The sequence below is a fragment of the Longitalea arenae genome, from assembly GCF_016924755.1.
In the GTDB taxonomy this organism is placed as follows: domain Bacteria; phylum Bacteroidota; class Bacteroidia; order Chitinophagales; family Chitinophagaceae; genus Niastella; species Niastella arenae.
On sequence record NZ_JAFFJX010000021.1, the window covers coordinates 1 to 57671 of the forward strand.

Annotated in this window: 46 protein-coding genes, 1 tRNA gene and 1 pseudogene (1 of these 48 running past the window's edge); 34 read left to right on the forward strand and 14 right to left on the reverse strand. The window is 45.7% G+C overall.

The window, feature by feature from the left end; all coding sequences use genetic code 11:
- Positions 1 to 295 precede the first annotated feature (295 nt).
- On the forward strand, positions 296 to 763 hold the full coding sequence (locus tag JT717_RS25400) for a hypothetical protein (protein WP_205513953.1): 468 nt from the start codon (positions 296 to 298) through the stop codon (positions 761 to 763).
- Between the two features lie 81 nt (positions 764 to 844).
- Here JT717_RS25400 and JT717_RS25405 read toward each other — a convergent pair whose 3' ends face one another.
- Entirely contained in the window at positions 845 to 1201 is a 357-nt protein-coding gene (locus tag JT717_RS25405) for a hypothetical protein (RefSeq protein ID WP_205513954.1), read from the reverse strand.
- Between the two features lie 356 nt (positions 1202 to 1557).
- Here JT717_RS25405 and JT717_RS25410 point away from each other — a divergent pair, with 356 nt between their 5' ends.
- The 7 genes from JT717_RS25410 to JT717_RS25440 all read left to right on the forward strand — a co-directional run bounded on the left by JT717_RS25410 (position 1558) and on the right by JT717_RS25440 (position 11638).
- A complete protein-coding gene (locus JT717_RS25410) occupies positions 1558 to 2019 on the forward strand; it encodes a cupin domain-containing protein (protein WP_205513955.1) in 462 nt (153 codons plus the stop codon).
- 113 nt (positions 2020 to 2132) lie between these two features.
- Positions 2133 to 2318 carry a DUF3606 domain-containing protein gene (locus tag JT717_RS25415; protein ID WP_205513956.1) on the forward strand — a complete coding sequence of 62 codons (186 nt, stop codon included), beginning with the start codon at positions 2133 to 2135 and terminating at the stop codon, positions 2316 to 2318.
- Positions 2319 to 2589: 271 nt separating this feature from the next.
- Positions 2590 to 5553, forward strand: coding sequence for a T9SS type A sorting domain-containing protein (locus tag JT717_RS25420; protein ID WP_205513958.1), 2964 nt, complete (start codon positions 2590 to 2592; stop codon positions 5551 to 5553).
- A 90-nt stretch (positions 5554 to 5643) separates the two neighbouring features.
- Positions 5644 to 7845, forward strand: a complete 2202-nt coding sequence (locus tag JT717_RS25425) for a TonB-dependent receptor plug domain-containing protein (RefSeq protein WP_205513959.1) — start codon at positions 5644 to 5646, stop codon at positions 7843 to 7845.
- Positions 7846 to 8019: 174 nt separating this feature from the next.
- Positions 8020 to 9072: a Gfo/Idh/MocA family protein gene (locus JT717_RS25430; RefSeq protein WP_240348424.1), complete on the forward strand. Its 1053-nt coding sequence runs from the start codon at positions 8020 to 8022 to the stop codon at positions 9070 to 9072.
- Positions 9073 to 9103: 31 nt separating this feature from the next.
- Positions 9104 to 10552 carry a Gfo/Idh/MocA family protein gene (locus tag JT717_RS25435; RefSeq protein WP_205513961.1) on the forward strand — a complete coding sequence of 483 codons (1449 nt, stop codon included), beginning with the start codon at positions 9104 to 9106 and terminating at the stop codon, positions 10550 to 10552.
- A gap of 69 nt (positions 10553 to 10621) precedes the next feature.
- Complete coding sequence (locus tag JT717_RS25440) at positions 10622 to 11638, forward strand: phosphotransferase enzyme family protein (RefSeq protein ID WP_205513962.1); 1017 nt, start codon at positions 10622 to 10624, stop codon at positions 11636 to 11638.
- Positions 11639 to 11812: 174 nt separating this feature from the next.
- Here the strand turns inward: JT717_RS25440 and JT717_RS25445 are convergent, their stop codons facing one another.
- On the reverse strand, positions 11813 to 11977 hold the full coding sequence (locus tag JT717_RS25445; protein WP_205513963.1) for a hypothetical protein: 165 nt from the start codon (positions 11975 to 11977) through the stop codon (positions 11813 to 11815).
- 173 nt (positions 11978 to 12150) lie between these two features.
- The gene (locus JT717_RS25450) at positions 12151 to 14226 is read right to left on the reverse strand and encodes a CehA/McbA family metallohydrolase domain-containing protein (protein WP_205513964.1); all 2076 of its coding nucleotides are present in this window, start codon (positions 14224 to 14226) and stop codon (positions 12151 to 12153) included.
- 269 nt (positions 14227 to 14495) lie between these two features.
- On the opposite strand from JT717_RS25450, the gene JT717_RS25455 reads away from it, so the two are divergent.
- The 7 genes from JT717_RS25455 to JT717_RS25485 all read left to right on the forward strand — a co-directional run bounded on the left by JT717_RS25455 (position 14496) and on the right by JT717_RS25485 (position 25247).
- A complete protein-coding gene (locus tag JT717_RS25455; RefSeq protein WP_205513965.1) occupies positions 14496 to 15803 on the forward strand; it encodes a DUF1593 domain-containing protein in 1308 nt (435 codons plus the stop codon).
- 178 nt (positions 15804 to 15981) lie between these two features.
- Complete coding sequence (locus JT717_RS25460) at positions 15982 to 16539, forward strand: RNA polymerase sigma factor (RefSeq protein WP_205513967.1); 558 nt, start codon at positions 15982 to 15984, stop codon at positions 16537 to 16539.
- Positions 16540 to 16622: 83 nt separating this feature from the next.
- Positions 16623 to 17810, forward strand: a complete 1188-nt coding sequence (locus tag JT717_RS25465; RefSeq protein ID WP_205513968.1) for a FecR family protein — start codon at positions 16623 to 16625, stop codon at positions 17808 to 17810.
- 94 nt (positions 17811 to 17904) lie between these two features.
- On the forward strand, positions 17905 to 21240 hold the full coding sequence (locus JT717_RS25470; protein ID WP_240348425.1) for a SusC/RagA family TonB-linked outer membrane protein: 3336 nt from the start codon (positions 17905 to 17907) through the stop codon (positions 21238 to 21240).
- Between the two features lie 25 nt (positions 21241 to 21265).
- Positions 21266 to 22894: a RagB/SusD family nutrient uptake outer membrane protein gene (locus JT717_RS25475; protein ID WP_205513970.1), complete on the forward strand. Its 1629-nt coding sequence runs from the start codon at positions 21266 to 21268 to the stop codon at positions 22892 to 22894.
- 16 nt (positions 22895 to 22910) lie between these two features.
- Positions 22911 to 24032: a SusE domain-containing protein gene (locus JT717_RS25480; protein ID WP_205513971.1), complete on the forward strand. Its 1122-nt coding sequence runs from the start codon at positions 22911 to 22913 to the stop codon at positions 24030 to 24032.
- Positions 24033 to 24089: 57 nt separating this feature from the next.
- Complete coding sequence (locus JT717_RS25485) at positions 24090 to 25247, forward strand: glycoside hydrolase family 76 protein (protein ID WP_205513972.1); 1158 nt, start codon at positions 24090 to 24092, stop codon at positions 25245 to 25247.
- An 80-nt stretch (positions 25248 to 25327) separates the two neighbouring features.
- On the opposite strand, the gene JT717_RS25490 is transcribed toward JT717_RS25485, so the two are convergent.
- Complete coding sequence (locus tag JT717_RS25490) at positions 25328 to 26542, reverse strand: epoxide hydrolase family protein (protein WP_205513973.1); 1215 nt, start codon at positions 26540 to 26542, stop codon at positions 25328 to 25330.
- 129 nt (positions 26543 to 26671) lie between these two features.
- A complete protein-coding gene (locus tag JT717_RS25495) occupies positions 26672 to 27250 on the reverse strand; it encodes a dihydrofolate reductase family protein (RefSeq protein ID WP_205513975.1) in 579 nt (192 codons plus the stop codon).
- A 156-nt stretch (positions 27251 to 27406) separates the two neighbouring features.
- Here JT717_RS25495 and JT717_RS25500 point away from each other — a divergent pair, with 156 nt between their 5' ends.
- The 3 genes from JT717_RS25500 to JT717_RS25510 all read left to right on the forward strand — a co-directional run bounded on the left by JT717_RS25500 (position 27407) and on the right by JT717_RS25510 (position 31126).
- Positions 27407 to 28363, forward strand: a complete 957-nt coding sequence (locus JT717_RS25500; protein ID WP_205513977.1) for a YybH family protein — start codon at positions 27407 to 27409, stop codon at positions 28361 to 28363.
- An 84-nt stretch (positions 28364 to 28447) separates the two neighbouring features.
- Complete coding sequence (locus JT717_RS25505) at positions 28448 to 29524, forward strand: spore photoproduct lyase family protein (RefSeq protein ID WP_205513979.1); 1077 nt, start codon at positions 28448 to 28450, stop codon at positions 29522 to 29524.
- A 348-nt stretch (positions 29525 to 29872) separates the two neighbouring features.
- On the forward strand, positions 29873 to 31126 hold the full coding sequence (locus tag JT717_RS25510; protein ID WP_205513981.1) for a T9SS type A sorting domain-containing protein: 1254 nt from the start codon (positions 29873 to 29875) through the stop codon (positions 31124 to 31126).
- Positions 31127 to 31475: 349 nt separating this feature from the next.
- Here the strand turns inward: JT717_RS25510 and JT717_RS25515 are convergent, their stop codons facing one another.
- Positions 31476 to 31919, reverse strand: a complete 444-nt coding sequence (locus tag JT717_RS25515) for a VOC family protein (protein ID WP_205513983.1) — start codon at positions 31917 to 31919, stop codon at positions 31476 to 31478.
- Positions 31920 to 32057: 138 nt separating this feature from the next.
- Positions 32058 to 32792, reverse strand: coding sequence for a helix-turn-helix transcriptional regulator (locus JT717_RS25520; protein ID WP_205513986.1), 735 nt, complete (start codon positions 32790 to 32792; stop codon positions 32058 to 32060).
- 224 nt (positions 32793 to 33016) lie between these two features.
- Here JT717_RS25520 and JT717_RS25525 point away from each other — a divergent pair, with 224 nt between their 5' ends.
- The 7 genes from JT717_RS25525 to JT717_RS25555 all read left to right on the forward strand — a co-directional run bounded on the left by JT717_RS25525 (position 33017) and on the right by JT717_RS25555 (position 42908).
- A complete protein-coding gene (locus JT717_RS25525; RefSeq protein ID WP_205513987.1) occupies positions 33017 to 34138 on the forward strand; it encodes an alpha/beta fold hydrolase in 1122 nt (373 codons plus the stop codon).
- Between the two features lie 171 nt (positions 34139 to 34309).
- Positions 34310 to 36271: a PAS domain S-box protein gene (locus JT717_RS25530; RefSeq protein ID WP_205513989.1), complete on the forward strand. Its 1962-nt coding sequence runs from the start codon at positions 34310 to 34312 to the stop codon at positions 36269 to 36271.
- Positions 36272 to 36329: 58 nt separating this feature from the next.
- Positions 36330 to 36980, forward strand: coding sequence for an MEDS domain-containing protein (locus tag JT717_RS25535; protein ID WP_205513991.1), 651 nt, complete (start codon positions 36330 to 36332; stop codon positions 36978 to 36980).
- Positions 36981 to 37082: 102 nt separating this feature from the next.
- Positions 37083 to 37466 carry a hypothetical protein gene (locus JT717_RS25540; protein ID WP_205513993.1) on the forward strand — a complete coding sequence of 128 codons (384 nt, stop codon included), beginning with the start codon at positions 37083 to 37085 and terminating at the stop codon, positions 37464 to 37466.
- Between the two features lie 191 nt (positions 37467 to 37657).
- Positions 37658 to 40018, forward strand: a complete 2361-nt coding sequence (locus JT717_RS25545) for a TonB-dependent receptor domain-containing protein (protein ID WP_205513995.1) — start codon at positions 37658 to 37660, stop codon at positions 40016 to 40018.
- A 28-nt stretch (positions 40019 to 40046) separates the two neighbouring features.
- Positions 40047 to 41462, forward strand: coding sequence for a DUF3526 domain-containing protein (locus tag JT717_RS25550; RefSeq protein WP_205513997.1), 1416 nt, complete (start codon positions 40047 to 40049; stop codon positions 41460 to 41462).
- A 9-nt stretch (positions 41463 to 41471) separates the two neighbouring features.
- The gene (locus JT717_RS25555) at positions 41472 to 42908 is read left to right on the forward strand and encodes a DUF3526 domain-containing protein (protein WP_205513998.1); all 1437 of its coding nucleotides are present in this window, start codon (positions 41472 to 41474) and stop codon (positions 42906 to 42908) included.
- A 431-nt stretch (positions 42909 to 43339) separates the two neighbouring features.
- Here the strand turns inward: JT717_RS25555 and JT717_RS25560 are convergent, their stop codons facing one another.
- Positions 43340 to 43948: a class I SAM-dependent methyltransferase gene (locus JT717_RS25560; RefSeq protein ID WP_205514000.1), complete on the reverse strand. Its 609-nt coding sequence runs from the start codon at positions 43946 to 43948 to the stop codon at positions 43340 to 43342.
- Between the two features lie 144 nt (positions 43949 to 44092).
- Here JT717_RS25560 and JT717_RS25565 point away from each other — a divergent pair, with 144 nt between their 5' ends.
- Both JT717_RS25565 and JT717_RS25570 read left to right on the forward strand, forming a co-directional pair.
- The gene (locus JT717_RS25565) at positions 44093 to 44659 is read left to right on the forward strand and encodes a Crp/Fnr family transcriptional regulator (RefSeq protein WP_205514001.1); all 567 of its coding nucleotides are present in this window, start codon (positions 44093 to 44095) and stop codon (positions 44657 to 44659) included.
- Positions 44660 to 44735: 76 nt separating this feature from the next.
- A complete protein-coding gene (locus JT717_RS25570) occupies positions 44736 to 45473 on the forward strand; it encodes an SDR family NAD(P)-dependent oxidoreductase (protein ID WP_205514003.1) in 738 nt (245 codons plus the stop codon).
- A gap of 148 nt (positions 45474 to 45621) precedes the next feature.
- Here the strand turns inward: JT717_RS25570 and JT717_RS25575 are convergent, their stop codons facing one another.
- Positions 45622 to 45915 carry a hypothetical protein gene (locus JT717_RS25575; RefSeq protein WP_205514005.1) on the reverse strand — a complete coding sequence of 98 codons (294 nt, stop codon included), beginning with the start codon at positions 45913 to 45915 and terminating at the stop codon, positions 45622 to 45624.
- A gap of 202 nt (positions 45916 to 46117) precedes the next feature.
- Here JT717_RS25575 and JT717_RS25580 point away from each other — a divergent pair, with 202 nt between their 5' ends.
- From JT717_RS25580 to JT717_RS25610, 7 genes are all read left to right on the forward strand, one after another.
- Positions 46118 to 46444, forward strand: a complete 327-nt coding sequence (locus JT717_RS25580) for an ArsR/SmtB family transcription factor (RefSeq protein WP_205514007.1) — start codon at positions 46118 to 46120, stop codon at positions 46442 to 46444.
- Positions 46441 to 46944: an SRPBCC family protein gene (locus JT717_RS25585; protein WP_205514008.1), complete on the forward strand. Its 504-nt coding sequence runs from the start codon at positions 46441 to 46443 to the stop codon at positions 46942 to 46944. The genes JT717_RS25580 and JT717_RS25585 overlap by 4 nt, the downstream gene beginning before the upstream one ends.
- A gap of 726 nt (positions 46945 to 47670) precedes the next feature.
- Positions 47671 to 49182, forward strand: coding sequence for a family 43 glycosylhydrolase (locus tag JT717_RS25590; RefSeq protein ID WP_205514009.1), 1512 nt, complete (start codon positions 47671 to 47673; stop codon positions 49180 to 49182).
- Positions 49183 to 49382: 200 nt separating this feature from the next.
- Positions 49383 to 52259, forward strand: coding sequence for a beta-galactosidase GalA (gene galA, locus JT717_RS25595; protein WP_205514010.1), 2877 nt, complete (start codon positions 49383 to 49385; stop codon positions 52257 to 52259).
- A 531-nt stretch (positions 52260 to 52790) separates the two neighbouring features.
- Positions 52791 to 52958 (forward strand): glycosyl hydrolase 53 family protein, encoded by a 168-nt coding sequence (locus tag JT717_RS25600; RefSeq protein ID WP_369411754.1) that lies wholly within the window; start codon positions 52791 to 52793, stop codon positions 52956 to 52958.
- 231 nt (positions 52959 to 53189) lie between these two features.
- Entirely contained in the window at positions 53190 to 54191 is a 1002-nt protein-coding gene (locus JT717_RS25605; protein WP_205514012.1) for an alpha/beta fold hydrolase, read from the forward strand.
- A 79-nt stretch (positions 54192 to 54270) separates the two neighbouring features.
- The gene (locus tag JT717_RS25610) at positions 54271 to 54552 is read left to right on the forward strand and encodes a two-component regulator propeller domain-containing protein (RefSeq protein ID WP_205514013.1); all 282 of its coding nucleotides are present in this window, start codon (positions 54271 to 54273) and stop codon (positions 54550 to 54552) included.
- 176 nt (positions 54553 to 54728) lie between these two features.
- On the opposite strand, the gene JT717_RS25615 is transcribed toward JT717_RS25610, so the two are convergent.
- The 5 genes and pseudogenes from JT717_RS25615 to JT717_RS25635 all read right to left on the reverse strand — a co-directional run.
- Positions 54729 to 54802, reverse strand: a tRNA-Pro gene (locus JT717_RS25615).
- Positions 54803 to 54805: 3 nt separating this feature from the next.
- Positions 54806 to 54991 (reverse strand): annotated as a pseudogene (locus JT717_RS28925) (GIY-YIG nuclease family protein); the annotation flags it as partial.
- A 265-nt stretch (positions 54992 to 55256) separates the two neighbouring features.
- Positions 55257 to 55913: a VOC family protein gene (locus JT717_RS25625; RefSeq protein WP_205514014.1), complete on the reverse strand. Its 657-nt coding sequence runs from the start codon at positions 55911 to 55913 to the stop codon at positions 55257 to 55259.
- A 101-nt stretch (positions 55914 to 56014) separates the two neighbouring features.
- On the reverse strand, positions 56015 to 57229 hold the full coding sequence (locus tag JT717_RS25630; RefSeq protein ID WP_240348428.1) for an alginate export family protein: 1215 nt from the start codon (positions 57227 to 57229) through the stop codon (positions 56015 to 56017).
- 237 nt (positions 57230 to 57466) lie between these two features.
- On the reverse strand, positions 57467 to 57671 hold the 3' portion of the coding sequence (locus JT717_RS25635; protein WP_205514016.1) for an amidohydrolase. Its footprint extends 1571 nt past the window's final position; the window shows 205 of its 1776 coding nt (coding positions 1572-1776); its start codon lies off the right edge, out of view; it ends in the stop codon at positions 57467 to 57469.

Below are 57671 nucleotides of genomic sequence, written 5' to 3' on the forward strand. Positions count from 1 at the left end.
GAGATTTACCGCCGGCTTCCTTTAGATTCCCCCTCACGAAGGACACCCTTGCCTTTGGTTAACGCTTCCCACTATCAAGGTGCGTTCGGGACTTCCACCCTAGAGTTTGCGCCCGTGCCGGGCGCACTACATAAAGCCATCCGCCTGGGCGGATGGCTTTTTTTTATAAGCATGCCAGGCAAGCCGGCTTACTTAACCTTATGGAATAGTCAATCTTAAAACACTATAAATACGGGAAAAACACCTGCTTTAATACTCCCAAATAGTTGTAATCTCGTGAACCAAAACAAACGTTATGAATAGCGATAACTTTGACTTAGTAAAAAAACTGCTTGCACTTCCGTGGTACAATCTCATTTTGATTTCCTTACTTATCCTGCCCTTGTTTATTGGGGCCTGGGTCAGTTTACTATCGTCTTTGAACATTGTTCTTAAAGACAACCAGAAGAAATCGATCGTTCTTCTTTTTATTGGAATTTATTCAATCGGGCTCGTCGTTGGAAAGATCGGTTATAATATTGAGCAATCAACCAGCCTTGGGAAGGTCAATGAAGCTGTAAAACTCGACTTAAGAGCCAATGGTGGAGTAATGGGTTTTAAAAGAATAAGAGAAAGGCATCCATCTTATACAGAAGAACTTCTTTATAAAGTAGCAGAAAACTTTCCTAATGACTTTGAAATAACGCCCATTGCAGATCCCAATGATCCCGTTAAACGTGACCTGACAGATCCCTTTGGCTTAAAACTCAGGCAGCTGCATTGATACGGTTTCTAATTTGTATCAACCAAATAGTTCTACCAACATCATCCATGTCCTGATGCATCTGAGCTGTGCAGTAATTTATTACCCATCCCTTTTCACAAAATACTGCTCCTGGTTTTCATAAAAATGCGCCAGGTCCTCTTTTGCAGTCGTGAGGGCTTTTACCTTGTCATCATAATAAAGCTTGCCAATAGAATATTGGTAAGCATTTGCCAACACCCTTGACCTGCCCTTTGTCTCCGGATCATCTTTATGCGCCTCTAATTTCTTCATCCTGGCAATAAGTCCAAACACTTTATTGCTGCCCAGGAAATCGATGATCTCGGCGGCTTTGTATCTGTTCTCAATAATTTCATTACAAAGTTCTACGGCGGCTAACCGCAAAACCCGGTCACCAACGAGTTCTATCTTCTTAAAAATGTGTTGCGCTTCAGTCATAATACAGTTTAAATAAAAAGGACGTTTGCCCACGCCCCAAAAATATGCCCGTCCGGTCATCCAGGGGAATGATTCACTTATAATTTAATATAAATCAACGCCCTGCAAATTACTAAAACATCTTAGCCTTTATAATTCAATGAAGAACAATAGACAGGAACGGCCGTCAAAACTAATCAATTCATACGATTATCGCATACATAAAGTATACTACATCAAAGATCGCCGGGGCAGCTATGCTTCAATCCTCACATAAAAAATTTGCATCCCTTTCTAATATATTAATTATTTTAGACAACTGTTATATCCTGCCTTCTGAACAGCTGCCTGGCTTTTACAAACTAAAACTACTGTATATGACCTCAAGACTTTACTTTAAGAGCTGCTTTTTAGTCGTTTTTGCTTTTGGCCTTAGCGCCTGTAATAATGAAAATCAAACCAAGAGCCCGAACACAGAAGATACGATAGCTTCAAATGACAGTCGTGCAGGCAGGTATACTCCCTTTGATACCGCCCGCGGTGTAACCAGGATATCACCAAATCTCTACAAACAATTAGCAGACACATTAGGTATCAGGGCAATCCAGGGCACCTATAAGCCAGGCGATTCCTCCATACTGCATGCGCACCCTGATTTTGCCATGTATGTGCTGGAAGGAGGCACTGTTGAACTCACCTCGGAAGATGGAAATAAGCAAACGATTGAATTCAAAAAGGATATGGCTGTAGTGCTTCCTGCATCAACCCATTCGGCAAAAAACATAGGTAAAACAACATTGAAAGTATTTGTGGTCGAGGTTGACAGGCCAAGAGAATAAGCCGGCGTACGCGCCTGGGGTCCTGGCATATTTTTTTGATCAATGTATGCAGATGGTAGAAGTTACAAGAAGAAAAGATCCCACACTTCACCGTCAAACTAAATTGTAACTATATGCCAGACGATAAAAATATAACAGGACGCCAGGACGATATCCGGGTCGATGGTAACGATAGTATTGAAGCCGAATATCTGCAAAGCCAGTTTCCCGGCAAAACGCAGGAACAAATTATGGAAGCGATTAAAGCGGCGGGACCTGTACGTGCCGACATCATCGAATATTTACAAAGGGTGAAATAAGTAATCTTCCTTGTAAAAAGCGGCATGATAACACTTCGGCCATTAGAGAAGGGGACCGCATCCAGAGAAGAAGCAATTTTAAAAACTCAAAAGCAGGTTGTCACTACCGCGAATATGCGCTGTACGTAAATAAAGATCCGGTGTTGCCCCTTCGCTGGCCATACACCGGATCCTTGATTCTTCATTGTGAATATTTATTTCCGGCTGAATATTTTTAGCAAATTCGTTTATCAGTCTTTGTTAGTATATTTAGGCCTCAAATAAACCTTATATGAAGAAATTCGCCTTATCCTTATTAATGGCGGTAGTATGCTCTGCCGCCAGTTCCCAGACAGATATCTTCACTTTAATGGAGCGAACGGATCTCCGGCTCAACGAGATCGAACGCATCGCCAATCGTTACTTCGACAGCGTAGGCACCGGCAGAGGTACCGGTTATAAACAATATCAGCGCTGGTTATATGAAAGAAAGTTTCACACCGATGAAAGCGGTTTCTTTATCAATGCTGAAACCGAAGCTGCCCGCTACAAAGCGGCAAAAGCAGCCATGAGAACCCGGCAAATTGAATCTTCTGCAAGAGGCACCTTTGGCTACTGGACGGAACTCGGTCCGCAGAACTGGACCTACACAAGCGGCTGGAATCCGGGTGTAGGCAGAATCACCTCGGTAGCCATTCATCCTTCCAATCACGCGGTAATATATGTAAGCTCGCCTGGCGGAGGCATCTGGAAGAGTACGAACAGCGGGGCCAGTTGGACGCCACTTGTTGATTTTACATCGTCAGCCTGGATGAATATCTTCCATCTTTGTATCGATCCTTCCAATCAAAATGTTATTTATGCTGCTGTACAAAACGGAGGCGTTATCAAATCAACGAATGCCGGTGTGTCATGGGCTGCTACCGGCGCAGGTCCCGGTGCTTCCAAAAAAGTGATCGTACATCCCGCCAACTCATCCATCGTATTTGCCACCGGTAGCAATGGCGTATTCCGTTCTATTGACGGCGGCGCCAGCTGGACACAGGTTCATACCGAAGCAAAAGAGGATATTGAATTCCATCCAACCAATGCCAACATCATGTATACTTCCGGTTCCGGCGGTACAAGCTGTTTCTGGCGTTCGGTTGATAACGGGGTTACATGGACAGCCATAACGGCAGCTAACGGTATCACCAACGTGGGAAGAACATTGATCGGTGTTTCCCCCGCCAACCCTGCTGTGGTGTATGCCGTACAGGCAAACGGCAGCTCCTTTGGCCGACTGTACAGATCGACTGATGCCGGTCAGACATTTGTGACCACGGTGGTCGGCAATGCCGCCAGCGGCACCAATTATTTTGGTTATGAAACAACCGGTACGGGCACGGGCGGTCAGGCTACCTATGATATGGCCATCTGTGTAAACCCCGTGAATATAGATGAAGTGATGATCGCCGGTATCATCTGCTGGAAATCGACCAATGGCGGTACTTCCTTTGTGGCGCAAACCGCCTGGAGTTATCCCAATTCGGTCGGTTATAATCATGCCGATGTGCATGCGCTGGAATGGATCGGTTCCACTATTTATTCCGGCAGTGACGGCGGCATCTACAAAAGCAACAATAGCGGTGGCGACTGGATCGATCTTTCCGCCGGGCTTGGCATCAGGCAGTTCTATCGTATCGCCTGTTCCAAAACCGATCCAGATGTGATCACCGGCGGTGCGCAGGATAATGGCTCCTCCTTCAGAAGAACCGACAGCAGTTGGAAGGACTGGCTGGGCGCCGATGGTATGGATAATGTGATCAGTCCCACCAATGCCAACATAGCTATCGGCACATCTCAGAACGGAGCGATCTATAAAACCACCAATGCCGGCCAGTCACGCACCAACCTCACTCAACCTTCCAGCGGTAACTGGATAACACCGCTGGTGATGCATCCCACAAATCACAATACGGTGTATGGTGGCTGGACGGGCATTTATAAGTCTGTGAACGGCGGTACCAACTGGATAAAGATCTCCGGCACGGTGATCGGCGGTATGTTGAATACCCTGGCGGTAGCACCCGGTGATACAAATTATATCTACGGTTCTGTTGGCGCCAAATTATACCGCACTAATAATGGCGGTACAAGCTGGGATTCGGTTACCGCCCCGGCAACGATCAATGCCATTTATGTAAGCCAGGTAAACCCTTCCAAGATCTACCTGGCCCTCAACAGCACGGTGAACCGCGTTTTTGTATCTTCCGACAGAGGCAGTACCCTCACCAATATTTCGGCAGGATTGCCAGCCCTGGTTGCGCGCTCAATAGTCGTAGATAACAACCCTTCAGAAAGTATTTATGTAGGCATGAATGTGGGCGTATATTATCGTGACAATGCAGATACCAACTGGGTGGAGCATGCCAGCGGTTTGCCACTGGTTGCCGTAAACGAAGTAGAGATCCAAAAATCTTCAGGAAAACTGCGCGTGGCCACCTACGGAAGAGGAGTATGGGAAACCAATCTTTGGTCACCGGTGTTGGTAGGCACTACAGATATAACAGATGATGGCGGCTTCCTGGAGGCGCAACACATGACAGGTTCTCCGGCCAATGAAGATTATACCAAAGTGATCGATAATAACAATACTACCAAATACGTGACCTTTAATTGTGCTGCCTGGTTGCGTTACAGCGCCGCCAATACGTATGTTCCCAAAGGGTATAGCATCGTTTCGGGCAACGATGCACCAGACAGGGATCCGAAAAGCTGGACTTTGCAGGCCTCGATGGATAGTGTCAACTGGGTAGTGCTGCACACCGTGACTAATGAATTCTTCAGCGGCCGTGGCCAGGAAAAAGTGTATGTTTTCAACAACACGGCGGCCTATAAATACTACCAGTTCAACTTTAACTGCAAGGCAGGTTCCCTCTTCCAGTTTGCCGAGATGCGCATCTATGGCATCCAACAACCGGTTATCCTCACAAAAGCACCCGTTCCCGCAAAAGTGGCTGCTTCCCAGGAAGAATTACCGGCAACGGGCATAAAGGCTTACCCGAATCCTGTTTCCGGGAAATTAACACTGACAGGGCTCCAGCATGCGCATACAATAATCATGTATGACATGAACGGGAAAAAAGTGTTAACCCAACAGGTAAACGGCCAAACAAAAGTATTGGATCTGCAGAAGCTCACCCGGGGCATTTACCAGTTGATCATTATCGACAAAGACCAGGGACATACCAATGTCAGGATCGTAAAAGATTAATGACAATTTGTGGTTTGTGGTTTGTTGAATGAACCACAAACCACAAACTAAAAACTACAAACCCGGTATTTAAACCTGGCTCCATTTACCATGAAATATTTTATATTAGTGCTGATCCTTTCAGGCGGGTTTTGGTTTTCCGCTTATGCCCGTCAAATACCGGTTGATTCAACCAGCCTGTTGGAAGAAGTGATCGTAACCGCCAATAAGTTTCCCGAGAGAAGAAAGTTTATCGCCCAGCCAACATTGGTGTTGGCAAAAAAGGAGATTGACGGATCCCTGTCGAATAATACAGCCGGTTTGCTGGAACATAGCGGTAAGGTATTCGTACAACGCAGCCAGTTAGGCGGCGGAAGCCCGGTCATCAAAGGGTTTGAGGCCAGCCGCATTTTACTGGTAGTAGACGGCGTAAGGCTGAACAATGCCATTTACCGTACCGGTCACTTACAAAATGTGATCACCATCGATGACGACATCCTGGAAAGGGTAGAGGTCTTATCGGGCCCGGCATCAACGATGTATGGTTCTGATGCATTGGGTGGGGTGATCCATTTACAAACCAAAGAACCGATGTTGGAAAAGATCCAAACCAATGTATCGAGCCGCTATAGCAGTGCATTCAATGAATGTACCGGTCATGCCGATCTTAATATCGGAACGCGCCATTTTGCATCCCTCACTTCTTTGAGCTTTAGCAGGTATGGCAACCTGCGCCAGGGCAGTCAGCGAAGGGCGAAATATGCAGAATTTGGGAAACGGAAAGAATACATCACCCAAATTAGCCGCATCGATTCCATTGTACAGAATGATAATGAGAACGTTCAGAAATACAGCAACTATCAGCAGTACGATCTGTTGCAAAAGTTTTTATGGCAGAAAAGCCCGGCGCAATCGCATGAACTGAACTGGCAGTATTCCAACAGCAGTGATATTCCACGGTATGACCGGCTTACCGATACCAGGAATGGCGCCTTGCGGTGGGCGGAATGGTACTATGGCCCGCAGGAAAGGCTTATGGCATCTTATAATTTCCAGTCGAAAGAAATAAAAGGATTCTTTGATCAGCTCAAAGCCGGCGCCAGTTATCAGCACATCGAAGAAAGCCGGATGCAGCGTGCTTACAGAAGATCCTTACGCGAGCACAGGATAGAACGGGTAGATGTATGGGCCCTGCACCTCGATCTTCGCAAAAGCATGGCAAAACACGATCTGCATGTGGGAGCCGATGCACAGTTCAATAAGCTCCGGTCTCTTGCATTCAATTACGATATTCATTCCGGGATCAAGACATCGGGCCTCGTCACCCGCTATCCCGATGGTAAGAACAGCATGAGCTATAGCGGCATTTATGCGCAACACACATTCAGGATCATTCCGGGTAAACTGATCCTGAATGATGGCCTCCGGTTGAATTATGTTGGCCTGGATGCGAATTTCAACGACACCGCCCTGCTTCATCTGCCTTTCACAAAAGCCACACAGCGGCATCTTGCCTATAGTCTCAATGCTGGCCTGATCTTTTTGCCCAATGCCAACAGCAGCCGGATAGCGCTTAATGTCTCTACCGGCTTCCGGGCGCCAAATATCGATGACCTTGCCAAAGTGTTCGAATCAGCAGGCGGCGTACAATTGGTAGTTCCCAACAGGGAGCTCAAACCCGAGCATACCTGGCAATTCGATCTTGATTGCAGCAAACGCCTTGGTAAATGGCTCGAGCTGGAAGCAAACGCATTCTATACCCTGTTCCGTGATGCGGTTGTGCTCGACAGGTTCCATTTGAACGGTGCAGCCAGTGTGTTGTATGACGGACAATTAACGCCTGTTGCCGCCAATCAAAATAAAGCGCGGGCCTGGTTATACGGCTTGCAGACCGGTTTTTCGCTTCGTCCGGTTACTTATCTAAGCCTTTATTCCCATATTACTTACACCCATGGCCGGTATAAGCAGGAAGATAAATCAACCGTACCGATGGACCATATTCCGCCGGTATTCGGAAAAACAGGCCTTACAGCCCGGTATAAAGGCATGGAAGCTGAGATGTATGTACTCTACAACGGAAGCAAAAAACTAAAGGACTACAATCCCTATGGGGAAGACAACCTGCAGTATGCAACGGCAGACGGCATGCCTGCCTGGCATATCCTCAATTGTACTACAAGGTTCATTATAAGTAAACAATATACGTTGCAACTGGCTGTAGAAAATATCCTGGATAAAAATTACCGGGTATTTGCTTCCGGGATCAGCGGAGCGGGAAGGAATTTCATAATAAAGGCAAGGGCAAGCTTTTAACGAATTCATTCAGTAAATTAGCCGTCATTTAAACAACGATATTGTTATATGGCTAATCAAAATAAGCACAGGCGGCAATTCTTAAAAAACTCAGTGAAGGCATCAGGTTTCCTGCTAATGACCCCTTTGATCGATAAGGTCAGATTCGTGGAATCTTCCGGGAAACAAAAGCAAATGATCACAGTGCCCAATCGTATAAAATTTGCAGTGATCGGTATTGACCACCCGCATATTTATGGTATGACCGATGCCATTAAAAGAGGAGGCGGCGAACTGGTGGCTTTGTATGCCAAAGATCCCGCGATGACGGCTGCATTTATGAAAGCCTATCCCGAGGTCAAACTGGCAAAAAACGAAAATGAGATCCTGGAAGACCCGGCGATTCACCTGGTCTTAAGTTCAGGCATACCCGACGAACGCGCGCCCTTAGGTATTCGTGTAATGCAGCACGGCAAAGATTATTTAACGGATAAACCCGGCATTATTACCTTGGAACAACTGGCCGCAGTAAAAAAGGTGCAAAAAGAAACAAAACGCATTTACTCGATCATGTACAGTGAACGTTTTGAAAATAAAGGCACAGAGAAAGCAAGCCAGCTGGTAAAAGCAGGCGCTGTTGGCAAGGTCATTCAGACGATCAACCTGGCGCCGCACAGGATCAAAAACAATATCGGTAAAACAGGGTTGGCAGTGCGGCCGGATTGGTTCTGGGATAAAAAAAGATACGGTGGCATTCTTACAGATATCGGTTCGCATCAGTTCGATCAGTATTTGCACTTTACAGGTTCAACCGAAGCGCAGGTTTTGATGTCGCAGGTAGGCAATATCCATCACCCCGACAAACCTTTGTTCGAAGATTTCGGCGATGTGATGTTACAGGGCAATGGCGGCGCCGGTTATATAAGGGTCGACTGGTTCACGCCTGATGGCCTGAATACCTGGGGCGATGGACGCCTGACCATACTGGGAACAGATGGATATATAGAGGTAAGAAAAAACACGGATCTGCTTTCAGGTAATAAAGGCGGCAATCATTTATACCTGGTAGATAAAAAGGAAATGATACATATGGATTGCAACAATGAGGTATTGCCATTCGGGCCGTTGTTTGTCGATGATGTACTTAACAGAACGGAGACCGCCATGACACAGGCGCATTGTTTTCTGGCCACCGAATTGGCATTAAAAGCGCAGAAAAATGCCCGGCCCATGACCTTCAGGAAATAAAATACAGTACGCTCGCTTTAAATCGCTGCCAATGAAAAAAGCAAAAAAATCAACCATCAGCCGCAGGAGATTTCTGACCAACACCGTTAAAACGGCTGTAGGAACAGCCATCACGGCGAATATACCAATGATCGTGCCTGCCAGCGTTTTTGGTAAATATGCACCCAGCAACCTGATCAATATTGCATCTATCGGTTGCGGCAGGATCTCTATTACGCACGACATGACGTCCATAGCAAAATATGCAGGCGCCAGAATAAGGGCCGTTTGTGATGTAGATAAGAACCGGGCTGCCGCCGGTCCGGCTGCGGTAAAAAGGAATTATGAAAGGGCTGCGCAATTTAATGGCGGCCTGAAAGGGGATTGGGAGATAAAAGTCTATCACGATTATAAAGAGCTTTTAGCTAATAAAGATATCGATGCAGTACATATAAGTCTGCCCGATCATCATCATGCGGTGGTCGGCGTTCATGCAGTAAATGCAGGTAAAGATGTGTATTTGCAAAAACCCGCCTCCCTCACCATTGAAGAAGGAAGGATCTTAAGTAATGCGGTAAAAAGAACCGGCCGGATCCTGCAAATGGGAAGCCAGCAACGTTCCATCGCGCCATGGCCGCAGTTTAAAAAAGTATGTGAGTTGGTTCGCAACGGCAGGATCGGGCAATTGAAAACAGTGGAGGTTGGTTTACCTGGAGATCCCGGCGGCGGCAGCACGATGCAAATGCCTGTGCCTGCCGCTTTGGATTACGACGCCTGGCTGGGCACTACGCCCGAGATCTATTATACAGAAGACAGGGTGCATGCGCAGGATGCAGGGATAAAAGGCATTACAAGCAGACCGGGGTGGTTGCGCTGCGAACAGTTTGGCGCCGGTATGATCACCGGCTGGGGCGCCCATCATATTGATACGGCACATTGGGGCATGGGCGCAGAACTTACCGGCCCCATCGAGATCTGGGGCCATGCGAAATTCCCGGGCGATGATCCCGGTTATAAAGGCTTATGGGATGTACATGGAATTTTCAGAACGGAAGCATTGTATGCGAACGGAGTGCATATGATCGTTTCCAATGAATTGCCCAATGGGGTAAAATTTATTGGCACGGAAGGATGGTTGTGGGCCACCCGGGGAAATTATAGAGTAACCGATACCGACCCTGTTGCGGATAATAGCGGGGTGAAGCCTATTGATGCAAGCAACCCCAAAATTTTACAATCAGTTATCGGTGCCAATGAGATCCATTTATACGAAAGCGCCGACCAACATGCCAACTGGTTAGATTGTATCAAAACAAGAAAAGAGCCTTCGGCTCCTGTAGAAGTTGGTCATCGCTCCTGCAGCGCCTGTTTATTACATCATATGGCCATGAAATTAAAAAGAAAGATCTACTGGGACCCGGCCAGTGAAACCATCACGAATAATGATAAGGAAGCAATCGCGATGCTGTCGCGGCCGCGCAGGAAAAAATATGATTTTTAATGCTACAACCGGCAATGGGGGAAAGCGGACGGTCTTTTATCTATATTGCATCGCTAAACGAACCGTATCATGCATGCAACAACGCCCATTTTCCCGGTACAATATTCCACACTCTCCGCATTGGCACTGAAAGGTGCAATTGCAGCGGGTTATGGTTTGAACAATATAAGCTGCAGCTTTCTGCTGCGGGGAGTAAGCGATACTTACCTGGTCAGGAGCAATACGGAGCAATATATCTTTAAAATATACCGCGACAGCCACCGGTCAATTACTGAGATCCGGGGAGAGGTGGAGCTGCTGAATATATTACATGACCAGGGAGCAAAAATAGCTTATCCCATCAGGGATCTCAATGGGCAGCAGATCCAGTCTTTTAATGCCCCTGAAGGCATCCGTTATGGCGTTTTATTCAGCTTTGCCAGGGGCAAAAGCATGCACGATCTGTCGGACCGGCAATTGGCAGTTACCGGCAGGGAAATGGCCGTAATACATACTATAAGTGCAAATGCGTTTATCCAATATGAAAGAAAAAGCTATGATCTGAATAACACCATCATACAGCCGTTGAAAAAGGTGAAGCCTGCATTTGCCGACATTCCGGAAGACTATGATTATTTATTAAAAACCGCCGAAAGGGTTATTCAAAAATTAAATGATTTTGATACGGCGCGGTTTAGTAATGGCTATTGCCACTATGATTATCTTCCCAAAAACTTCCACTTCGACGAAAACGATAATATAACCTTTTTTGATTTTGATTTTATGGGAAGGGGGTACCTGGTAAACGATGTAATGAGCTTCTGGCTTCATTTAGCGCTTCATACGACTTTTAATAAAATAACCAGGGAAGAAGCAGAAAGACAGTTTGATATCTTCATCAAAAGCTACCAAAGTGGAAAGCACATATCCGCCGATGAGGTCAAAGCAATCCCATACCTGAGTTTCGGCTTCTGGATCTTTTACATGGGCTTCCATTATGAACAATTCGACGATTTTTCCAATTCTTTTTTCAATACCCGTTTCCTGAAAGAACGTGTAGCGTTGATTAGAAAACTGGTCGACAACTATTGTGCATTTGATCAGTAACAGTCGCAACCAAAATAAAAAAAGCCTGTAACCTTTGCAGCGTTACAGGCCCGCGTCTCATGAGACGAACTTTCGTGGGTGCACTGGATCTAACCGCTTTATAATAATTTGAATTTCAGGAACCTGAAATACTAAAGTAGTCTTTCGATATGTATGGTATTGCCACTTCAAATGCTATTGCTGCATACTGGTATCTCTTTGCGTTTGATTTACGGTGGTATCACGCGTAGTATTGTTTGTGCCAGTAGTGTCTGATGAAGTACCAGTCGTAGATTGCGGTGGATTGCAGGCTGCAATAGCGCCTAATACGATCAATAATGCAAAAAAGATGTTTTTCATAATCTAAATTTTAATGGTTATTGCTTCAATTCTTCTGCCACCCTGTTTTGGGATCGTTAGAATTCAGCTTTGCATTCAAAATCAGATTGTTGTGAATATTCTACATACCTGTAGAATTAACGCCTTGATCGTTCTACACTTAATTCCCACTCTTTAACCTTCGAGATACCCGCTTAGTTTATCCACACGGCCTGCGTAAAAGCGCCATTTGCCGCAATATCCCAGGCTTCGAGCCGCACCCATTTTCTGCCGGTCAGATCAAGGGATATATTGAAACTCTCTTCACCAAAAGGCTGCGTATGCACCAGGTTAATCCGTTCACGGTACACCTTATGGCCATCGCCCGAAATGATCTCGGCATAATTCATAGGAAAGGTCCATCTCAGTTTGAACGAGATCTTTGTTTGTTTGCCATCAGCGCTAACTGCTGCTCCCGGTGACTTTCCGTTCACCGTGAACGAAGGGATGAGTACTTCGCCGGTAGAGGAAAAGAATTTACCCTGTTGCAATACATCCAAAACAGATCGCCAGCCGCTTTTATAATCAGGCAGTTTGTCAATATTGAGGTAGTTAACGTTCAGGTGTGCATACATTTCATTTTCGGGTTCAATGGTAAACAGGTCCGATTCTGCGAGGATCTTTTTGCGGTCACCCCAATTACACATATCATCCATGAGGTCCAGCACACGTTTGCCAAGTTTTGGCTGCGACAGATCGGCTGGCATAGCTTTCCAGGCCGCACCAAGGAAATGCGCATCCTTGAAAAAAGGAGCCAATCGGTATTTGTCAGGATACCCCGTTGAGCCTTTGGTGCGGGGATGGGCCGTCCAGGCCAGGCCGTTTTCCAATTTCAGCAGGTCGAGCATTTCCTGTTCATTCGCTATCCGGTACACCTTGCCGTAAGTTTTATCGTCGGTCACGAATGGCTCGCTTTCTTTTCTCGACATGATCCAGTAAACAGGTTTCGGAAACAGTTGCAACCAGTGCCCGCCGAAAAATTCATTCGGCTCTTCGCCCGGCAGCAGCAGGAATTTGTCTGACGATAATCTTTCGCATTGTTGAAACAGGGCCTGTAATTCTTTTAACCGGAGGCTGTCCGGCCCCTTGGGATGCGCCGTGTAATGAAACTCTCCGAGGTGCACTATGTCGATACCAGTTCGGCTGAATACCTGCATGAAAGCCGGTGTATCAGGCACCGGTTTATTGGCCATCACCACTTTCATGATAAACTCATTATGAAAGTGACTTGCCATTGTTTTATAGCCGGGCAGTGAAGAGTAGCGATCGTTATTGGTAAACTGTTTTACTTCAGCCAGCGCCCTGGCTTCGTTCCCGCTGTTGAGTAACACAAAATAATTCAATCGCTGCCGCGTGCCAGGAGGCGCATTGAACCAGGGTACAAAACGCCGGTCGCCATAGAGGTCCTGCCGGATCCCGATGCCATATCCATTCACCAACTTGCGGTAATTATTTCCGGCCCAGACGAATTTTAAATTAAATGCTTCATCCAGGGGGTAAAAATACTGGTGGGGTGGGGGAAATACCGCCAGGCTGCCTTCGCTGCTCACGCCAATAATGCTTCTGAATTTTACTTGCAAAGCGGTAGCACTGTCATCACCGGCTGGCTTTATAAACTGCATTTGTTCCTGCACGTTGCTCCAGCCGATCTTTTGCCACAGCTTGTTCGTTGAAACCAGTCCGGCATCGTACAGGATTGCTGTTGAATCGACGCTGGTTGTCATAACTGCAGCAATGTTCATCAGGGGACTGCCATTGTACAAAGTTATTTCCAGGGTGCCGCTGAAACCGGGTGCTTGTAAAGAATCGATGCTGATCACCGTTCGGCTGCCGATGCTGGTGACATCAGCAGCATGTTTGTTACATGCAATACGGTGTGCTGCAAATGGCTTGTTGGGCACTTTGTCGAAGAAAATGTTCCATCCATTTTGCGAAACCAGGTCGCGTTTACCAACCGTTAACAGGAATACCGGATCAAGGCCCGAAGCGATCAAATGTTCCCTGTTGCTTTCTTGTAATACCAGGCTTTTGAACAGGGGCTGTTGCGCAGAAAGGTCAAGAACCAGCTTGCCCTGCTTATTATTGCCTGCGGGCCATGATACCGATAATAAATTATCTTTTACGGTGGCGTTTGCGCCGTTCCTGTTACTGAAATTTTTCAGCGATGTTTTTACCTGTGCATATAAGGTGCAATAGGAAAGAAGGAGTACAATGGCAATAAGAAATCGCATAATAGTGCTGGGTGTTTAAATAACAGAGATGCTTATGTAAAACTAAAATAGCACTATATTCCTTATTATGTTGTGCGCGCAGGCGCTAAAATTGTTTCAGCATGGTACCCCCCGGCACGGGATGGTTTAATAAGACCAAATAGTAAGTTTGTTTCAGGAAGGCTGATTCAGAAAAATTATTAAATTCTCCTGGCAGGGTTTAAGATCACCGCTTTAATAAAAAACATGAGAGATCGTCCTGAAATTTCTACTAACACAATAACAGTTCAATGATGCCGAAAACATCTACGATTGCAACGCTATTCTTTTTCTCTGCGCTCTTTTGTTTACATGCAGTACATGGGCAGCAGCCGGTTCCTTTGAAACCGCGGATCCTGGTAAGCACCGACATAGGTGGCACAGACCCTGATGATAATCAATCAATGGCTCATTTGCTGATGTATAGTGATAAGTTCAATATTGAAGGTCTTGTATCTTCACCTTCATACGGGGAAGGTAGAAAGGAAGAGATCCTGCGGATGATCGATCTGTACGAAAAAGACCTGCCTAAGTTGAAGAACTGCCAGAAAGGCCTGGCTGCCCCTGATCATTTACGGTCGGTAACCAAACAGGGAAAACATGGCAATGCTCCGTACGCCGGTTATACCAGCCCAAGCGAAGGTTCGGACTGGATCATCAAATGCGCCAAAAAGAAAAGCAGCCAACCACTTTGGATCCTTGGCTGGGGAGGATTGGAAGATCTGGCCCAGGCATTACACGATGCGCCGGAGATCCAGGATAAGATCCGCGTGTATTGGATCGGAGGTCCGAATAAGAAATGGAGTGCAAACAGCTATGCTTACATTGCTGAAAATTTCCCAAAACTTTGGTTTATCGAAAACAACGCTTCTTACTATGGCTTCTTTTCAAATAAGGATGTGCTCGACAGTGTGAGAACAACCGGTTACTACAACAAGTACATTCAGGGTGCAGGACAGCTCGGTAAAGACTTTAAAAACTATTACCAGGGTGACGTGAAAATGGGTGACACGCCCTCACTGCTCTACCTCATGGATCGGAACCCCAATGATCCAATGCGGGAAAGCTGGGGCGGCAGCTTTGAGCGGTTAACGCATAACCCCCGCGTTATCTTTGATCGTATTACCGGCATAACAGACACCGTTGCGTTTTGTACAGTAGTAGAGTTTCACCTCAAAGGACCCGAGATCAATATCCCGGCAGACTCCATTTGTTTCTGGATGGAAACGCCTTATAAAAACACTGTGCAAAAATGGGCTGGCTATTATCTGGGCGGCGGCCAATACGGACTAAAGTATGTGCCGAAGCAAGCGGAAGTGGTAAGCTACCGGTTACACTCAGCCCTTCCCGGTTTCCCGGTACAGGAAGGGAAACTGGTTGTTACGAACCTATGGCCTGGCAAAAGGAATTCCACTGACTATAAACCGGGCACTCACTGGTATACAGACAAAGCTGATCCGCAACTATACGACGGAAAGATCCAGGGCGGAAAAACCATCTCCCGGTGGAGGCAGGATGTGCTGTTGGATTGGGCTAAGCGTTGGGAATGCCTTCGCTAAAACAACGGCATTTGAAATGGCGGCGACAAAGATGTTGCTGAAAATGTATAGCAAAATGCAAACCTTCACATTCAATGACTTAAAGCGTTATCTGCGAACAAATAAAATTTATTCTACTTTTGAATTCAGCAACATGAACACATAACGATTGTAAGGTTCAATCTTAATCTTGCCAAGCATGAAGGGGATCTCTGATAACGATTTGCTGCTCCGCGTAAGCGAAGGCGACCGGCACGCCTTTCGTGAACTGTACCAGCGCTATACGCCCGTACTGTACCCATTTATCAAAAGTGTATGTAATGACGATGCGTTAAGTGAAGATATCGTGCAGGAAGTTTTTATTAAGATCTGGGATAACCGCGCAAAAGCAGTTCACATAAAACAGCTTAGATCCTATTTATTCAGGGCCGCAAAAAACAGGTTCCTTAATGAATTGAGAAAACAAAAGAACGAAAGAACCTTTATTAACGATCGCCTCTACAATGGAATGGATCCTGAAACACCCGAACAACAATTGACACTTAAAGAAGGGATGCGCTTGCGCGACCAGGCCCTGGCCACACTATCACCTAAAAAAAGGCTTATTGTTGAATTGAGCACCCGCGAAGAATTGAGCCTCGACGAGATCTCATCCAGAACAGGCGCATCGAAAAACCTGGTAAAAAAACTGCTGTACCAGGGATTGGCCACCATTAGAAAATATGAAATCATTAAATACTTCAGGTGTTTGTTTTGAGCTGTTGTTCTCTTACCTCTTTTTTTTAAAAATATTTCCCACAGGGGGGTCCTTTTTCCCGCCATGCGTGTCTTACCCCCGATATGGACCAAAATACATTCGAAGATTTTCTTGAAAAGATAGCACAACAAACGCATGCTGCTTCAGAATTAGCCGATTTCCTGAACTGGCTCAAAACACTGCCGGAGGAGCAGGCTGCAGCCGCCCTCGACAGGTATGAAGCGGCGTTCAGCGCCGGTAATGCGGCTGACAGCGTTGACCATAAAGCGATCAGGCGTATCGAAGAAGGCATAGAGAATAGGTTAGGGGCTGATGTGAATCCCATTTCCCGAAAAAGAACGCCGCTTGTCTTTTTTGTAAAAGTGGCCGCCATTTTCGTGGTGGTGCTTTCAGTGGTCTTTTTCTTCTTTTCTCAAAAACAATCCCGGAATAACGGCCATCAAGCTGCGCAAACGACTGCAAGCATCGTTCCGGGTAAAAACCAGGCTATGCTGAAACTGAGCGGCGGCAGATCCATCCTGCTCGAAGAAGTAGCCGATGGTATGATCACCATGAACGACAAAGCCACCGGATTCGAGAAAAAAAGTGGTTTACTGGTGGCCAAAGGAGTTGCAGAATCACTCAACCAGGCTGATGAACTCAATATGCTGGAAACACCCAAAGGCGGACAATACCAGCTAGCATTACCCGATGGCTCAAAGGTATGGTTGAATGCATCCACCCGCCTCTTCTTCCCAAGCGTTTTTAAACCGGGCGAAAGAAAAGTAAAAGTTGTGGGCGAAGCTTATTTCGAAGTGAGATCAGATCCCAAAAATCCATTTATCGTTGAAACGGCTGCCGGCGCCTTCCTACGCGTGCTGGGAACAAGTTTCAATGTGAGCGCTTACCGGGAAGATGCCCGGGAGATCACTACCCTCTTAACCGGCAGTTTGCAGGTTAGCCGCAATCAGTCACAGGCATTGCTGACACCGGGGCAACAGGCCATCGTGACTGCAGCCGAAATCACCGGTGTACAGGAGGTAGAAACCAGTTATGCAGTGGCCTGGAAAGAAGGCTATTTCATGTTTAACCGCGAACCCATCAAAGACGTAATGAATAAGATAGCACGCTGGTATGATGTGGATGTCGTGTACCAGGGGCCGGTTACAGAAACCCGGTTTTGGGGCACGGTATCCCGCTTTGCCCAGGTACACGATGTACTTCAACTGCTCGAAGCTACGGGGCGGGTTCACTTTACCATTGAAGGAAGAAAGATCTATGTAAAAAAATAATGAAAACGTTAAAGGCCGTAAATCTATGACATTAAACCCGGGTATAAAGCCTGTACCAACCAACATTAAACGACTGCTAAAATTGCTCATTACCATGAAGCTGCTATTGTTCCTGTTGTTTGCCGTGCTGCAGGCAAACGCCAATAGCTATGCCCAGAGCGTCTCGCTCAGGGGCCGCAGCATTCCCATCGAGCGCATTTTTTTAGAGATCAGAAAACAGACCGGTTTAGCGGTATTATGTGAAAGTGATGTGCTGGAAAGTATTAAACCGCTCACTGTAAACTTTCACAAGACACCGGTTTCGGAAGTATTGGCGTATTGCCTGAAGCAAACGCCGTATACCTATCAGCTCGAGAAAAACAGTATCGTGATCAAAACAATGGCCCGCGCTGAACCCAGTCCTGCTGCGATGGCAAAACTGCCTAAAGAGATCACCGGCCGTGTCACCGACGAGCAGGGCAACCCCTTGCAGGGAGTGAATGTACGAACGAATAATGACAGGGGAACCATTACGGCGGCCGATGGAAGTTTTAGTTTGTCGGTCCCCGATGACGTAACCAGCCTTACTTTCAGCTATATCGGGTACCAGCCAAGGACCGTTGCTTTGGCCGGACAAACCACACTGAATATTACCCTGAACAAAATGCCCGACAATCTGAACGAGGTAGTGATCATAGGTTACGGCACCAAAAGAAAGGCCGACCTCGTGGGCGCTGTTGACCGCGTAAAGGCGGCGCAAATTGAAGACCGGCCGGTAGGCAACGTTATGCAGGCCTTACAGGGATTATCGCCCAGCCTGGTGATCCAGCAGCGCAACATGAACCCGAACAACAACTCGATGAACATCAACCTGCGTGGGATCAGCACCTTTGGCAATAACTCACCTTTATTGGTGATCGACGGGGTGATCAGCAATGATGTGAACGACATGAATAACCTGAACCCAAATGACATTGAAGAGATCTCGGTTTTAAAAGACGCGGGTAGTGCTGCCATTTATGGTTCACGTTCAGCCAATGGCGTTATCCTTATTTCCACTAAAAAAGGAAAACCGGGCATGAAGCCTGTGGTGAGCTTCACAGGCCTGGTGGGTTCACAAAACCCACAGATCCTGATCAAACCGCTGAAAGGCTATCAGAATGCACTGCTTCGTAATGATTCCTATATCAATTCAGGCGCTGACCCCATTTATTCCCCCGAGCAAATTCGGCAATTTGCCAGGGGCGACAGTGAGTATTCCCTGAAAAGCATCTTACAAAATGCCCTGCAACAAAATTATAATCTCAGCATGCAGGGCGGGTCGGCCAATACCAGTTACATGGTATCGCTGGGCTATTACGATCAGCAAAGTAATTTCAAGGGCCCTGATTATGGGATGAAACGCTATAATCTCCGCTCCAACGTCACCACCACCGTGGGCCGGTTAAAGTTGTCGTCCATCCTTTGGTATAACAGATCTGAAAGCAATGCTTACCAGGGCGACGAAGGGTTCCTGATCGCCGATGCATCGCGGGTGCCGGTCTATAATACCTATGTGCTGAAAGACAGTAATGGCAGGTATTATAATAACGACGTGCTTACCGGCGGAAATCCTTTGGCCGCACTGGAGAATGGCGGTTATATAAAAACCATCAACGATAATTTCCAGGGCAGTTTGAATGGTGAGCTCCGGCTCTTCGATGGGTTAAAAGCCAAAGGGCTGGCAGGCCTCGATCTCCGGCCTGAGAACCGGTTGATCAGGCGCTATTACTGGCCAGTATACAGTTTATCGGGCGGCGAAACCCCGGTTAATCAAAATGCCTCCAAGGATTACCATATAGAAGACTTCAGCGCCAATGCCACTTTGCTGAATATTCAGGCCATGCTTGATTACAACAAAACTTTCGCCGGTAAACACAATGTTTCTGCACTGGCAGGTTTTTCAAATGAATCGTACCGGCAAAAACGCCAGGAAATAAAAAAGAAATATGTCGATCCGGTGCTGGGTATCCCCATCGATGGAACCATTATTGATCAGAGCAGCTACAATACCGTTGGAGGCACTACGGAAAGAAGTATCTATTCTTATTTTGGAAGACTGGGTTATGCCTTTGCCGATCGCTATTATGCAGAAGGAAGCTTCCGGCACGATGGTTCTTCCAAATTTGCAAAGAACAACCGCTGGGGATTTTTCCCTTCCCTATCGCTGGGATGGCGCATCAGTGAAGAGCGGTTCTTTGATTTCTGGAAAAACAGGATCGGCGATCTGAAGATCCGCGGAACTTATGGCAAACTGGGTAACCAGAATATCGACGACTATCAAACCCTTACTACATACGATATCTATATCAATCAATATGGCTTTAACAATGTGGCGGTGCCGGGAACGGGTTATACATTCGGCAACCCGGAACTGAAGTGGGAAACGACCACTTCTGCCAACATCGGTGCAGATGCCACCTTTTTGAAAGGAAGCCTGCGAGTCGGCTTCGACTATTTCCGGAAATTAACAAAAGGTATTCTGTTAACGCCACAAACGCCTTTGGTATTGGGCGGTGCAGTGCCCAAGGCCAATTTAGGTGAAATGAAGAACCAGGGCTGGGAATTGACCGTTAACTATTCCCTGCGGCATAGCGCATTCAGTCATTCGTTCGCGCTTAATATAGCCGATTCATGGAATGAGGTTACCCAATTCGAAGGGTATGAACAGATCAGTAAGGCCGACGAAATTGAACGCATCATCCGGGTAGGCCTGCCTTTATACAGCTACTACGGTTATAGAACAGATGGCCTGTTCCAAAACGAGTCCGATGTTAAAAATTCCGCACTGCCTATCGGCGTATCGCCGAAACCGGGAGATGTGAAATATAAAGACCGTAATGGCGACGGAATCATCAATGATAATGACCGCTATGTACTGGGTCATGCGTTCCCACGCCTCACCTTTGGATTTAATTATATGCTGCAATGGAAAGGACTAGAGTTCAATATGCTGTGGCAGGGCGTTGGAAAACGCGATATGGCCCTGAGAGGAGAGACCATTGAACCATTCCATGGCGGTTATTCCTTTGTTATGTTTGAGCACCAGCTCGACTATTGGACGCCCGCCAATCCCGATGCACGGTGGCCCCGGCTAACGCCGCCGGGCACCGCTTCTACCATTAATAATTACGGTAAGGGCTCAGACTTTAACATCTTTAATGGCGCCTATGCACGCCTGAAGAATATCCAGATCGGTTATACGCTGCCTAAAGGGCTCACTACAAAATATGGCGTAAACAAACTCAATATTTTTCTGACCGGGCAAAACCTGCTAACGATCAGTAAGATCGATTTTGTTGACCCTGAGTCTACCGAGTTTGGCAATAACATGAACAGCAGCGGCGCCAACAGCGCCCGCAATTATCCACGGCTTATTTATATAGGAGGAGGTGTACATGTTGAATTTTAAAGCACATCAATTCAAACCAGCCATTATGAAAATGAACTTTGCAGAAATGGGCCTGACCATACTGTTGATGGGATTGCTGCTCACCGGATGTGTGAAACTGGATGTGGCCCCCACCAACAAGTTCACCGATGAAACGTACTGGACCACAGAAGACAAAGCCAACTCTGTGTTGAACATGGCTTACCGCCAGCTGTTCACGAATGATTTTTTCATGTTAAATGAGATCCTGAGCGATAATGTTTACAATGGGTATGGAACTACCAACGAAAAGGTGATTGCCCTCGGCCTGGCAGATGCTTCGAACGGCCGCTTTGAAAGCGAATGGAAAGCCTGTTATGAAGGTATAAAGACCTGCCATACATTCCTGGCCAATATAGACCGGGTAACCACCATGAGCGAAACGTTAAAGACGAAAAGAAAAGCCGAGACCCGCTTTATCAGGGCATGGCTTTTTTTGGAGCTCACTATCTGGTATGGCGATGTTCCGCATTTCACGGAAGATATTACCCTCAGTCAGTCGAAAGCAGTTGAACGTACACCGCATGCAGAGATCATGGCGTGGATCCACCAGGAGCTGGATGAAGTGGCTGCCGCTTTACCCAAACGGGAAGAATATACCGCAGCAGATAACGGAAGGGTCACCAGTGGCGCCGCCATTGCATTGAACGCCCGGGCATATCTGTATGAAAGTAACTGGGTAAAAGTGGCGGAATATTGCGATAAGCTGATCAACAGTACCACCTATGGCAGTTACAGCTTATTTCCCAACTATGAGCAATTGTTCTGGGTGAGGAATGAGTACAATCCTGAGATCATACTAAGCCTTCAGTATGTGCCTGTAAACCGCACCTGGGGCAACCTGGTTGACTATGCGCCGATGTCGGCCAATGCACGGCTTTGCCTGGCCGGGCCTACCCAGGAACTGGTGAACACATACCTGATGAAAAATGGTAAAAAATGGACCCCCGCTGATCCGGATTATGCAGACCGCGATCCGCGTTTGGCAGCCACCATTGTGTACGATGGTTCCAGGTGGACCGACAGATCGGGTAACACCTATCCCATCGTGATCCATCCGGACGGCACTACGCCTCCCAATAAGATCTCAGATAAGTACACGGGCGCAGGAACCGCGCAAACACCTACCGGTTATTACTATCGTAAATTCTGTGATCCTGATCCCGCCTCGTACACAGGTGGCAGCTGGGAGTCGAGCCTGAACCTGCCATTGATCCGTTTTGCCGATGTATTGCTGATGTATGCAGAAGCAAAGAACGAGCTGAAAGAAATGAATCCTGCTGTATGGGATCAAACCATCAAAAAATTACGGCAAAGGGCCGGCTTCGATAATACACCTGAAGCAATGGATCTGCCCGGCAGCGACCAGGATCTTTTGCGCGAAGTGATCCGCAATGAAAGGCGCGTGGAACTGGCACTGGAAGGATTGCGCATCTTTGACATCCGCCGGTGGAAGATCGCAGAAACCGTATTAACGCAGGAACGGCATGGCGCCAGATTCGATAAAAGCAGTGGCAGCTATGATTATATCAAACTGCCCGGCGGCAGCTTCAACCGTAATCGCGATTACCTGTGGGCAATTCCCAGAGCAGAGCGATTATTGAATCCAAAACTCACTCAAAACCCCGGTTATTAATTACAATCACCCGAAAATGAAAAAAAATAATTTATCAATAGCATGCTGTATCCTCTTGTTTGCCGCCTTTACCGGCTGCACCAAGGATAACAAATTCAAAGAAGTTCAGGTAACCGAAGTAAGCACCCTGTATTCACCTGACGATGGGCGTAATGTGATACTGCAAGCCGCCGGTTCGGCTACATTATATTTCGAGTGGGAGAAAGCGGTAGCTGAAGACAATGGGGTGGTGTATTATGATGTGTTATTTGATAAGCCCGACGGCGATTTTTCCAACCCTGCATTTGTGGTTGCCGCCGATAATAACGGCACCAGCACCGGATCGAGCATTACCCATAAGGTCCTGAACAAGATCGGGAAACTGGCAGGTATAGCATCTGGTAAGGAAGGCAAACTGAAATGGACGGTGGCCTCATCCCGGGGACTCACAAGGGTAGTGTCTCAGCAAGTGCGCACCATTAACATCACCAGGACAAACGGCATAGATGCGCCCGATGCATTGTTCCTGACGGGCGAGGGAACGGAAGCAGGCAGCGATCTGTCGCAGGCATTGACCGTTAAAGTACTGCCGGGTGGCAATGAGTTTGAGATCTATACCAGGCTGGTGGCCGGTAAAAAATATGCTTTTGTTGATTCGAAGACCAGCGTATCCAGAACTTTTTCCGTGAATGCCAGCGGCACAGGTTTCGAAGAATCGGCCAACGGCGCCACCGTAGCGAAAGATGGCATCTACAGGATCTCCCTGGATTTCACTACAGCCTCCATTACCCTGGTGGAGATCAGCAAGCTCGACTTTTTTATGTGCACCCCCCAGAAACGTGAAACACTTAGCTACCAGGGCAAAGGCATTTGGCGGGTAAATGACATAGTGCCCGACTTTACAACGAACTGGAGCGATGACCGGTATTTCTTCTGGATGACCCTTGGAGGAACGGAACAAAAGGTCGGCAGTTCCCAGAAAGACAATCAGCCGCCCGGTACAACAACAGGATCATTCTTTTATCTGAATTTCTATCCCGCAGATAAGAACCAGTGGGATTATTCCTTCAAGTTCCCGAACAGATCGGTAAAGAAATGCAGTATCGTTGTTTCCTTCAGCTCAGATGCTGCAAACTATACCCATGAAGTGATCTATTAATAATAATTGTAAAAGCGGCTATGCATCATGATCAGGTATTCAATAAAAAAATGGCAAATGCAAAAAATCTTGTTAGTGGCCGGCGCTGCACTCATCCTGGCCTGCGGCAAAATAAAGGACGTATACGTTGATAATAGTATAAAATACAATATCGACTGGACCGCCGCTGCGGACAGCAGCAGCAGCAGTTTCGTTAATGTGTACTGGAATTCTACCAAACATCATTTCAATAACGACAATTTTGGCACCGTGAACCAGTTTGATTACTGGCCGGAGGCACATGGCCTGGATGTGCTGGTAGACGCCTATAAACGTACAGGCAGCACGATGTATAAAGACCGGATCAGTGCCTTTTACGAGGGCGTAAAAGCAAAGAACGGAGGCCGCTTCTATAACAACTATTACGACGATATGGGTTGGCACGGCATGGCGCACCTGCGTGCATTTGAAGCAACGGGTGATGCCCGTTATGAGACGTCGGCCAGGGAATTATGGCAATGGATCGCTGCCGGCTGGAATGATTTCGATGGGGGAGGTATACCCTGGAATCATGAAAATACAGATGCCGGTCGCAGCAAGGGAATCCCTTCCAATGGTCCGGCGGCTATTATAGCAGCCCGCCGGTGGCAGAAATATGGTGCAGCAGAGATTGTGAACGGGTTGAATAACCTTCAGTGGTTGGAAAGGATCTACAACTGGATGAAAGAACATCGCGTGGTACAACAATCCGGCCGGGTATTTGAAAAATTGAGCGATCCCAAAGGCGATTGGACCTACAATGCAGGCACTTATATGGGCGCAGCATTGGAATACTATTACATCACCGGTAACAAGGTATATTTAAATGATGCCATTAAAACAGCAGACTGGGCAACCAGCACGCTGATCAACTCGAACAACAAAGTGTTGAGTGATTGGGCAGAGCAGCAGGACCATGACGTTAACCTGTTCAAAGGCATTTTCGTGCGTTATCTTACTTTATTGATAAAGAATAAAGACCTGCCTGAATCGAACCGGAAAAGATATGTTTACTTTCTAAGGAACAGCGCGCAGATCCTGTGGACAGCAGGCGCCGTTAAGAGTCCGGTCGTGTTGTTCGGTTATCATTGGTGGCAGGCCCCAACGGAATCAAAAGTGGCTTTACGTACCCAGATAAGCGCCTGTACATTGATGGAATCGCTGGCATTGCTGAAATCAGAAGGCTACGTCGAATAATGAAATACCTGTATAAAAATGCCTCCGGCCAGATCGGAGGCATTTTTATTGTCCCTTAGGGAGCCGAAGGCCGCAGGCATTTAAAATGCTTTCTGAACAACAGCTTCAAAGAAGTGATGAAGATCTTTCGCCAGGATCTGCGGGCATTCCATTGCCGGGAAATGCAGGCCTTCATCAAAAGCGCTCCACCGGTCGGGGTTGCCCAGGGGGCCCAACAATTTTTTCAGCAGCGCTCCATGACCGCCAAAGGCGGCCATGGCCGACGGAACTTTTGGCGGCGCCCATGATTGCTCAGCCGATTCCTGCGAACCGGCATCTCCGCCTGGGGCATTCCAGTCGAACGACATATTCATACCGTCGTACAATGTATAAGCAGTAGATGCGCCGAGTTTATTGAACCAGTAAAGCGAAATATTGGTAAGCATAAGATCTAACTCAATGGCCTCCTCAGGCAGCGCATTCACAGCATTCGTCCAGGTTTTATATTTCTCCATGATCCAGCTTAATAAACCGATTGGACTATCGGTAAGTGCATATGCCAGGGTTTGCGGCTTTGTTGATAAGATTTTCAAATAGGCCGTTTCATATTTTTCATAATCCCGGAAGCCGGCGATTTCTTTCTTTTCATCGGAGGAAAAAGAGTCGATATCCTCCGGTAACATGCCCATACCAGTTAGTGCTGTGAAATCGGTACTAACATGCGTTCCCAGTAAGCGATGCCCTGCTATTCCGGATAACATGCCAGTAATCCCTGCGCCCATATCGGTACCATGCACGGCAAATGTATCATAGCCTAATACAGTCATTAATTCAGCAAAAAGCGCAGCTATCTTCATCAGATCCCAGCTTTGATCCCTGGCAGGAATGGAAAAGCCAAAGCCCGGAATAGAAGGAATTATTATATGAAAAGAGACGCTGGATTGAATACCATGGGCAGAAGGGTTCGTAAGCAGCTCAGTTAGTTTCAGGAATTCAACAAAAGAGCTTGGGTATCCATGTAGCAGCAGCAGGGGTATCGCATTCGGGTGTGCAGACCTGATATGCACAAAGTGAACGGGTTGTTCGTTTATCCTGACCATGTATTGCGGAAATTGGTTCAACCAGGCTTCCTGCTTTCTCCAGTCAAATTGCGTTTGCCAGTAGTTGGCGATTTTTTGCACATAGGAGACCGGGGCGCCAGGTTTCCAGTCAGTTGACTTTTGTACCGGAAAGCGGGCGGAGGCCAATCGATGATTCAGATCATCTATTTCCTGCTGAGGAATATTGATGGCGAATGGGCTAATGGTGTTATTCATGCGCTTTTGTTTTGTTGCTGTAACCGGACGTAAAATAAACTTTTATTGGGCACAAATGAAACAGGACGGTGTCAATCCCGTCCTGTGTAACCGGCCTTCCATTATATTTTTGGCAATGTAATATGATCCTTATACGCCGTAAATGTGTACGGTGGTTCCACCCGGAAAAACCTTCACATCTTGCAGCTTAAGATAGAGCGGTTTTGCAAGCCCATCGAAGATCGGCAGTCCGGCCCCCAATGCCAGCGGATGGGTCACCAAACGGAATTCGTCTACAAGCCCCGTTGCTATGAGGTTCCGCATGAACCCGGCGCCGCCAATGGCTGCGATCGGTTTACCCGGCTCGGCTTTAAGCTCCCTAATCTGCCGGGCCAAATCACCGTCAAAGATCCGCGCCTGCGCCCAGGAAGCGGCAGCAGCTGACTGATCCTGCCCGAAAGACACGCCTTTAAATCCTTTTTTGGTAAAGACCCCTTTCGGTATTTGGTTCATAGAAGGAGCAAAAGGATCGGTGGAAGTGGGCCAGTATGGCGCCATAAGCTCAAACGACTTCCTGCCCATGATGATCAGTCCCGCGTCCCAGCTTTGCTCCACGGCCCATGCTTTGGATTTCTCATCGCTGGTCTTGAAGAGCCAGTCTTTCTCGCCATTAGGGCCGGCGACAAAACCGTCGACCGACATCGACATTTTCATTATCAGCTTTCGCATAAGTAGAATAGAGTTGTTTCCCTAAAACTAAGCTGCCCTTCGGGAAGCCGCAGGGGGGTAAAATGACTATCTGAGGGGGCGATTGTGACATGTAACCATTTTCCTCCGGATAAACCACTGCTATCATTTAAATTTGGAACACATAAACTTGATTCTATGAAACTAAGCTTGCCAGGCCTCCTGGTCTTTATCGTTTCGTTTTCGTCGTTGCAGCCTGCTGCACAAAATAAACGTCCGGTGTCACCAGCCATGACAAGATCCGGCTCGGATCTGGACGCAGTTAAAACAGAACTGGAAGCGCTTAATAATAAAATAGGAGCCCTGTATCGTAAAGAAGCTGCAGATTCTATTCTCTCCTTATACGCCAACCAGTTTACCTTTTTACCCGAGTATAAACCAGCGATCGTTGAGCGAACCGCCTTACAGGCTTTTTTTAAAGACTGGTTCCAACAGGTTAACAATATCGACTATAAGAAGACAATTTATAAGGTGGAAGCAATTTCCGGTTACATCCTGGAGATCGGCACCTTTCGTTTAAGTTATGCTACAGATCGACATGTACCAGGAAACTATACCGGCAAATACATGATCATGTGGCAGCGGAATGCAGCCTCTCAATTATCACTCTTGTCAGAAGCATTCGGTTCAGACAAAAATATCGGTCCGGCAGATGTTCCTTATGCAAACGTGGTCGTAAAAGAGGACTTTGTTCTGGACAAAAACAGGCTAAGTGCCCAGTTAACCAATGAGATTGAAGCAGCTGATAAACTCGTAGTGCAGGCAGTGGAACAGGGAAATGGACAGCTAAGAGCCGATGGCTTTACCAAAGACGGAATTTACATGCCGCATTTCGGAACCATCCTGGAAGGTAGGGATGTCATTCTGCCCTATATGAAAAAGATCTACGTTCCGGAAGCAAAGCTTTATTCTAAAAACACCTATCGGGAGATCTTCCATACAGGAGACTATGTTTTCCTGCATGGTCATTTTAAAGGCGGATGGGGCGATCCGGTGAATGGAGGAAAGTTTGAGGGCAATATGTCGAACCTAATGAAGAAGAATGAAAAAGGAGAGTGGATGATGCACCGTCAACTGGCAAACAATGATCGATAGGCCCCTTTTCCCAACAAGCTGGCTGGCATACATTATGCAGTTTTAGAACTGTGACTATTGGATCATGTTGCCTAAAATTGCGCTATGCTGTATAGCAAAGACATCGACGATTTGCTTGATATAAAAGAGATCTATCTTGAGCCTGAAGTAAGAGAATACAGGCGAGGACAGGAAATCCTGAACCGCTTTCCCGACGCCAGCCTCATTGAAGTTCCGTCGCACTGGAAAATTCCAGAATTACATGGATTTCAGGGTTCAGTAGAACACTGGTTAAAAATAAAAAGGAATATACTCATCCTGGGCATTAAAAAATCACTGACCTGCCGCCCGAATACCCGCAGTTCAAATTTCGTATCACCGAGCGAATCCAATGGCTGCACCATGTCTTGCGCCTATTGTTATGTGCCCCGCCGGAAAGGATATGCGAACCCGATCACCTTGTTCGTGAACATTGAACAAATTATGGGTTATCTCGAACGTCATGCAAAAAGGCAGGGGCCCAAAACAGTCCCCGATCATATCGATCCGGAATATTGGGTATATGAGATCGGAGAAAACGGTGATTGTTCAGCAGATGCCGCCATATGCGACAACGTAAAAGACCTGATGGATCTGTTCAAAAGAATTCCCAACGGTAAGCTCACCTTTGCCACCAAATTTATCAACCGCCACATGTTGCATTACGATCCGCAGGGTAAAACACGCATTCGTTTCAGTTTGATGCCGCATGGATTAAGCAAATTGGTGGATGTTCGTACTACCCCGATTAAGGCACGCATTGAAGCTATTAACGATTTTACGGCTGCCGGTTATGAAGTAAATCTCAATTTTTCTCCGGTCATTTATTACGAAGGCTGGGAGCAGGAATGGGCTGATCTCTTTACTGAACTGAATGATGTTATGGACGAGCGTACCAAACAACAATTAACCTGTGAGATCATTTTCCTCACACACAATGAACAATTGCACAACGTGAATATGGGATGGCATCCGAAAGCAGAAGAGCTGTTATGGCAGCCAGCCATGCAGGAAGTAAAGTACAGCGAAACGGGCGGACGTAATGTAAGGTACAAACGAGGTATTAAAGGTTCACTGGTAAAACAACTCGAGGACCTGGTGCATGAAAAATTGCCTTATTGCAAGATCCGCTATGCTTTCTGACGCCTATGGCAGGTATGAATTATTAAACCGATTGAATAAACATTGATTTTAGACAAGAATTGACCTGGATTAGCACTTTTTGAGCTGCGCTCAGATTAACCTTGTAATTTTGTTTCAGCGAAGTAAAAATATTTAATTTTGTAAGGAACTTATTGCATTCAGTGTGATTATGATGGGCGAAGCCTTAGGATCGGCTAAGTCACATTCTTTTCTTAAACCAGCGATTTATAATTCCTCGCTTTCCTTCCCAATCAGGTTTATTTTTCTTAGACTGACCTCTGTCATAAAAAGAGCTCCCTTGGGTGATTTTTATGCACCCCATTTTAAAACTGCAAAATCTAAAAGCTTATGTGCAAAATGCTGAAATATGTGTTGCTGTTTGCTGTCTTGCCGGTTTATGTTACCGGTCAGTCAGATCAAATGACCTATGCCATCACATCGGCCGACAAGGGAAGTAACGATTGGATCGCCTTACGTACCCTGAATATGAAGACGGGGAAATTAAGCCAGATGCTGTTGAATATGAATGACAAGGGACTGCTGCAATACGATATAGCTTCTCAGAAGCTAACTGATAAGGTTATCCGGCCTGTTTTGGCCCTGCCTGTAGTGGCGAACAATACAGCGGTGCCCAAAGTGAATACCGGGGTTGCAGCGATAGCATATGACCAAAGAACAAACCGGCTCTTTTATGTTGCCATGAGCGATGACATACTGAGGTATATCGATCTTTCCACCATGAACGTATATGCCGATCCGGATTTGTCTTTCAGCAAGGCAGGCAAGTACACATTTAGGAGCTACAATCCGGTGAGCAGGCTGGTAATAACACCGGATGGTTATGGTTATACCATTACGACGGACGGCAATCGCCTGATCTGCTTTACCACCAATAACAAGCCTTCATTTACCGATATGGGCGAGTTGAAAGATGATCCCGCCAACAAGGAAATGTCAATACTCAATACCTGCGGCAACCTGGGCGGCGATATGGTTGCCGATGATGCAGGAAACCTTTATCTCATTACTGCCAGCAACCGCGTATATAAGATCGAGATCAAAACCAGGCTGGCAACTTACCTGGCAACAATTTCAAAATTACCGGCTACATTTACGACCAATGGAGCTGCCATCAACGAAAATGGGAACCTTGTTGTGAGCAGTTCGATATACACAGAAGGGTCCTTCATTGTTGATCATAAAAACTGGCAGGCATCGCCTGCACCCGCGATACAGCACTTGTATGGCATCGCCGACCTGGCAAGCGGTAATGTGTTGCCCGTAAAAAAGACCAGTCCTTCGGTTTTAGTATTGGGCAAGCCACTTTTAAAGAAAGGTAATATCAAAGTTTATCCGAATCCTGTGTTGTTCGATGAAGTGAATATTCAATTCAATGATCTGCCCATGGGTAAATACTTAATTGAACTGGCAGATCCATTGGGAAGAAAAGTCATTCAACAGAAGGTAAAACTCATCAGGCAAGGGCAAACTGCCCTCTTACAGATCCCCACCATTACAGCACAAGCTTTCTATTACATACGAATTTTGAATGAAAAGAATGCGCTGGTAAGTACGCACAAGCTCGCGGTAGAAAGATGGTAGTTCTTTGAGCTTTTTGATGCACAATTAATATACAATTCTGACGAATCTCATGGGCCCTCCCCAAAAGGATCGCGAAATGCGATCCTTTTTTTATTGCCCGTTGGGAATGGTTAATTATTTATTGGTAATGCATCCGCGTCCATGAACGAGATAAAATATTTAATTCCATTTTACCCAAACAGTTGATGAGCATATAAATAAGTTGCAAAAATGCTGCAACAGATGCAAATGCATCAGCTGGTAACAAGCCTGATAAAACAAACGGGTGATTATGGCAACCCAAGCATTACGTCCCGGCAACTGTTATTACTGTTGCTTACGCCGGGTAGAATGAGCAGCTCCATTCGATCTATAAATGATCAATGGGGTTATGCGTGATCACATTGCCCTTTTCATCCAATGGAATAAATGTATTCCAGGATACTTCCCAGATATTATCTTCCATATCGGCCATCAAAAAACAATAGCCGCCAAACGGTGGCGCCATCGGTTCCTTTAAGATCTTTACGCCTTTACGCTTAAACAGCGTATATAACTCTTCCACTTTTTGTTTTGAATCTACCATATACGCTAATACAAAGCCCCGAAATCCGCTGCCTTCAGCCGGCACGTTCGCAAATGCCGCCAGTTCCTTTCGACCATACAGGCTTAATAAAAATCCGTTGAGCTTAAAAAAGATAATGTCTTTGTTCTCAGCAACCGGTTCCCACCCGAATTTTTCTACATAAAAACGGCGCATAGCTTGCAGGTCATCGGCGCCCAGGGTAATTACACTCAATCGTTGATCCATCATAGTATGTATTTTTTCAGTTTTTGAATGACTATAGGCACACAGTCCAAAAAGCAGGCAAAAAATAAGGTTGCGGCACAACATTTTTGAGTGCAAGATATTACCGGTTAATCGCTCAAACTTTGGAAAAATGCGACAATCTTATAACTGCGATGGCGCCAGTCCGGTGTATCTTTTAATGTCATTGCTTAAATGGGCATGATCATAATAGCCACTATCGAATGCAATTTCGAGCAGGCTTTTTTGGGAGTGGAATTTTTTGATGTTTTTAAAGGCCAATTCGAAGCGAACGAAATTAATGAACGCTTTAGGGCTTAACCCCGTTTGTTGTTTGAAGTGTCGTTCCAGCTGTCTTTTGCTGATGAAGTGGAGCCTGGCCAGCGCGTCGACAGTGATATGCCCTTTGCAGTTGTTGATGCTGGTTATAACAGGCAATATGCTTTGTTTGGGCGCAGCCATACGGGATAGAAAGAACCGGTCAAATGCCTGTACAAAATGGCCTTTAGTGCTTGTGATTTCAGGAACCAGTTCTTTTTCGAATTCAACGGTGGTATTTGTCAATTCGTGTAAAGAAGCATAATTATAGAAAAATGAAAAAGCGGCCGGTTTGAAACGAACGCCCAGGAGGCTGGTATCAGCCGGTTGCACAATATCCTTAAAACGCGTCATAGTACCAACCAAACCAACAGCTCCATTTTTAAGTATAAAACCGTCCTTCTCAGTACAAAGGTCTTCGCCTGTATTTATGAGAATGTCCACACAACCATCCGGCATGATCCTGTTGACCACCGCTTGCCCCTTTGTGTTGGTGACCTTCCAGTAGGCATCGATATAAGGAGCCAGTGCAGGATCTGGCTTATATTGTTTGTAGCCCATGTATATGATAACTATTTTCCCGGTACCCAGGTTTCCAACTCTTGAACAATATATCCTTCAATTTTTGCGCAATTCTTAGTGCTGGCACTGTTTTCTTAAACCTGGCTACAAATCTGCCTAATTTATTGATCTAAAACAACAATTTGTGATAATTCAGCTGTTAGTGGGGAATCGATCTACGGCATCTGATTTGAAGGTATATAGTTAAATAACCAGGAGGACGTATGCCATTGTTGTTGTTAATGTTTTTTCTTGTTGATATTCTATCTATAGCATATCCGTTTATTGCTTACTACTTATGGAGAGAATGGGATAAATTCAATGATACTGTATCAGACGACTATGCAGAGCGTTGTTTGTATGGAGCGATCGCGGTTGCTCTGTTCATCCTGCTTGGCAGGTTTATTGTCAAGTTATTGATTAGCAAAAGACGGTCCGGAGAAGAAGAACCCCGCCTTTTCCATTCTTCAAAGCGCGATACCATCAAACGTCCGGATGGCAGCCGTATTAACGTTGAATATTTTGGCAAAGAAGACGGGCCGCCGATCATTTTTGTTCATGGTTGGAACGCAAATACGAATAATTGGTATTATCAGCGAAAATTTTTTGAAAGCGGCTACCGTCTTATTATGATGGATCTGCCAGGCCTTGGCAAGTCGACCCGGCCTGGCAACCGTGATTTTTCACTGGAAAAAATGGCTGCCGACCTGGAAGCTGTGATCGAACACACCAATGCGCGCAATGCAGTTTTATGGGGACACAGCATGGGTGGGATGACGATCCTCTCCCTGTTTGCCAATCACCGGTATTCAAACAGGATTGCAATAAAAGCACTCATTCTGGAACATACTACGTATACAAACCCCGTTCGCACAATGATGTTCAGTAAGTTAATGACGGCCATCGAAAAACCGGTACTAAGGCCGCTTTGCTGGTTAATTATCGCCTTATCGCCGCTTGTCTGGATATCCCGGTGGATGAGCTATATGAACGGCCATTCACACATTGTGACGAGGTTATTGACATTCGCTGGAACACAAACGCAAAAGCAACTTGATTTTAGCACCTTGCTTTCAACTATGGCTCCCCCGGCTGTTATGGCGAGGGGCGTACTTGCCATGTTCAAATACGATGTCACCAGCCAACTCCCACAGATTACTATACCTGCACTTGTTATTGCCGCCAATAAAGATCGGCTGACCAAACCAATAGCGAGCGAATTTATGTATACACATATGCCGTCAGCAAAGCTTACGACTGTATCTCCTGGTAATCACCAATCTTTGCTGGAGCGCCACAAAGAGGTGAATGAAGCAGCCAAGAATTTTATCGAAACGTTATCCTGAGGTTTATAGGTCGGGCTGGCAGTTATCTAAGAAATGTCGTATTAGTCATATTGGTCTAAAGTTATTGAATATGGGGTATGATCCCCAGTATGCGTAGTGGCATAATTCTTTCAGTATTTGTCGGTTATTTAAAAAGCACCATTACGATCACATAATAAATAGCAGCGATACATGTCCAAGCAGGCAGATGTAAGTTTGCGTCCGCGAAAAGGTGTTCAGAACGAATTTGCAGACTTGATAGTTCTTGTTAATTCAATTCCCGCCTTGGTTGCATATATAGATTGCAACATGATACTACAATTTTGCAATCAGCCATTTAAAGCCTGGTTCAATAAGACCGGGGAATTAGCTGGCCAAAGATTTACACTGATCGTCGGTCGTGAGATCTTCGACCAGGTGCAACGCCATATGGGCAAAGTACTGGTAGGGGAGACGGCTTACTGTCAAATCTCTGTTACCGGTCACAGCAGTCTCCAGTACCTGGAGCTTACCCTCTCGCCCCATTTTGATGAACGAAGGGAAGTAAAAGGTTTCATATTTCATGGCTCGGATATTACAGAGAAAAACAGGACTGAACGGGCCCTGAAAGATTATTTTGAAAATGCCTCCATCTGCCTGCATTGGGTGAATGCCGACGGTATCATTGTTTGGGCCAACCAGGCAGAACTTAATCTGTTAGGCTATACAGAAGAAGAATACATTGGACGTCACATTTCTGAATTCCATGCCAATAAAAATGCCATTGAAGATATCATGTGGCGCCTCACCAATAAGCAACGGATCGAGAACTATGATGCAGAACTTGTTTGCAAAGATGACTCCATAAGACATGTCTCTATAAATTCATCAGCTTTATGGGAGGGCGAAAAATTTGTTCATACAAGATGCTTTACCATTGATATAACTGAGCAGAAACTTGCGGCGAAAGTTATTAAAGAGCGCGAAGAACGCTTCCGGCAAATGGCAAATCTTGTTCCTGTGGTTATCTGGACTACCGATGATAAGGGCCATTGCAACTTTCTGAGTGCAAAATGGCAGCAATTGACCGGCAAGCCGGTAGAGGAAGGCCTTGCAACCCTGTGGTTCAAACTTATTCATCCCGATGACCGAGAAAATGTCATCACTTCCTGGACGAGTTGTTTTGATACCCGCAAACCATTTGAGGGAAAATTCAGGCTTTTGAGCGCATCCGGAAATTACATTATTGCCTACACGAACGCAATTCCCATATATGATACGCAAAAAGAACTTACAGGTTATATAGGGATTTTTCAGGATATCTCCGCCGAGGAGCAAATAAAATATTCACTCGAGAAAATTGTATTGGATCGAACGGAAGACCTGAGGAAAAGAAATGCAGCACTCAGGCAGGCCGAAATAATCCTGAAGCAGAAGAACGAGGAATTGGAGAAGATCAACAACCAGCTGTCTTCTTTTGCCCATATTGCCAGTCACGACCTGCAGGAACCGTTGCGAAAAATTCAGGTGAACTTCGACAGGCTTTTTCACATTGAAGGCGATCACTTTTCAGACAAAAGCCGCGAAATATACCGCCGTATTACTGATTCTACCAGCCATATGAAAAGCCTGATCCAGGATCTGCTGGCTTTTGCCCAGAGCAATGATTATGAAGGGAAGCTGGAAAAAGTTGACTTGAATATAATTCTGAAAGACACCATAAATGCCCTGGAGGCAAAGATCATCGAAAAAAATGCCAGGATAGAGGTTGGAAAATTACCTGCATTGAAAATTATCCCGTTCCAGTTCCATCAATTATTTTTGAATTTATTGAGTAATGCATTAAAATTCGCCAGGTCTGATGAATATCCATTTATTAGGGTTCAAAGTGAATTGCTGGAAGGGTGTAATCTGCCGAATCGCCTGGCTGAAGCCAATAAGGCCTGTCATCACATCAGCGTTTCAGACAATGGGATCGGGTTCTCTCCTGAACAGTCTGAAAAAATATTTGAGATGTTTTATCGATTGCATGACCGTACGAAATTTGAAGGTACGGGCCTCGGCCTTGCGATCTGCAAAAAAATAGTAGAGAACCACGAAGGAATGATAGCAGCAGAAGCTGTGCAAAATGGAGGAGCCATTTTTCATATTTACCTGCCAGCCGAAAAAAATTAAAGCTATTCCACAGCTGAACAAAACAATTCTGTATTAATTATCCGTAAAAGTTAAGCTAATGTATTCGTTGAAAGTCAATCACGATGGGTGGGCTACAAGTTCGAGTGATGTTTTTTGGGGCGAGATCGCACCATGCGAGCATGTTGTTCAGATCTATGAAAATGATGAAAGTTTTCTCGACCTTCTCACTGGGTTTGTCAATGGCGGCATCAATGCCGGGGAATGTGCCGTGGTTATTGCGACAGCTGCGCATTTGACAGCTTTGCATGAGCGGCTCACTGCTTTGGGTTACTCGGTTGGTTCTTTAATTTCCAATACTCAATACATTCCGCTCGATGCAGAAGAAACTTTATCCAAATTCATGGTCAATGATTGGCCAGACGAAATTCTTTTCCATAAGGTCATAAGCGAAGTCATACTGAAGGCAAAAGGAAACAACCGCAAGGTTCGCGCTTTTGGCGAGATGGTCGCCATTTTATGGGCCAAAGGGCAGGTAGGTGCCACAGTAAGGCTTGAACATCTTTGGAACAAGTTCTGTGAAAATGAGGCATTTTGCTTGTTTTGTGCATACCCCGAAAGCGGTTTCACCCAGGATGTTGCGGAATCGGTCATGCATATTTGTGGCGCTCATTCAAAAATGATCAAGGGCGTGGAGAAAGGAAAGACAGATATTTTTTACAAAATAGTTGAACGAAAACGAGCAAATTAGCCGTGATAATACAGTCACGCGCCATAGTACAGTAAAATTCAATTTGCAAGGTCTTAAAGCTATTCAAGAAGATAAAATGATCCTCTTTTAAATTTTGGGCGTTTGCAATCACTGGTTTACATTTGCAACAACGTTGTAAACACAGAATTGACGCTTTTTGCAAAATATCGCTATGGAGTTACTTTGTTTCTCCTGCTCCTGTACGGTTTTATTGCCGTACCTGTTCAGTTCTGGCATTACCATCCCGATAGGGCAGCACAAAACAAGCGATCGTTCCATTCAACTGTTTCAAAAGATCTTGTTGGCAAGATCCATGACTGCAAGATCTGCTCGCATGCGTATTCCGTTTTTGCGCATGATCATGCGGCTATTGAAATTGGCATAGCGGCCAAACCCATCTTTCTGGCTCCCGCACCAGTTTTGGATCTGCTCGAGTTTGCCGGACCGGCTTTTTCCAACAAAGGTCCGCCTCATTACTTCAGCTGATATTTATTCCCATTTTATCTTTTACAAGCGTTCCAGGCAATGCTCTAAGCTTTGCCCTGGCGTTAGTCTGTTATAACATCAGCCGCATAAACAATGCAGGGCATAGCCCGCATATTATGGCAGGAATCTCTGACCCTGTTCCGCAGCCGCTGGTGGCAATCTTTTAATGATAACTATCAATCCATAACTCAGTGAGAAAATCCGTCATTTTTTCCATCGCATTCTTATTTCCTGTTTGGCTTTTTGCACAGAAACAAGGTTATGTAAACGGCCGTATCATTGATACCAGTAAAGAAGCAGCCGCTTTTGTTTCGGTGCGGCTTTTAGAGATCAATAAAGGCACCCAAACCAACGACAATGGCTATTTCGACTTTTTCAAAGTGCCCCCCGGTAAATATACCCTGGAGGTAAGCGGTATAGGCTTTGAAGCGCAGAAACAAAACATTGAAGTAACGGAGGGAAAAAGAACCGTGCTGTCGCTGCAGTTGAATAGGCAAAACAATACGCTGCAGGAAGTAACCATTTCTTCCCGTACCATGAAAAGGTACAACTCCACTACAACGGATGAGTCGAAGCTGCCAGCCGGCCTCATCGATCTGCCGCTCACCATTCGCGTAATAGACCGCGGTTTGATCGACGAACGGCAAGCAACTGAGTTCAGACAGGTAGTGAAAAACATGACCGGCGTTACATTAACCACCGCCAATGGCGATTTTATGATGCGCGGTTTTCAGAACACAGGAGGTAATAACGCCGGCAGCGCCCAGTTGATCAATGGAATGAAGAATTTCTACACTGGTTATACAAACGACCTGAACCTCGTGAATGTAGAACGGATCGAGGTGTTAAAAGGGCCAACCTCTATATTATATGGCGCTAACTCACCAGGCGGTAATTTCAACGTCATTACCAAAAAGCCGCTGGAGACCAACAGGTTCACTGTCAGTGCAGCCTTTGGCAGCTGGGGGCGGTACCGGGCAGAAGCGGATTTGACGGGCAAGCTCAGTAAAGACAAAAAATTCCTTTACCGCTTCAGCACCTCTTACCAGAACAATCCTGACTACCGTGATTTTATCTACAACAGGAATTTTGCAGTGGCCCCTACCGTTCGTTACAGACCCTCGGAGAAAACGACTATCGACATTGAATTTGCATATAATCAAATAAATCGCAGCGTTTGGTTCGACTGGGGTGTGCCCACCTGGAATAACGACGTACTGGCCGTTCCCATTACATATACTTCCCACGAGCCTACAGATAACGTGCAAATAAAGAATACCATGCTGTCGTTCCAGTTGCAGCACCGTTTTGCTCCAGCGCTTACTTTTCATAGCGGATTCAATGGCAGCGGACATAACCTGGAAGGACGAACGCACAGCCCGTCTTTCTTCAACCCGGTGCCCAAAGCAGATAGTACTGTGAGCAGGGTTTACCGGGAAATGATCGCCAACAATACCGCTTCGTTTTTCACGAATTACCTCGTTTGGGAACCGGTGCTGCGCAATATCCGTTTTCGTATTACAGGAGGAATAGATTATTATAAGAACAAATATTACTCCGATATCAAACAGGCTGGCGCATTCGATGGTGTTCGCGCTATCAACATATTCAGGCCGCAATATCAGCAGGCGTCTGAGAAATCCTACACTTTCTCTCAGCGGTTAAGTGAAATGACCTTTACCGAATTTTGGGGCGCTTACCTCATGGGCTTTATTGATTTCAACGATAAATTAAAAGTGATGGTAAGCGGCCGGTACGACGAATACAGGTTCAGTTACCTGATGGCCGGCACCTCCAACGACACCAAACCCTTTCTGCCCAATTTTGGAATATCCTGGCAGCCCGTTAAAGGAATAAGCATATACGGCAGTTACACAAAAGGCTTCATGCCGCAAACCAACCAGTCGATCGAATTCGGTGGTCCGTTCGACCCCCAGTACAGTGAGCAATTCGAAGGTGGTGTTAAAAAAGAATTTTTCAACGGGCGTTATAGCATTACGGCTGCATATTATGAGATCGAAAGAAAGAACGTGCTGGTGCCGGTAGATCCGGTCAATGACCCATGGGGAAAACAGGAAGCTACCGGCAGCGCCAAAAGTAAAGGTGTTGAAATCGACATCGCCGGCAATCTGCTGCCCAACCTCAATATCAATGCCGGCTATACGTACAATGATAGCCGCATTACGCGCAGCGCCTTCGATATTGAAATAAACCGGCAAGCTACCAACGCGCCATATAATGCTGCACATGTATGGGCGCGGTACAATTTTACAAAGGGTGCTCTCAAAGATGTTGGGATCGCTGTGGGCAGTAATTATGTTGGCTTCCGTACAACAGACGGCTCGCTGGATTACCCGGTGCCGGTTCTTCAAAAACTGCCCGCATATCAAACGGTTGATCTGGGTTTATTCTACCGGTACCAAAACCTGCAACTCAGCGCCAATCTGGATAATGTATTCGATGAACAATACATCTATGGAGCTTTTAACGCATTCTATATGCAACGCGGCCTGCCGAGAAATCTACTATTCAGGGCCCAATTTAATTTTTAAATAGGGGACGTTCACATTAAATAAAACCATGAAAACAATCCTGCAATACGAGTGGCTGCAAATCAAACGCAACAGGGTATCCATGCTATTGCTTGCAATAACAGCTTTGTTGCTGATGGTATCGCTCGTTACAAGCTGGAACTATTACCAGTGGTACAGTAAGCTGCAACAGGAGGTTGCAGGCAATGCAAGGCATCATTGGGAAACACAGGGTGAAAAGAACAGCCACAGCGCTGCGCATTTTGGCATCTATCTGTTTAAGCCCCTGCCGGCATTGGCGATTTGGGACAGCGGTATCGAAAAACACTACGGTGTAAGCCTGTATATTGAAGCGCATACCCGGAACCAGTTACAACTGAAAGCCATTGAAGACAATCCGCTATTGGCCCGCTGGGGCGAATTGACACCCGCAAGTATGTTGTTGATAGTATTGCCTTTGTTGCTGGTTTGGCTTGCCGGCAATACAGTGGTAAATGACCGTGCAAACGGAACCTTGAAAATGCTGTTGATGCAGGGCCTGCCGGCCAGGAAACTGGTCTGGGGCAAAGCAATGGCGCTTTGGTGCATCAGTGGTATGATCATCGGTATTATTTGGCTTGTTGGGGGTGTATTGGCAAGCGTATTGAGCGAAGAATCTTTTTTCAATGCTTCTTCTTTTTTACTGCTGTTCTTATACCTGCTGTACACCGGCGTATTTATTCATGCGGGAATTATAGTAAGCATGAAAGCAAAGGGCGCCAGAGGGGCTATGGTAAGCGCCTTAAGTATCTGGCTGGTGATGGTATGGCTGGTGCCAAGGTTCTTTGTTCAATGGAGTGAAGCAATGTATCCACCGGTAAATGCAGAAGCTTTCCTGGCAAAGATCAGGGAAGACGTAGCGCAAAACGGGCTAAACAGCCATGGCGCGGCAGGCACAAAAGAAAAGGAGCTGGAAAAACAATGGCTGCAAAAGTATGGGGCAGACAGTGTGCAGCAACTGCCTCTGAACTGGCTCGGCGTAGTATTGCAGGCGGATGAAGAGATCAACAATCCTATTTATGATAAACACTACGATAGCCTGTATCATATTTTCCGGCAGCAAATAGCGATGCACCGGTGGAGCAGCTGGTTTTCTCCGACACTGCCGGCGAAATATGCCAGCATGGCCTTTGCAGGCACCGATCTGTTCAACAGTATCGATTTTTACCAGCAAACGGAATTGTACCGCAAAGACTTTATCAAACGCCTGAACGAAAGACTGAGAGACAATAGCCGTTACGGTGGCCGGGATACCGCTAGCACCGGCTATTGGAAAACGGCACCGGTATTCCGTTATACACCTCCTTCTGACATGTACAAATGGTCCCAGGCCAAAGCCCCATTCGTAACGGTAATGATCTGGGTCTTAATACTGGCAGCAGCTACCCATGTGCTGGCCGGGCGAATTAAAGTAATTGAAAACTGATACTAAGCAATGAGAAACGAGATCATACAATTTGAATGGCGGCACTGGTTATTGAGGCCGGTGACGCTGTTGCTGATATTGGCCTGGGTGCTCGTATTGACTGCCATCTATGGCGTGAGCAACGCTTCAGCAAAGGATAACCGGTTGCGCCAAACGGACTTATTGTCCGCTCAGCAAATGAAGCGCACGGCTCATTTGGCGCAGGTCGACAGTTTTGTTGCCGGGTTGAAAAAACCCGGGGGTATCTGGGATGATCCTACCAACGCCTATTTAATTGGCCTCGACTATGGACGGCAGTATTTCGTGAAACAACCACTTCCGCTGACGGCGTTTTCTTATGGCCATAGCCATATTCACCCCGCCATTGCCACTATCAATACGGCCGCCGACAACTGGTTCATCGCCTTGAAAAAATCTGAAACGCTGGTTAACCCGCATAACAGCATTTTTGGAAATATAGATCCTGCCGGCGCCGTGTTGTTCCTGCTGCCGCTGCTTGTCATTGTGTTGAATTTTAATATTATCAGTGCCGAAAGGGAGGCCGGTCGCCTTCCTATACTGGCAGTGCAGGGCGTATCCATCCGCCAATGGATCTGGTATAAGGCGGGCTTTAGATTTCTTGCATTAACGCTGATAACGATCCTGACGCTTCTTTTAAACCATTGGTCGGGGAGCAGCGCCACGATGGGGGCAGGCGGAATGGCGATGACCGGTTTTGTCGTTGCGGTCGCCTTATACAGCGCTTGCTGGCACGCATTGAGCGCATGGATAAATCTGTATAAAAAGAGTTCTGATTTCAATGCGGGGTTATTGTTTGCCATTTGGATTTCACAGCTGATGGTTATCCCCGGCCTGACAACTGTGATTGGGACAGCCCTTCGACCAACAGAAGGTAAAGTAAAACTGATAGACGAAGTAAGGGAAACTTTAACTGAATTCGACCGGAAGAATTCACAGCTCCTCGACCAGTTCTATACCGACCACCCGCATTTTGCCGCTAAGGATAGCGTGAATGTGATGCCTCTTTTTGTATATAAGTACGTAGTTAAATACATGCATACGCTCGAAAAGCTTACGCCTGTGATGAACCATTATAAAAAAGACGCTCTCGAGCAAGCGCATACGGCGGAATTTACGTCGGTAATAAGTCCGGCAATGATCTTTCAGGAACTGTCAGATGAATTTGCCGGCAACTCGCAAACCCAATTTTTACTGTTTCAGCAGCAGGCAGATTCGATGGTACGAAACTGGAATGACTATATCAACCCCAAAGCGCTCGCTAACCAACAGTTGGGAAGGGAAGAATTAAGCGTTTTGGCAGATAAAATATATGAGCCTAAGGTAGCGGTTGCTAAGATCGGGTGGCTAACAGGCGCATTGTTTGGATGGCTGGGCTTGCTGCTGCTGCTGGTATCCAGGGAGGTGAGAAATTTCACGGTCATTTAAAATCGTTGGCACGCCTGGAATGGCAAAACGATTTAGTTGCGGGCACAGGGAAGCTATGAAGCGGTAGTCGCACCGATAGTCACAGCAATTGGTGTTAAATGATACCGGGCTTGCCTCGACAAGGTACACACAGCGTGCTGGAGGAATTCGTGTTAAAGTGGTGGCGGGTTGTGGCGGAGTGGCCACGGAGTTGCCTAAGAGTTGTCTGGGAGTTGTCTAAGAGTTGTCTGGGACTTGCCTTGCGCACTAGTAGGTCTCCAGAGCTATCTGAGAGCTATCTTAGAGCACTTTCAGTACTGTTGCACACCATGAGCCTACCAGTCTGGTACAATTGAGGTGCCATTGCAGTATGTATCTACTAAAATTACATTACATGGTACGCGGAAATTACCAGTGGCGGCACATCACCACACATCGTCATTCCCGCTGTGCTAACGCTTCTGTACGCACCAGGTAGTCATGCACCGCATATTTTGCACGTTGGTGGTTTTTATGGGCTCGTATAAAATTCCAAACTCGCTGGTATATTTCAACAATGTTTCTTCATTCACTAAAAAACGTTCCGAGCCATCGGGGAGTAGATAACGGTCATTCCCTAGTCGTTTTACAAGGTCCCTTATCCCGATATCCGACGCCAGACGCGCAAAAAAATAACCTCCCGGTTTCAATACCCTGAATATAGATCGCAGCATGGCATCAAAATGCTCTGCGTCCTTTGCAAAGTGTAGTACTGCGCTGCATATAACCAGGTCAAATGCCGCATCGCTATAGGGCAAATTTTCCGCCGGGCAAACTATAAAATTCTCCAGCGGGTTGCCAGGAGCCAGACTGGCCGATAATTCCCTAACCGATTCAACCGCTTGTGGATTGGGATCGATACCGAACACCTCGTACCCATTCCGTAAAAAATAAAAGAGGTTACGCCCATGACCGCATCCTGCATCCAGCATCTTTTTGCAGTTATCATAACGGCCTTTCAGCAATTGGTCAAACAGATAGATGTCGATATTCCCGAACGTTTCCTGAAGTTTGTTCTGCATGTGAGCGTTGAAATGGATTTGAAAGCATCAAAGGTATTTAATTAAGTGTAATGAAGCTTTTCCGGGCTTGTATTGAGGGCCGTGCCAAACCGGCATTTACCAAATGGTAAATCCACCAATATGTATTTTTTATAACTTGGCAGCATGGATCAATTAATAGATTACATTTTACAGTTTGGCAACCTGAACAAGCAGCAAATAGACCTGGTCATAAAAAGCGCAGGTGAAAAAGAATTGCGTAAAGACGAGTACTTTTCAGAAGCCGGGAAAATTCCTAAACAGGTGGGTTTTATTGTGAAAGGCGTAATGCGTGGATGTTATTATAACAGAGAAGGAGAGGAGATCACACGTTGCTTTATTGCCGAAAATAGTTTAGTGGCCGATTATGTAAATTTTGAAGCGAACACGGTCTCTTCAGAATATTTGCAGGCCTGTACCGATTGCAAACTGATCGTATTTTCAAAGCAAGCTTGGGAAGCGCTTTCTCAGATAATTGTGGGCTGGGACAATATCAAAAACAAGATGGTGCAAATATGTATGTTTCAAAAATCGAGGAAAGGCCCGGTAATATCACAGGATGCCACGACCCGGTATTTGGAATTTATGGAAAATTATCCCTCGTTAACCAACCGGGTTCCCTTAGCATATATTGCTTCTTATCTCGGCGTCACTCAACAATCATTAAGCAGGATCAGGAAAAATCTTCGCTAGCCCGGTTTTTACCAAATGGTAAACGGTTTCATTTTTATCCGAAGCAATTTTGCTTTGTTAATTAAAAAAATAAAAAATGAGATCAGTTTTAATTACAGGAGCCAACAGAGGCATTGGCCTGGAGACAGCAAAACAACTTGCCAAAGAAGGATTGTTTGTTTACCTGGGCAGCCGGGATATTGGGAAAGGAAGAGCTATCGCACAGGAATTAACCGGCAATGGCCTTCAACATATAAGAGCCATCGAAATAGACGTTACCCAGCCCGGCACCATTTTGTCTGCAAAAAACAGTATTGAAAACGAACAAGGTCAGCTGGATATACTGATAAACAATGCCGGCATCAGCGGGATCGTGCCACAAAACGCGCTCGAAACAGGCGTTGATCATTACAAAAAAGTATTCGATACGAATTTGTATGGCGTAATACAGGTAACACAGACTTTTATGGATCTGTTACGAAGATCACCGGCCCCAAGAATTGTAAATGTAAGTACCAGCGTAGCCTCACTCACCCTTCAAAGTAATGCTGATTGGCCGGCTTATCATTATGCAAAATATGCCGCTTATGGCGCTTCAAAAGCGGCTATGAATATGTATACGGTTCATCTGGCATATGAAATGCGAGATACGGCTTTCAAAATAAATGCAGTCTGCCCAGGCCTTACCAAGACCGATTTTACGAACTTTATTGGGGGTGAAATAGCTATTGCGGCAAAACGCATTATCAAATATGCCTTAGTAGATCAAGACGGGCCAACAGGCAAATTTTTTAGCGAAGAAACGAACCCTGACAGCGGTGAAATTCCGTGGTAGAGGGTCTCTGGTTTGAGTAGGTGTTCACCGGGTCACATCACGCTTCATATGTTTTGTGTTAGACCGGTTCTAAACATAAAGGCTTATACAACGCAGGTTTTATAAGCCTTTTTTATTTTTACCATCTGTTTTGAAATTTCCGCGACAATTATTTTATGTTTTCAAGACTATCCATTGCCGATTGAATAGCGATCAACCGGGCATGAACGCTCGCAAGTTGTTTTTTTGTGGCCCTTGCGTTATCGTAAACGCCTTTTTCCACATAGCCGCCAATCCTGTCATTTATTCTATTTGCGCTATCCTTTAAAATTTCCTGTTCGATCAAAAGTTTTGTCCTCATTTCATTTCTATTGTATCCGCAGGCAAACAGGAAGAGCAGGCTTAAAAAGGCCGAATACTTCATATAATTGTTATTTAATGTTGGAAAAAAATCAGCATCCACAGGGTTGCAAGATAGCACACGAATGTCAAACTTGAACAACACCCTATTTGGTAACCATTTGGTATTTTCAATTATAGGTCATCGAGAGCCGCACGGTCTAGCTATCAACAAAAGATGATAATGGGGGTTTACCAATAAAAATGTTGCGCAACCAAATAATTGCACTTATATTTGCAACCACATAGTTGCAAATAAGCCGAAGATGGAAACAAGAAGAGATATTTTTCAGGCGATTGCCGACCCTACCAGGCGGGCCATCATCGCCCTGATTGCATTGCAGGCAATGACCCCCAATGAGCTTGCCGAGCATTTTAATACAAGCAGACAGGCCGTATCAAAACATATTAAAATATTGACAGAGTGCGAACTGGTAAAACAGGAACAGCAGGGCAGGGAGATCTATTACTCACTCCAGATTCAAAAAATGAAAGAGATTGATAAATGGTTGGATCAATTCAGAAGGATATGGGAAACCCAATTTAATCAACTTGATAAAGTATTAGCAACACTTAAAAAACAAAAAAAATGACATCTAATTTGCTATTTGATTTTACCGTTGACAAAACAACGAAAAAAGTATTCATAACCAGAGAATTTGATGCCGAACTTTCGCTGGTATGGGATGCTTTTACCAAACCAGAGCTTTTGGACCAGTGGGGGGCACCTAAACCCTGGATTGCCAAAACAAAATATATGAACTTTGAAGTGGGGGGACGTAGGTTTTATGCGATGGTAAGTCCGGAAGGTCATGAGCGTTGGGCAATCCAGGAATACACTTCCATTACGCCAAAGACGAATTTCAAAATGTTCAATGCTTTTGCAGACAAGGATGGAAACCCTGAATTGCCAGGTTCAGATTGGGATTTTAATTTTATCGAACAGGGGGAAAGAACAAAAGTGAGCATTATTATTTATAACGAATCGCTTGCCCGTATGGAAAAAATGATTGAAATGGGCTTCAAAGAAGGATATGCTATGTCAATGCAAAACCTCGAGGATCTGTTGAAAACTTTATCCCAACGGCATTAGCAAACAAACAATAAAAACGGGCAAAAGTAACTGACGAAAACAACGAACGCCTGACCCCAGTTACAATTTCCCGAAGCCCATTAGCGGCAATTCCTGTTTCCGGGAAATCGATTAGGAAGTATTCGATTTCAAAAACATCATTGTCCGGATAAATTCCGGTTATAAATTCTGTACTCCCTTACTCGATAAGGGGGCACAATAGATTCGCCTGTTTTACTGATCTCGGGCGACAATGATGGCCTGGATAAACTGGAGTTGATATAAACATATCAATTATTGGGAGGTGCTGTATGTGCTGATTTTGGAGCAATGCCATTAAAATCTAAATCAATCAAAAACAGTATGCTTATGTGCCTTCATCTTCCAGACTCCCGGAAGAATTTGAAGCTCTAAATTCCTTAAATACCGATTTAAAAAGGCTCAATGTATTCAGCAGTTGCAACATTTCTTGCCATAATCTGCAAGATTTGAGAACCATACTTCAAAGAACATCGGGTAGTTTTACAGCATCCATTAAAAGAAAGATTGCTGTTATGAAAGTACGTTTACTGCCGTTACCCTTCCTGGGGTTTATCCCTAGGTAATATCATCTTGTTCAACATGTTATAATGCATCCAAACATTTGGAATAGAACATTTCACACCCCGATCTGTAACAATTGTGCCCCTGTTTCAATAAGCAGAAAGCTAGTTTTGTGGCAATCGTCAACATAATAAAGAAATTGGAATGAATAAGATCATATTAGCTGTTTGGCTGATCCTGGTAACACTTAATACAAGTGCTCAATATCTAACCAGGGCCAGTGAAAACGTACCTGGTTATTTTATAAATCCCATTTTTGCAGGGGACTATCCCGATCCCAGTATATTGCGCGATGGCAATGATTATTATATGGTGCACTCGTCTTTCGAGTATTATCCCGGCTTGCTGATCTGGCATTCAAAAGACCTGATCAACTGGGAACCGGTAACAAATGCCTTATACAAAAATGTTGGTTCTGTATGGGCGCCGGACCTCGTGAAATATAAAAATAAATACTATATCTATTTCCCCGCCAATAATACAAACTATGTTGTAACAGCCGATTCCATAAACGGCAAATGGAGCGATCCGGTCGATCTCAAAATTGGCAACATAGACCCAGGTCATGTAACAGATGAAAAGGGAAAGCGGTATCTGTTTTTCAGCAATGGGGGATATGTTCCTTTGGCTGAAGACGGGCTTTCTGTTACTGGCGAATATAAGCCTTCATACAGCGGTTGGCCGATACCGCGCGATTGGACGATCGAGTGTTTTTGTATGGAAGGCCCCAAACTGGTAAAGCGCGGCGAATATTATTACCTCACCGTTGCACAGGGCGGAACGGCCGGTCCGGTTACAGGCCACATGGTAATTTCGGCCCGCTCCAAATCGCTGGCCGGTCCATGGGAGAATTCTCCTTATAATCCCATCATCCGAACCACCAATAATAAGGAGCAGTGGTGTTCAAAAGGGCATGGTACTCTTTTCGAAGATGCGAAGGGAAAATGGTGGATGGTTTTTCATGCCTATGAAAAAGGTTTTTATAATATGGGACGTCAGACTTTATTGCAAGCTATTGAATGGACAAAAGACGGCTGGTATAAAGTAGCATCGGGCACAACAGACAGCAAGCCAATCGCAAGACCGCGTTTAAAGGCATCTGCACCTTGGTTTACATTGAATGATGATTTCGAAGGCAGTAAACTAAAGCCTCACTGGAAATTCTTTGGGGAATACGATACAACAAGATTTCAACTGGTTGATAATAGTATTGTGATAAAAGCAAAAGGGAATGGGGTGGGCAATTCCTCACCCTTGCTTTGTATCCCATCGCACCACTCTTATACTGCTGAAGTAGAGCTGTTGATCGAAGGAAAAGCAACCGGCGGATTGGTGCTTTTCTACAATAATAATGCCTTTTCGGGTATACTGGCCGATAAGGAGAATATTTTGGCAAATATTCATAGCTGGCAGTTCGTCACTGAAAAAGATGTAATAAACAATCACGTATATCTTCGCCTGAAAAATATCAACAACACAGTAGATATGTATTACAGTAATGATGGGCTTACATGGAAAAAGGTTGAGAACTCATTGGAGGTTTCGGGCATGCATCATAATGTGCTCAACGGATTTTTAAGTTTGCGAATAGGGTTGTGCGCTATAGGCGATGGCAAAGTAACGTTTAAGCATTTCAAATACAGTTCATTAAAATAAACGGGGCCATCGGCACATGGCAAAAGCAAGAGACAAAATTATGATGAAGCTACAGGTCAATAATTTGCTGATTCGACAGGAATACTATTTCTTTTAACTACGGACGTAAATGAATCTTTCACCGATACCTGGGAAAGCTTCGTAGGAAGCATTCCCAATTTCCAGCACCAGCGTATATGAAATATTATAAAAATCTTTTTTTGTTAACTCTTTTTTCGCTTTCAGTTATATTTTCCTTTTCACAAAAAAAAGCAGAGAAAAGAGAACGGTTGAAAATGGACCACGGCTGGCGTTTTGCCTTTGGTCATCCGTATGATGTTAAGAAGGACTTTGGTACCGGTACTGCTTATTTTTCTTATTTAGCAAAGGCTGGTAATGGCGATGGAGCAGCCGCAGCCGCTTTTGATGACCGCGCCTGGCGTAAGCTGGATCTGCCACATGATTGGGCGGTTGAACAGCCATTTAGCCCGAATGCCAGTTTTAGTCATGGGTTCAAAGCCATCGGCCGGGCGTTCCCTGAGCGAAGTGTAGGCTGGTATCGGAAAATATTTACGGTTCCTGCTGCCGATCTGGGTAAGCGGATCTCAATTGTTTTTGATGGCGTTTTCCGCAATTCCATCGTGTGGGTAAATGGACATTACCTTGGTACAGAGCAAAGCGGGTACAACAGCTTCCAATATGATATTACCGATGTGCTGAACTATGGCGGCGAAAATGTGATCGCCGTACGTGTGGATGCAACCATGGAAGAAGGCTGGTTTTATGAAGGAGCAGGAATTTATCGCCATGTATGGCTTACCAAAACGGCGCCTGTGCATGTAGCCGCGAATGGTACATTCGTTACCGCACAGGTACAGGGAAAGACCGCCGTGGTGAGCGTAAAAACAGATGTGATGAATGAAGCGAAAGAAAGCAAGACCATTGACGTGATACAAACCATTCTCGATGCTGATGGAAAAATTATAATCACTAAAATAAACACCGCAGTTTCGCTGGCGCCCTTTCAAACCAGGGAAGTGGCCACCGATCTCTCTGTAAACGAAGCAAAGCTGTGGGACATTGATGCTCCTTATTTGTACAAGCTTGTTACAAGTATTAGAGAAAAAGCAGATACCACCGATCAGTATGAAACCACCTTCGGCATTCGCACGATCCGCTTTGATGCTTCAGCAGGTTTTTTCCTCAATGGAAAGCCCCTGAAGCTGAAGGGCACCAATAATCACCAGGACCATGCCGGCGTTGGCACCGCGATACCCGACGAATTGCAGTACTGGCGTATTAAAACCCTGAAAGACATAGGAGCTAACGCTTACCGATGCGCGCATCATCCGCCCACGCCCGAATTGTTAGACGCCTGTGACCGGTTAGGTATGTTGGTGCTTGATGAGAACCGGTTGACGCGTACGACAGCCGATGGGTTGAATGAACTGAAGCGAATGATCACTCGCGACCGCAACCATCCTTCTGTGATCGGCTGGTCGGTCGGAAATGAAGAATGGGCCATTGAAAACAATATTACCGGTGAACGCATTGCTGCAACCCTGCAGGCTTTTGCCAATAGTCTCGATTCCACACGCCCCGCAACAGCGGGCATCAGCGGAGGTTTCCGCAGCGGTATTTCGGATGTATTGCAGGTAATGGGCTATAATTACCTGGGTAATGGTGATATTGATGCGCACCAGAAACGTTTTCCAAACCAACCTGGTATGGGAACTGAAGAAGGGTCGACCTTTGCTACAAGAGGTATTTATGTAACCGACGACAACAAACATTACCAGGCCGCGTATGATCGAAAACCACGGCCAACTTTTTATAGTATTGAAGAAGGATGGCGGTTCTATGCAGAAAGACCTTACCTCGCAGGCATGTTTATTTGGACCGGTTTTGATTACCGGGGTGAGCCCACTCCGTACGGATGGCCTTCTGTTACATCTTATTTTGGCATGATGGATATTTGCGGTTTTCCGAAAGATAATGCATACTATTTGAAGTCGTGGTGGGGAAAGGAACCCGTTTTGCACCTGCTGCCACACTGGAACCTGGCTAAAGACGGGACAGGCTGGAACGGGCAGGAGGGGAAAATGATCGATGTCTGGGCTTACAGCAATTGCGACGAAGTAGAACTTTTTCTGAATAAAAAGAGCCTTGGAAGAAAAAAAATGAACATTAATGGGCATCTCGAATGGAAAGTGGCCTATGCGCCCGGGAAACTGGAAGCAGTTGGATACAAAGCCGGAAAAAAGCTCCTGACCTATGTGGTTCAAACGACAAAAGAACCAGCTTCTATCCGGTTAACATCCCACAAGAAATCGCTTACTTCAGGTTGTGATGACATAGCCATTGTAACGGTGGAAGCGCTTGATAAAAACAATCTTGCCGTACCAACGGCCGCCAACGAAATCACTTTTGCCATTCAGGGCCCGGGTAAAATAATTGGTGTAGGTAATGGTGATCCAACTTCGCTTGAAAAAGACAGATTCATTGAAACTATTGAAACCATTAAGATCGAAAACCTGAAAGAGAAAGCAATAGATAGTTTCGATGTTATAAATGAAACAGGTATGACCATAGACGATACAAACTGGAAAGAGGCATTCAAGGACAGGGATTATAAAAAGCTGGCGAAAGCTTATGTATATCGTGGCAGCTTTATGCTGACTGAGAATTTTTCCGCATCTACAATTACTTTGTTTTATAAAAATATTGGCCGCGAGCAGTCGATATATATAAATGGAAAAGAGATTGCACGCAATCAAAAAGAAAATGAAACCAGGGATGGTTACCCGTTGGATAAAAAGATGCTGCAAGCCGGAAAAAATAGTATTGCCATAGTAGCTACGCCTATTCCCAGGCAACATGACTGGGAAAATGTGAACACCGATCCGGGATTGATCCAACTGGTTACACCGGCTGAACCCTGGAAGCGGAAACTCTTCAATGGTCTGGCGCAGGTAATTGTGCAAAGGACGAAAGAATCCGGCGACATAGTGTTAACGGCTACATCATCCGGGCTACAATCAGCAACGTTCACCTGGCATATACCCGAAGGCGAGGCCGCTCATGCAATAGATCGGTGAGGCCTGGTTGATACAGCGGATATAATTATCACTAATATTAGTGCTGTCCTGGAGCTGTAACGGTACACCACCATATGATTACCGTCGAACGGTTTAAGCCGTCCCGCGTGCCAAACCAGATAAATCCACGATCGTCCGGGAAAATGTATTCAATGGTGCTGTTCGAAAGCCCCTGGTTGGCCAATTTTGAAATGAAAGTTAGTGGGCTGCGATAAACAGACAGCCGGGTAAATGACCAACACCAACACCAACAACAAGACAAAAAGACAACGCATCGTGCAATAAATGTGATAAATCGAAAATGTGATAATGGAATACAGATCCTACGGCGTGAGCTTCGCTTTAATGGGAACTGCGCGACCTTGAAGAATTATCACATTATCAAATTAACTCATAACTGCTAAAATAGCGGAAAAGCTGTAGGAGCGGTCAGCTAACGAGCAGATTTGAACACCAGAACCAAAAGAATAAACGAGGCGACAAGCCATTGGCGCCCAACCAGTGTAGTTTTAGCCGACCTGATTCAGGGCGGTGGCGCCGCCAACCACCATCATGCTGCATGTGGCGTTGGGCGGAAAAAACGACGAATGCCTGTTATTCTATGACAACATGTTGCAACGGCAAGTGCCTTTCGATGTAATAGGACTTTCTTACTATCCCAAATGGCATTGTACGCTCGAAGACTTCGGTACAATTTGAATGATCTGGCACGCCGATACAGTAATGATGTGATCATTGTTGAATATTCTCCCCTGAAAAAAGAAGACTGGCTTCCGATGTATTTGGCGGTCATGGAAAAGGTTCGGCTAGCTGGGAGCCATTGAATACCTGGGAAGCCGTGTTCGACAGACAGGGCAAATCGAACGGGTTATTGAACGTGTATGATGAGCTCAACAGGCTTTTTATTCAAAACAGTATTAAATAAAACGCATGAGTAACTTAAGAAACTATCAAATAATAAAAGCTTACTTGCAACTGTCTGCATTGCTGTTGCTGGGGCCGGCAATGATGGTAAATGCCCAACTGGCAAAAATTCCCACTGGCTGGTCAGATGGGTATGCATATGCAAACGGTATCCGTATTCACTATTATCATGCCGCGCCTGCACAGGGCAAACCCGTGATGGTAATGGTGCATGGCGTTACCGATAATGGCCTTTGCTGGACCACGCTGGCCCTGAAGCTGCAAAACGCGTATGATATTTATATGCTCGATGCCAGGGGCCATGGTTTAACAGATCCATTTACGTGTGCTGACAATGGTGAAACGTTGGTGAAAGACGTCGTCGCATTTGTACAGGCCATGAAATGGGAAAAGCCCATCCTGATTGGCCATTCGATGGGCGCCGCTACGGTGATGCGGGTAGGTGCTGAGTATCCGGAGCTGGCGAAAGCCATCATTATGTTAGACCCTATGCTTGGGCGATTTTCCGGCGGGAGGCCAGGGGGAAGCTCTGCGCGCGATAGCGCCCGTAACCGGCCACCGGCTCCGGCGCAACCAGCCCAACCTACAGCGCCCGACCGGCTTTCCGTCAACATGTTTGGAAGCGCGGAATCGCTGGTAGCGCAGAACAATTATAAATTCGAAGACCTGGTAGCCACCGGCCGCCGGCAGTTTCCGAAATGGGACAGTGTAGATGTGTACTATTGGGCGCTCTCGAAAAAACAATATCACGGTGCCTATACAAACGAAGCCTGGCAGGCGATGAGCGGCACCATGAATACCGGAGATGCGCTGGCAAAAATACAGGCGCCGGCCATTATACTGAAGGCCGATGCATCACCCGAAGTGCGTAAAGCCAATGAAGAAGTCGTGCGTGTGATGCAGAAAGGAAAGCTGGTGCACATCGATGGGGCAGGCCATAATCTGCATCATGATCAACTGACCCGAACCGTGGAAGTGCTGAAAGAATTTTTGTCGGCAGATCATTAAAATTATCAAAAGAACTAAAAAAATGAAAAATTGACAGGGCAGAGCACTCATTGTATCATACCATTAAACTATCAACATTATGACCAAACTATTACCAGCTTTTTGCCTGTGTCTGCTATCGCTAACTTCTCTTAGATCCAACTACATTAGAGTGATCGCCGAAAATCCTGATCATCATCTTTGGATAGGCACTGCAAAAGGGCTGAATATTAATAACCCGGTTAAAGCAAATTTTTATAATGCGAAATTCAAATCCGGGAACAATACTTCTTTAAGACCATTAGAAAATACCATCAGCGCCATTCAAAAAATGATAAAGATGGATGCATGCTGGTTGGCGCCCACAACGGCGGTTTATTGATTATTTGAAAAAAACAGCGCGACAGGGGAACAAATCCCTTTCCTCTCGTGGCAAGGGCATGAAAGCAATTATGATGTTACAGCTCCGTCAAGTTTATCGCCATGCATGGCGCACATGAAAAAAGGCCTATAAAACCTCAGTTTTATAAGCCTTTGGGATGTTTGACATCCATTTCGTCGGGTGGACTGGATTCGAACCAGCGACCCCTTGCACCCCATACAAGTGCGCTACCGGGCTGCGCCACCACCCGAAACTATACAAGACGATTATCCTGTAAGTATCTTTTAATTCCTCTTTTTTTTACTTTCTTTTCTAATACTAATGCTTCACTTCTTGAGTTACAGCTAAATGTAGTAATTAGAATCCAGGGAACTCCTGTTGATGTAAACTTTCCTTTTCCACAATTATGTTGGTCAAATCTTTTCGCTACATTATCAGTACTTCCAACATATTACTTATCTAAAGAACTACTATATAATATATATACAAAAAACATAAGGATCTTTAACTAGCGACCCTCCCGCCACAGGCGGGATGCGCTACCGGGCTGCGCCACCACCCGAATTACAGTTTTTTCAGGCTTTTTTGACCTTTATGGGGTTGATTCTGATCACCTGAAGACTGCCTTTGGGGGTGCAAATTTACTTAAAAAATTGATTTCCCGAAAAATATGCTTCAAAATGATAAAATTTTTTCCCGGCCATTTATTCAAATATCATCTCCAAAATCTGTTTTCTGTCCGTTCCATCCATCGCCACTCTTGTAAAAAACCTGCTTGCGGCTTTTTCGGTAGGATACCAGTTCCTTCCCGCGGCTGAAATGATCAGCAAACCTTCTTCATCGCCTACAGCTGCAAAGTTCTCGAGCACAGGCTGCCTTTTATATGGCGCTAACCCATAACGTTCACCTAATTCCTTTACCTCCTCGTTAACATTATTCGTCACAATACCAATTTCACTTATATACTGAAACGATCGCGCCGAAAATGGCTGCGAAGATGAATTGGCCACGTCATAGCGGCAAATAAACTCGAGCAAATTGCCACTGCTATCAAAGAAATAAAAAGACTGCGCATTCCAATTGATAAACTGCGTAAAGACCGTTTCATGCTCCACCGGCAACAGCGCCGCCTTGTTTTGCATCCAGTGATACGCATCGTACAATTTGTTATGTGGTATATCAATGGCAAAATGATAATAGGGCTCGATACCGGCCATTTCCCTGAAAATAAGTTTTGTTTCTCCTACCTCGAAAGCTGCCTGGCCTGCAGGTACTGCCAATGCGGGTAGCTCCAGGACCCCTCCATAGAACTTTGTTATCGCCTGCAGGTCTGCCGCAAGTATTTCAATTTCCCTGATCATAGATTCTAATATTGTAAGTTCGATAATTTCGTTATTTACAACATCCATTTGCAAAACCAGTTCGATTATATTGAGGAGAAAAACGAAGAAATATCTCCAAACTAAAACTTCAGCTGCGCCGTCACCCCGGCAAACAGAATATCATTTCCGGTACCAGCCTTTTGCAAATAAGCTCCCGCATCAAACCAGGTAAACTCGGCCTGGACAAAAAAATAGGCATTGGCGTTATACACCAGTGCTGCCGCAAGCTGTTTACCAATATATTTTTCCGCCAGCTGTTTACCCGAATAAAGGAGTGTCCCATTCACTGCGTACAAACCATCCCCCTCGCTGTAACGCCACAACACATCACAATCTATTTCGAAGTTCAGCCGCCTTAATAATTGCAATGACAGCGAAGGGTGCACATCGAATAAATTATAAGGCCCAATCAACGCAGCCAACCCAAAATAAGCACCTCGCGGAAACAGCGGATTGAAGGTCTGCAAGCTGCTGTCCGCTGCATGTTTGTCCCCACTGATCAATTCCATTTTCAAACCTGCTTCGGGCTTCCATTTAATACTATTAAACCGGTGTGATATATTCATAGAAGCCGTCCACGCCGAAATAGACCGGCCTGAAAATTTACCAAACTGATAAACAGTTTCAAGATCATATCCGGTGGCGCCTTTGCCATTCCATACCCGTGCGCCAATGCTGTGGCGCAATTCTTTTCCCGAACCCGCATCGAAGCTGGCTGTTTTCTTATGTAAACCCAGGTAATAGAGGTCGATATTCTTTAAGACGGGCACATTGCTTTGCACCCAATAAACACCCCAGAACCTGGTATCCTTATTAAACCCATCATCAAATATGTCCTTCCTGGCCGCCACATAATGACTGTAAAAAAGATCCGCTTTGAAATTCCCTGAATGAAAGATCGATCGAAGGCCATCGAAGGATTGCCTGTTATTAGGACCTTCCCGAACCGACACCAACCGCTGCGATCCGTATAATAATTCCTGCCGGCCGGCACGGAAGATCATGTAGTTTTTGCCACCCGGATTTACCTGGTAATCAATAAAGGCCTGGTGCACTTCCAAAGGGTTATCATCAACGGCACTGGCAGCCTGCCGGCTATTGGCCAGACTGCTTTGCAATTGTATAAATGTTCTTAAATGCCTGCTGGCATGCAGATCAGCGTGCAGCAACCACCTGCTTAAAATATAACCATCATTATCTTCAGACTCTTCACCCCAGCCTTCATTTTGAATATAAAAATACTGGTAGCGCAGATCACCTCCATAACTGATATAACTGTTTGCGCTTTTTGACAAGGGTGCAAATTTTATTCTTTTATACCAATTGTTGCCCGTATCGCTTTTCAAAAAAGAATAATCTTCATCATAGCGCAACGATCTAAAAGCTGGCAGGTCTTGCGTAAAACCAGGGAGGCCCATAAAAAGTAAACCTGAAAAATAAATAAGGCGCATAACGTATACTTCCGGCTGATGATAACTTTTGAACTGTGCCAGATGTGTTTACATTCTTGCAGCAAAATGGGACACACCTGCTTAATACTGATAACCGCCATAATACTTAACCGGGCTCCATGTGGGTATAACCGCCGGCGCAGCAGGCGCCCATGACGCATATTGCGCATCAGCATACACCGGTTGTCCGTTCACAATTGTCAGGCTGGCCCTGATCGTCCGGATCTCTTCTTCCGGCACCGTAAAATAATCTTTGTTGAGTATGACCAGGTCGGCATAATACCCT

Coding starts and splice junctions, on each gene's coding strand:
- JT717_RS25400 (WP_205513953.1), top strand. CDS start 296: ATGAATAGCGATAACTTTGACTTAGTAAAAAAACTGCTTGCACTTCCG.
- JT717_RS25405 (WP_205513954.1), bottom strand. CDS start 1,201: ATGACTGAAGCGCAACACATTTTTAAGAAGATAGAACTCGTTGGTGAC.
- JT717_RS25410 (WP_205513955.1), top strand. CDS start 1,558: ATGACCTCAAGACTTTACTTTAAGAGCTGCTTTTTAGTCGTTTTTGCT.
- JT717_RS25415 (WP_205513956.1), top strand. CDS start 2,133: ATGCCAGACGATAAAAATATAACAGGACGCCAGGACGATATCCGGGTC.
- JT717_RS25420 (WP_205513958.1), top strand. CDS start 2,590: ATGAAGAAATTCGCCTTATCCTTATTAATGGCGGTAGTATGCTCTGCC.
- JT717_RS25425 (WP_205513959.1), top strand. CDS start 5,644: ATGAAATATTTTATATTAGTGCTGATCCTTTCAGGCGGGTTTTGGTTT.
- JT717_RS25430 (WP_240348424.1), top strand. CDS start 8,020: ATGATCACAGTGCCCAATCGTATAAAATTTGCAGTGATCGGTATTGAC.
- JT717_RS25435 (WP_205513961.1), top strand. CDS start 9,104: ATGAAAAAAGCAAAAAAATCAACCATCAGCCGCAGGAGATTTCTGACC.
- JT717_RS25440 (WP_205513962.1), top strand. CDS start 10,622: ATGCATGCAACAACGCCCATTTTCCCGGTACAATATTCCACACTCTCC.
- JT717_RS25445 (WP_205513963.1), bottom strand. CDS start 11,977: ATGAAAAACATCTTTTTTGCATTATTGATCGTATTAGGCGCTATTGCA.
- JT717_RS25450 (WP_205513964.1), bottom strand. CDS start 14,226: ATGCGATTTCTTATTGCCATTGTACTCCTTCTTTCCTATTGCACCTTA.
- JT717_RS25455 (WP_205513965.1), top strand. CDS start 14,496: ATGATGCCGAAAACATCTACGATTGCAACGCTATTCTTTTTCTCTGCG.
- JT717_RS25460 (WP_205513967.1), top strand. CDS start 15,982: ATGAAGGGGATCTCTGATAACGATTTGCTGCTCCGCGTAAGCGAAGGC.
- JT717_RS25465 (WP_205513968.1), top strand. CDS start 16,623: ATGGACCAAAATACATTCGAAGATTTTCTTGAAAAGATAGCACAACAA.
- JT717_RS25470 (WP_240348425.1), top strand. CDS start 17,905: ATGAAGCTGCTATTGTTCCTGTTGTTTGCCGTGCTGCAGGCAAACGCC.
- JT717_RS25475 (WP_205513970.1), top strand. CDS start 21,266: ATGAAAATGAACTTTGCAGAAATGGGCCTGACCATACTGTTGATGGGA.
- JT717_RS25480 (WP_205513971.1), top strand. CDS start 22,911: ATGAAAAAAAATAATTTATCAATAGCATGCTGTATCCTCTTGTTTGCC.
- JT717_RS25485 (WP_205513972.1), top strand. CDS start 24,090: ATGCAAAAAATCTTGTTAGTGGCCGGCGCTGCACTCATCCTGGCCTGC.
- JT717_RS25490 (WP_205513973.1), bottom strand. CDS start 26,542: ATGAATAACACCATTAGCCCATTCGCCATCAATATTCCTCAGCAGGAA.
- JT717_RS25495 (WP_205513975.1), bottom strand. CDS start 27,250: ATGCGAAAGCTGATAATGAAAATGTCGATGTCGGTCGACGGTTTTGTC.
- JT717_RS25500 (WP_205513977.1), top strand. CDS start 27,407: ATGAAACTAAGCTTGCCAGGCCTCCTGGTCTTTATCGTTTCGTTTTCG.
- JT717_RS25505 (WP_205513979.1), top strand. CDS start 28,448: ATGCTGTATAGCAAAGACATCGACGATTTGCTTGATATAAAAGAGATC.
- JT717_RS25510 (WP_205513981.1), top strand. CDS start 29,873: ATGTGCAAAATGCTGAAATATGTGTTGCTGTTTGCTGTCTTGCCGGTT.
- JT717_RS25515 (WP_205513983.1), bottom strand. CDS start 31,919: ATGATGGATCAACGATTGAGTGTAATTACCCTGGGCGCCGATGACCTG.
- JT717_RS25520 (WP_205513986.1), bottom strand. CDS start 32,792: ATGGGCTACAAACAATATAAGCCAGATCCTGCACTGGCTCCTTATATC.
- JT717_RS25525 (WP_205513987.1), top strand. CDS start 33,017: ATGCCATTGTTGTTGTTAATGTTTTTTCTTGTTGATATTCTATCTATA.
- JT717_RS25530 (WP_205513989.1), top strand. CDS start 34,310: ATGTCCAAGCAGGCAGATGTAAGTTTGCGTCCGCGAAAAGGTGTTCAG.
- JT717_RS25535 (WP_205513991.1), top strand. CDS start 36,330: ATGTATTCGTTGAAAGTCAATCACGATGGGTGGGCTACAAGTTCGAGT.
- JT717_RS25550 (WP_205513997.1), top strand. CDS start 40,047: ATGAAAACAATCCTGCAATACGAGTGGCTGCAAATCAAACGCAACAGG.
- JT717_RS25555 (WP_205513998.1), top strand. CDS start 41,472: ATGAGAAACGAGATCATACAATTTGAATGGCGGCACTGGTTATTGAGG.
- JT717_RS25560 (WP_205514000.1), bottom strand. CDS start 43,948: ATGCAGAACAAACTTCAGGAAACGTTCGGGAATATCGACATCTATCTG.
- JT717_RS25565 (WP_205514001.1), top strand. CDS start 44,093: ATGGATCAATTAATAGATTACATTTTACAGTTTGGCAACCTGAACAAG.
- JT717_RS25570 (WP_205514003.1), top strand. CDS start 44,736: ATGAGATCAGTTTTAATTACAGGAGCCAACAGAGGCATTGGCCTGGAG.
- JT717_RS25580 (WP_205514007.1), top strand. CDS start 46,118: ATGGAAACAAGAAGAGATATTTTTCAGGCGATTGCCGACCCTACCAGG.
- JT717_RS25585 (WP_205514008.1), top strand. CDS start 46,441: ATGACATCTAATTTGCTATTTGATTTTACCGTTGACAAAACAACGAAA.
- JT717_RS25590 (WP_205514009.1), top strand. CDS start 47,671: ATGAATAAGATCATATTAGCTGTTTGGCTGATCCTGGTAACACTTAAT.
- JT717_RS25605 (WP_205514012.1), top strand. CDS start 53,190: ATGAGTAACTTAAGAAACTATCAAATAATAAAAGCTTACTTGCAACTG.
- JT717_RS25610 (WP_205514013.1), top strand. CDS start 54,271: ATGACCAAACTATTACCAGCTTTTTGCCTGTGTCTGCTATCGCTAACT.
- JT717_RS25625 (WP_205514014.1), bottom strand. CDS start 55,913: ATGATCAGGGAAATTGAAATACTTGCGGCAGACCTGCAGGCGATAACA.